This is a genomic window from Colwellia sp. (assembly GCF_013214175.1).
Classification (GTDB): domain Bacteria; phylum Pseudomonadota; class Gammaproteobacteria; order Enterobacterales; family Alteromonadaceae; genus Colwellia.
In genome coordinates, this window is record NZ_JABSPA010000003.1 from 461,370 (window position 1) to 519,040 (window position 57,671).

The following is a 57,671-nucleotide window of genomic DNA, read 5'->3' on the forward strand; positions in this document are numbered from 1 at the left end:
ATAACAATGAAACTTTAGCAGTCTTTTTGGCTGAAACTAAACCGACACAAGTACTTTGGGCACTACAAGACAAAACCAGTGAAGACTGGGTAGTGCTTGATTCGCCTAGTTTTGAAAACACTGATGTGATGCCACTTTGGTCAAGTAGCGCCTTAGCCCAACAACATTGTATTGATGAATGGCAAGACTATGTGCCTTGTGAAATTAGCTTGGCCGATTGGTTTGAATTTTGGTTAGAAGACTTAAATGAAGATGGCGTTATTGTTGGTATTAACTGGCAAGGTAACGATGAGTGTGTCGAGATGGAATTAAGTGACTTTACCCAAGCCCTTGCTGCAGTAGAGTCATTAAAATAACTAAGCTTGTCTAAATGAAATAACCAATATAAATAAGATAAGTAAAATAAAAAGCATCGACAGTAATAACCTTACTGTCGATGCTTTTTTGTTTTTATTGCCTAGTCTCAATGACCATGTAGTCGATTGACTATGGCATTACCCGTTTTAACGAGACTAGTATTTGGCGTGCCTTTAAAGCAGGCCATTACCCAGGGGTAGGTATTTGTTACATAATAGCCATATAGGCCATCAACAGTTTTACCATTACATTCATCTAAGTCACCTAAACCAGCAACGTATTCATAATCGCCCCTGAATTGGCCATCATAATTATCACTATTAATTAAGCCAACACCTGCTTTTGGGGTTTGATAACCGCTAATTGCAACCCTTGCGCCTGATTTTAATCGATAACTAGACAGTGCTTTATTAGCGATACCATTTTCTTCAAAACAACTGCCATAAATAGGGAAACCATCAGCGGCAAAGCCAATAACAGGTGACGCGAGGGTTAATATACCGCAGTCTTGTTCAAATAGTGCCATAGGATTCGCGTGGTAATGATAGGTACCATCGGGTTGGGTATGGGCGTTATGCTCATCGGTGCCAAAACCGTTATGGGGCGACATAGCATCATAACGCCACGGATGATCAATCTGCTCCATACCGCAACCTATGCGCTCTTGCCCTAAGGGTTCATTGCCTGTGTCATAACAAGCTGCTGGTAAAATATCTAACAAAACACCATTTAGCATTATACCGTTGGTGGTTTGTAGTGATAGCTCAGTATTATTGGAGGCAATAGTGGCAGAGCTAGTTACGCGGTAGCTGCCTTGTTGCTCAGCAACATTGGTGGCAAAAGCGGCACTAGTGTCATTAAAGTTGTGATTGGGGATTTCATTGACGGTAAAAATACATTCATTACCACTTTGTGTTATTACCACCGAGCCATTGAAATCCACAGCTCGTTGAATATCGACCACACTAGATTGATATTCACCAATGTAACTGACACAGGAGCCACTCCTACTCGTTAATAAAACATTGGTTATATCCGTAGCGCTGGTGTTTATCGTTGGGGTTGTAGGAGTCGTTAATGTCCCTGGAGTCTGCTGATTGGCATCCTCAATTAAGTTTACTTCTGACTCTGAGTCACCACAGGCAGTTAACGCAGACGTTAACAAGCTAATTAGAAGTAGCGGGGACGTTTTTTCTGAAAGCTTTGCCATTGATAAATCCTTTTTATTTAGGTCTTTACACCATAGGCTAATTTTCTTACTTGATAAATAACTTTACACATTTACCTGGCGTTACTAGCGAGCCTTTCATGCTGTAATTTGAAATCACTATTTATCGCTGCATTTAATAATAACAGCGTGAATGTTTAAGGCGGCCGGTATAAGTAAATAAAAATTGATTGCTGTTTTATTGCTTCAACAGTTATTGAAGGCAGTAATTAATCGTTGAAGTGGGGATTACTGCTGGTGTTTTAATCAATAAATGTATGCTGTTAGTCGATACTTAGTAAAGCTGTTTGATTCAGTTAGAGTTTAGCTAAGGTTAGTTAATGTTGGCTGGAATTTAGCGAAGCAGGAGCTAAAGTGCAGTTAAACTGGGTATTTTTAAAGTCTCTCTTCTAAGTAATTTTGCCGCAACATCAGCAGGAACTTGGTAAAATTCTTTAGTATATTCTTGTGCGTGCAAATAGGCTTTTATTTGCTTTTTTACTTTACACGGGTTGCTGCATTGTAATGAAAAAGCCACGCTATATTCACCAATGGTTTTTGCGGATAACGATTTAGCATACTCTCGGGGGTCTTCAGGCGTACAGCCGATTCTAACAACATCAGAAAAAAATGAATGGCTCATCACATAAACATTTCCTAAGGGAATATCTTTAATAAATGTTGTTGATGGTGCTTGGTCAGTGTTGTGCATAAATTTAATATATATCCAATTATATTGAGCTTAGTCCATGTTTACTTTGCTTAGTGTACCGTAATTTTACCAAAAGGTTAAACCTACACTTTAAGTTGTCTATTAATTCAAAACCTTGAGATAGCTCAATATTGTTAAATATAAATATTAAAATTTATTGAAAATACTAGGACTTAATTAGATTCACGGGACTATTTATCCACTTAGCTGCCTGCACTTTAGCTCAATAAGATCAACAGACAAGACTAGGGTTATGCTTTGTACTATATATCGTATACAATGCGCGAAAGTTGTAGGTTTTGGTGTAAGTATGCGTTCAAAAGGTTTCACGTTAATTGAATTAGTGACAGTGATTGTTATTCTTGGTGTTTTGTCAGTGACCGCTTTACCGCGTTTTATTAATCTAACTCAAGATGCCCATGATAGTGTGGCCCATGCCACCTTTGCTTCTTTTGAAAGTGCCGTAGATCTATACCATAGTTGTTGGCTAGCTCAATCATCGCCAGGTTATGTTAAAGATCTAAAGTGTTTTGGCGCAGGTGATATAGATTCTACTGTCACTGGCTTCCCCTTAGGTGAAAATACCGCAGACGGCACACTGCTGACAGCAAGTTTTTGCGCTGAGCTTTGGCAGGGGTTGCTCGAGCAAGACTTTCAAATCGCAGGACATTCGGATGATGCTTTCGGTGGCGAAATCGATATAGTTTACTGGTATTATGGTGGAGTAGTAACTGCGCCTGATACCTATTGTTATTTCAATTATATTGCTGATAATCCAGCTAAAGGCCAAGAAAATTGGCAAATGCTCTATTACCCTGGTACGGGAGAAGTTACTGTAACTAAAGCAACGCTAGGTTAGTTCTTACTTATGTTCTGTCTGTTTTGGTTCTCCATATTGTTCTCATTTTTAAACTCACCGCTATACTTATAAAACAGTTATTCGTTATAAGGCACCTACAAGTGCGTGTTTTGCTATTAATTTTACTCATCTTTACCTCTACTAAGTTATATTCATCAGCGGATGAACCGATAGTTTTGCCAGTAAATCACTGGGCTAGCCAGAAATTACTCATCAAGATTGTCGGTAATAAAATTGAGCAATTAGGCTATAAAGTAGATTATTTACCAATGAACTCCACGCTTGAACTGGGTGCTTTAAGAAAAGGATTCATTCATTTCCAAGTAGAGCTTTGGCAAAGCCATGATGATGGTCCATTTATGAAGGCTGTTAGTAAAGGTTATGTTGAAGATATGGGCTTACATCGCGCAATTGGTAGAGAAGATTGGTGGTATCCATCTTATGTGAAAGAATTATGTCCGGGATTGCCTAAATGGCAAGCATTAAAGAAGTGTTCAGCTATTTTTAGCCGACAGGGCAGTGGCTCAAAAGGAGTATATTTTACCGGGCCGTGGAATTATCGAGATGCGGAGCTTATCAGGGCACTAGAGTTGAACTTTACCATTGAGCGTTTAGACAATGCGCAACAACTTTGGCAAGAATTACGTGCAGCTGAGAAAAATATTAAACCAATAATTTTACTTAATTGGCAGCCTAACTGGGTTGATGTTCGCATCAAAGGAGACTTTGTTGAGTTTCCTGATTTTGAAAAATCCTGTGAGCAAGATCCTTCATGGGGGGTCAACAAAGAGATGACTTTTGATTGTGGTAACCCCAAGGTAACTCTTATCAAAAAAGCAGCTTGGCCGGGGCTTAAAAATCGTTGGCCTTGTGTTTATCAATTGCTAAAAAAAGTTAATTTAACCACTGAAATGATTGCCGAAGCTTCGGCGTTAAATAGCGTAGATAAAAATAATGAGCAGCAAGCGATAACAGCATGGCTGGCTAAGTTTAGCGATCAAAGCCAAGACTGGTTAAGTTTTACTTGTCCTAAAAATGTGCTCGGTAATCCCCCCTTATCTTAGCTCTATTTTCTCCACTGCCTGTGTTTAAGGCTATTTATGTCTATATTTACCTATATGTTTTTTAATTATTTAGACTAAGTTTTTGATACTTAGTTTATTTATCTCAGTTAACGTATTTATAGCTAGTAAATGAGGGCATCCCATGGCAAAAGCAATAATTGCTGATATTAAACCGATTAAAGTGAGTTTAGATAAAGACCAAGAGTACTACTTTTGTACCTGCGGTCGTTCACAGAGCCAGCCTTTTTGTGATGGCTCACATAAGGGCTCCGGACTTAAATCACAGCGCTTCGTTGCCGAAGAAAGTGGTGATGCTTATTTATGTCGATGTAAACAAACGGGCAATGCACCTTATTGTGATGGTAGCCATAAACAATTGACCAAAGAGCAAATAGGCAGTGAAAAAGAATCACAAGCCATTTCAATCACTAATTCAATCATTAATACGCCGATAGCAAGTGCCACAAAAGAAGAGCCAACGGTAGAGTTTATTCATCAACTGGCTAAAGAAGGTGTAGCAGGTATTGGTCAACATGGGCCAATGACCTCAATGGGCGTGCCTAGGTATCAATTACCGCACTGGGATGATTTGCAAATTATGGTAGCGCAGATGGCGCGTAAACCACTAATGGAAGATGTCAGTGTCAGCACCGAGCTGGTCATTGGGCCACAAGCTAAAAAACCGTTAAAGTTAAAAATCCCCTTGTTTGTCTCAGACATGAGTTTTGGCGCATTATCCGAAGAGGCTAAAGTTTCTTTAGCCAAAGGTGCTGAGCTTTCCGGTACGGGTATTTGCTCAGGAGAAGGCGGCATGTTGCCTGAGGAGCAAGCAGCTAATTCTCGTTATTTTTATGAACTCGCTAGTGCCAAGTTTGGTTATGATGAAAAGCTATTGAAAAATGTGCAAGCCTTTCATTTTAAAGGAGGTCAAGCTGCGAAAACAGGCACTGGCGGGCATTTACCAGCCAGTAAAAATGTTGGTAAAATTTCACAAGTTAGGGGGCTAATACCAGGTAAAGCGGCGGTGTCACCACCAACGTTTAAAGACTTAGTTAGTGTCAGTGATTTTAAAAACTTTGCCGATCATGTTAGAGCTATTACCGGCGGCATTCCCATCGGCTTTAAATTAAGTGCTAATCATATCGAGCAAGATATTCAATTTGCCTTAGATGCCAGTGCTGATTACCTTATTTTAGATGGTCGCGGTGGTGGTACCGGCTCAGCGCCAGAGATGTTTCGAGACCATATCAGTGTACCTACTATTCCAGCGCTTGCTAGAGCGAGACGGTATCTTGACAAAGTTGGCGCTAGTGGCCGAGTCACGCTCATTATTACTGGCGGACTACGTGTGCCTATGGACTTTGTGAAAGCGCTTGCTCTGGGGGCTGATGGTATAGCGATAGCCAACAGTGCTATGCAATCTATCGGCTGCGTGGCCGCAAGAATGTGTCATACCAATAATTGTCCTGCGGGCATTGCCACACAAAAAGCCGATTTACGTCAACGCTTAAACATTGAAAAATCATCCAAGCAATTGAGTAACTTCTTTGATGCATCAACGCAATTGATGCAGGTTATGGCACGCGCTTGTGGTCATCATGATTTAAATCAATTTGATCTAGATGATTTATCGACTTGGCATAGGGAAATAGCGCTACTCAGTGGTGTACACTTTTCCGGAGTACTTGCTCAAGGACAAACTTCACCGGCAGATATTTCCCCTAGGTAAATACAAAAGGCGCAGCTTACAACTAATGATCGCGTTAGCTACTAGGCTATGTGGATTGCTGTTATAATGCAGCCATTATTATGCTGTCAGCCTTTATTTATCAGTTAGCCCATTCGTTAACCCCATAAGTAGGCTGTTCAGAACAGTTTCTTTTGCTCTCGAGACACCTTATGTCCTTCTCAACACTTAAATTATCCGCGCCAATTTTAACTGCTTTAGCTGATTTAGGTTATGAAAAACCTACAGCGATTCAAAACAAAGCGATACCTCACGTTTTAGCGGGTAGAGATCTTATTGCCACCGCGCAAACCGGCACAGGTAAAACCGCTAGTTTTGTTTTACCTTTACTTGAACAGCTCAACAGCCGTTATAAAAAAGCCAATCAGAAACTTCGCGGCAAACGCATTCGTGCGCTTATCCTGGTACCTACGCGTGAACTTGCGGTACAAGTTGAAGCCAGTATTAGTCAGTATGCTAAGCACTTAGATATTAGCTCTATGGCAATGTACGGCGGTGTTGATGCGCAAGCCCAAAAGCAAAGCTTGATTTGGGGTGTAGATATTCTTGTTGCCACGCCAGGACGTTTACTCGACATGGCGCATCAAAGAGCTCTGTATTTTGATGAATTGGATATGTTGGTACTTGATGAAGCCGATAGAATGCTTGATATGGGCTTTATTGATGACATCAATAAAATTATTGAGCGCTTGCCTGAACAGCGTCAAAATCTATTGTTTTCTGCCACTATCTCAGAAGATGTTCGTGGTTTAGCAAAAAGGACTATCCATAAGCCCGTTGAAATTAGCGTTGCTGGCGATAAAGCCTCTAAACCTAAAATAAAGCAGTGGTTAGTGACCACCGATAAAACCAATAAGTCAGCATTACTGAGTCATTTAATCAGCACGCAAAACTGGCAACAAGCACTTATCTTTATCGAAACTAAACACGGCGCTGCCAAACTGGTAAGCCAATTAGAAAAACGTGGTATTGCCGCAGAAAGTATTCATAGTGGCCGAACACAAGATATTCGTGAACAAATACTTGCCGATTTTAAATCAGGAAAAATTAAGTTTCTAGTGGCAACCGGTATTGCTGCTCGAGGGCTTGATATTGGTGATCTTAGCCTAGTGGTAAATTATGATTTACCTGCGCAAGTAGATGATTATATTCACCGTATCGGTCGAACTGGTCGAGCTGGCGCGGAAGGTGAGGCGGTATCGCTCGTTTCTAAAGATAACTTTAGAGAGCTTTGTGCCATTGAAAGTCGTTTAGGCCATATTATTGAACGCAAAGAGTTTAGTGAGTTCCCCGTGAAAAAAATGGTGCCGGTATCGGTTTTAAATTTTGTGCCTAAAAATGCTAAAGCTAGAAGTAGTCAAGGAGAAGGCCGCCAATCGACAAGTAAAGGGCGCAGTGCTAAACCTCGTAGTTCGAGTTCTTTTAGCCTTAAGCCACGTAGTGCTAAATCGAGTAATGATCAGGCGAAAAAGAGCAATGTAAGAAGTCCATGGCCAGCTAAATAAAGCTATGACGTAAATTATTATAAAGCGTTAAATAAAAACCGCATTAATGTTAGTCATTAACGCGGTTTTTTATATTTATCTACTATTATTTAGGAGGAAACTCTCTCGAATAAGAAGGTAGTAATCGTTTTAGCTTTTGTTTTAGTTACGATTGAATCAAATGTACATCGCGCTGCGGGAACGGAATAGTAATACCATTTTTATCAAGGGCTTTCTTAATGCCTTCATTAACTTCAAAGTAAACATCCCAATAATGCTCAGGTAAACAGTGCGGTCGAACAACAAAATTCACCGAGCTGTCAGCCATCTCAGATAAACCGACAAAGGGAGCTGGCTCTTGCAGTACTTTGTCATTGCTAACCAGTACCGCCATTAATACAGCTTTGGTTTGATCTATATCTGCGTCATAAGAAACACCCGCGCTTAAGTCGACACGAATTTTACCTTCAACTGTGTAGTTAACCACTGAGCCATTAGAGGTTGAGCCATTAGGGATGATAATGCGTTTTGATTGTGGTGAAAGTAAAATAGTATTAAAAATTTGTACTTCTTTAACAACACCTAAGTGACCTTGAGATTCAATCAAGTCACCGACTTTGTAAGGCTTGAATATCATAATTAATACACCACCAGCAAAGTTGGCTAAGCTACCTTGTAGTGCTAAGCCAATAGCTAAACCCGCCGCACCGAGTACCGCAATAAATGAGGTTGTCGCTATACCGACCATAGAAGCAACAGAAATAAAGAGTAGTAGTTTAAGTATCCAAGAAACCAAGCTGCCCATAAAAGGGATCAAGGTTGGGTCGACTTTTGAGCGCTCCATGGAGGCTTTCACTAGTTTACTGATGCCGCTGATGATCCATAAGCCAATCAGTAAAGTAAGAATCGATAAAGCTAATTTTGGCGCATAAGCTAGGCCAAGTTCATAGGCTTTCATGGTGAGAGTTTCGAGTTGTGTGATAGAGGTATCTATTGTACTCATTGAATTTCCTTTATTAACAATGATTAAAGTCGCTGGTATTTTATACTGACTAGAAAAAAACACAATCTATGCTTTTGAAAAACAGGACGTTATTCATCATTATTTTTGTAAATTACTTTGTCGCGAGTAAAATTCATATTTGTAATCAAAGCACGCTTATCAGTGCAGAGTCAGTTATAATGTGTGCATCTTTTGAAAGTTATTTTAAATAGCTATTTATTTAACTATTCAAGCAACTCAAGAACACGACACCCTTTAGGTTTTTAAATGATTAATAATGACATCTTACGCCGCCTCAGTACTATCTTTGACTTAACGGATGAAAAAATCCGCACTATCTTTGCCTTAAGCCAATGTGAAATTAGTGAACAGCAGTTAGCAAACTATTTCAAAGAAAAAGATGATGCGGCCTACCAAGAGATACTTGATGTAGAACTTGCTAGTTTCTTAAATGGTTTGATTATTGAGAAACGAGGACCAAGTGATGGTCCGGCACGTGAAACTGAAGAGCAATTAACCAATAACATGATTTTTAATAAAATTAAAATTGCTATGTCTTTAAAAGCAGAAGAGGTGATTAGCATTCTAGAGCTAGCAGACCTTAGCTTAGGTAAATATGAGTTAAGTGCCTTTTTTAGAAACGTAAGTAATAAGCATTATAGAGATTGCTCGGATGATGTTTTATCGACTTTCTTAAAAGGCCTGAAAATTAAATCACAAGAAGCCAGTTAAGTTAATACCAATCCCACTAACTATGTGATCATTTCTACTTTCCAAAATGACCAACTACTTCGTTATTTATTTAATAATTAGAACAACTAGTTATTAAAGTAAATGCCTTGTATTTGGCAATTTTTTCTACGTATAAAGTAGATCACCTAATTAATGGAACTGGTATAACATCACGGCTGATAAATGGCCTGCAAATTAACAAACATTTGTGGGCGCCGTCACTAAAACGTCATCTTGTCTTCATATTAGTTTCATATAACTACTTTAAATTGCCACTTAAGTTAAATAAAGTTAAGTGATTGGAGAGTAATATGGACAATGGATATTGGCATGATGAGGACGTATTAGCAGAGGATGAATTAACCAGACCTGATAAAAAGGGTAGGGGTAAAACACAAAAACGTAAATGGCGTGAAATCGAAGTGATAAAAGAGCAGCGTCGTTTACGAAGAGATATTGCCGCCTTTGAGCAGTACTCGTATTAGCTGTTTTTACTGATACTCATCCTGAAGGTTTTACCTGTTTTTTTGCTTTCTAGCTGAGTACTTATCTAGATTAAACAAGGTGAGCAAGTAGACATTTAAGTGATGTATGTTAAGTCGTAGCTCATACCCATCAAGTGACCATAACCTGATTCCGTCCAGCTTCTTTTGCGGCATACATAGCCGTATCTGCAGCTTTCAATAAGTCAGGGATGGTTGTTGCGTGATTTGGGTAGGTGGCAATACCAATACTCACCGTTAGCTTTATGTTTTTATCAGACTTAGTGGTCATATTAAAATTAGCAATACTGTTGCGCAGTCGATCGGCGAGTTCTTCGGCTTTTTCAGTGATGGTTTCTGGCAGAATAATGATAAATTCCTCCCCTCCGAAACGTACAGCAAAGTCAGTTGTACGAATGGAGCGTTCAATTTCATTTGCAATGTGTTTGAGTACTTCATCCCCGACATCATGGCCATACGTATCATTAACGTCTTTGAAATGATCGATATCAAGCATGAAAATTGACATACTATGCTTATATCTGGACGCTCTTTGAATTTCTTCATTTAATTTTAAATCCATCTTATTACGGCTATAGAGCCCAGTTAAAGCGTCGTGACAGGCCAAGTATCTTAATTCATCTTCCATGCGTTTTTGTTTGCTAATGTCATGGAGTAACACTGAAACTAATAGCTCATCATTGATCGTTACTGGATTTAAGCTTATTTCAACGGGAATTTCATCACCACTTTTACCTTGCAGGCATAACTCTCTACCAGCCCCCATTGCGCGGGTATAAGGCTTACCAAGGTAATTTTCACGAAGCTTATCGTGGTTACTGAATCGTTCTGGTATTAACAATTCCACTTGATGGCCAATTAGTTCTGTTTTGGTATAGCCAGTCATGATGATCAGTCGTTCATTCACGCTCGCTATTTTCCCTTTGTTATCTACCATTATGATGCCGTCATAAGCAGACTCCATCAGGTTACGAAACATTTGTTCACTCGATATTATTGCGCTGTTAGCTCTTTCCCTTTCAGCTATGTATCGGGTGGCTTCACGCTTAATAAAGAATGCAATACAGCCAATAAATATAAGCGTCAGCAAGCCACCAGTGGAAGTGATAAAGTTGGCTATCTTGATCGCCTTACTGGCTTGTTGCTGTCGTTCTGATAATAAGTGTGTTTCTTCGAATGCCATATTATCGATAATGATGCGAATATCATCCATGATCCTCTTGCCTTGATGCGTTAAGATAAGTTTAATGGCGTCGTCTTTATAACCCCCTTTGGCAAGTTCTATGGTTTCTTTAAGTTCTTGAAGTTTTGCATTAACTAGCATGGTTAGTCGGGAAAGGTGTTGTTGCTGCCGATTATTGTCATTGGTCAAGGAACTTAGCTTATTCAGATTATGATTTATTTTGGCAACGCTAATTTTGTAGGGCTTTAGATAGGTAATCTCATCTGTAAGCAAGTAGCCTCGCTGACCTGTTTCAGCGTCTTTCAACTCTGAAATAACCGTTTCAAGCACAGATTTAACCTCATAAGTATGGACAACCCATGATCCTGTTACGATAAGCTGTTGGGTGCTGCGGTAGCTGAAAAGACTACTAATGATAATAATTAATAGGCATATTATAAAAGCCAGCGAGATCTTCCTGTTGACAGTCATTGCTTATAGCTTGCTCCCTTTGAAAGCGTTTAAAATAATAATTTAAGATTAGTCTAAAAATAGCTAAACAGCACTTTTTAGAGCTGATTCTAATTATTATAACTACCAGGCTAATTATTTAACAATGAGCCGCTAACACATAGCTAATCAGCTTACTTTTAAAGCACCCCAGTCTTAGTTACTTCTTTCACCATTCCTCTAGATGTAAGTCGATGTTATTATTACGTCAATATATGATACAAATTGATACATCGGCTTAATTTGTGTTACGTCTATTTGTTCAATGCTTAGTTAATATTACGGTTATCAAATACAGACGTTCACAGGGAATCTATGAAAAATTTAACAAAAACAACCGTAGCCAGCTTAGTTGCCACCAGTGTTCTTTTAACCTCATTTGCCGTTAGTGCTAATGAAGAGGCAAAAAAGAAAGAAGCAAGTTCAACAGCGCAAGTGAGTAGCCAAGTTTCAGTAAAAGCAGATAATCAAGCAGACGGTAAAGAAGCTACTAAAGAGCTATCGAAAGAACAAACCAAAGATCCTGAAAAAGGCAAAGCGTCAACGAAAAACACTAATGACGATGATGAATTCTCAATCTGCATTGGAGACTGTGATGATGAAAGCCATAAATCGCACAGCTGTGACGATGACGATGAAAATTGTGAAACTATTCATCGTTTTTTCCAAAACCGTCGTGATGGCTTTTACGTTGATGTCAGTGCCATAAGCAGTGTTGGTGATGATTATGCCTATGCTGCTAATGTAGATACCGAATCCGAGTTTGATGTCGCCATTAGTTACCGCGTACAGTTACTTGGTTTGTTTATGGAGTCGCCAGGTATTAGTACTCGTCGAATCCAAGGCATGTATTCAATGCCTGCTTGGGGAGTCAATTTTTACAATAGCGAAGATTACTCTTTTGACTTGTTTTACCAATACAGTACTCGCGGCATTGAAGGTTTAGAAGGTATTCAAACCCGTAACGAAGATGAACGTGCTGGGCTGAGAATGACCGGATTTTATGAAAATTCTCAGCTGCAAATGATTTATTCACCCGTTAGTCGTAATGGTGAAGGCAGTGATGGTATCGAAGCTTCTATTTCCTATAGCTATAACTTACAGTTTAGAAATACCAACTTCTACACCAACCTTGGTCTGCAATATCGTTCAAAAGAAGTAACACCTTATGGCGTGCAAACATGGGCTGAGGATAATTTATCGACCAGTGCAGGTATCAGTTATTCGGCTGAGATTGGGGTTGAGTACCCATTAACCACAGATTGGGTGATAGGCAGTTATGTTGGTTATAACGCGCTGTCTGAACGCAGCATTGCTGCTCGCCAAGATACCGTTGAAGATGGTTACCGTGCTGGCCTTTTACTAACATATGTTTTTTAGGGGGTCATGCAGATGCTCTCTATAAAAATGACCAAGCAGCTAAAACGACTGCTAATACAAATGAAAACCTCTGCTTTATTACTGATATTGTTAGCGATAAACTCGGTTGCTAACGCTACTGAGGTTCAAGCAAGTATGAAGGTAAGCCCAGAGCAATGTGTTGCTATGCGCCAAGGACAAGCCTGTTATGTTTCGGTGCAGTTAACTTGGCAAGTGGCTACTCCTGGTAATTATTGCTTATATACCTCGGGGGCTGATAAAGCACTTAACTGCTGGGTAAACACTACTCAGGGTGAATTGAAAAAATCATTTGATAGTAAGGTCAATTTAGAGTTTTCATTAAGGCGTCAAAATGACAGCTTATCTGTCGCCACCGCGGTAGTAAAAATGGCTTGGGTACATAAGAAAAAAGGTCAGCCAAGAAAATCATGGCGTATCTTTTAATCGTGGAATCACTCTCTGGAATGGCAGCTGCTATTTCAGTTGATATTTCAATTGAAATAATGACTAAGATAAGCATCAAGACAAGCATTAAAACAAAATTAGGATAAATAATAGATGGTAGCGCAAACGGGTTCGCATATTTTATTAGTGGAAGATGATATTGATCTCGCTGAGTGGATAGCGGACTATTTAACTGCCCGCGACTTTAAAGTCACCACTTGTCATCGAGGGGATGAGGCGGTTGAACTTATTGGCTCGCTCAATCCTGATATCGTGTTACTCGATGGTATGTTACCCGGTATGGATGGACTTGATGTCTGTAAAACCGTGCGAGCAACCTTTACTAACCCTATCATTATGATCACCGCGCGCGACGAAGAAATAGATGAGGTGCTCGGGCTAGAGATGGGCGCCGATGACTATATCACTAAGCCCGTTCGGGCGAGGGTATTACTTGCTCGGATCCGAGGTTTACTTCGTCGTGAGGACAAATCTCGCTCGGAAGATAAAGCTAAGCAACAGCTTGTTGATGAACTTGCCTCAAATGGTGTACTCAAATTTAATGGTTTGGTGATTAGTGAACCGGCGCGCAGCGTTATTCTTGATGGCGAATCGATAAAAGTATCCTCTAATGAGTTTGATGTCTTATGGTTTCTTGCCAACAAAGCTGGGCAAGTGGTCTCTCGTAAAGAGCTGGTCAGTCACTTTCGTGGTTTTGATTATGATGGTTTTGACCGTTCCATTGATTTACGCATCTCAAGGTTACGTAAAAAACTAAAAGATGATTCATCAGAGCCTTTTCGCATTAAAACCATTTGGGGTAAAGGCTACTTATTTGCCAATGATGTCTGGTAATTAGCGCTAGCTCACCACTTTTATAAAATCTTTAGGATTCACTTTTATGCGTAATTTAACGCTTTCTCTTCTAGCGGTAGTGCTTATAGCGACTATTGGTTTAGGTTGGATGTTTGACGGCATTTATAATCAATACCTAAATCAATATAATGAACAAGAGCAACAACAATTCAGAACAGAGCAGCAAGATGCTATCAGTGTTTTAGAGCAAGTGGGTACTCACTTGGCAGTAACGCTATCGGTACTCGATAATCGTCAAGAATTTATTGATAAATGGCCAAACGAAGGCCGCTTATTATTACGATTACAGCCTTTAGCAAACTTCCCTTTACCGCAAGCCTTACTCGACGATTTAACTGCTGGTCAACCGTTATTACTGGAAACCGATGACAGTATTTCTTTACATTTTTATCTCGCCACTACTGATGAGCTATTGGTATTAACCACACCGCCACAAAAAACCAACCAAAGTAATTCATTATTGCCCATTTTTCTTACCAGCTTGTTTTATTTGGCGGTATTGGCCTTAATGTTAGTTTGGCTTTATCCGCTGGCAAAAAGGTTAATGACTTTACGACAAACAGCCAAGTCCTTTGGCGAAGGTGATTTAAATCAACGGATAAATGTTGGCACTATTTCTTATATCCGAGATTTAGAATTAGAGTTTAACCGTATGGCACAACGTATTGATGACTTAGTAACCGATATAAAGTTACTGAGTAGTGCTGTTTCTCATGATTTACGTACACCCCTCGCTCGGATCCGCTTTGGTATTGATACCATTGCAGAAGAAGATGATCCGGTATTACGTAAAAAGTTTGAGCGAAGAATTAGTGATAATGTCGATGAAATGGTCGATTTGGTGGAAAGTTTATTGAGTTACGCCCGTTTAGATCAAACCTTAATCACGTTAAATAAAGCGCCAGTAGATTTTAAGAAACTGATCAATACTTGTATTAACAATAAAAGCCAAGATGATATCAAGTTGACTTTGCAGGTACCTCAACAGCAGGTAATGGTTGATGGCGATCTTTCCTATTTATTGGTGTTGATGAGTAATTTATTACAAAATGCTTATCAGTATTGCCACAGTCAAATTCACGTTTCTGTAGCTGAGCAGGGCAGTAATATTATTGTCACGGTTAGCGATGATGGCCAAGGTATTGCTATCGAGCAAAGAGAACAAATCCTAAAACCTTTTATTCGAGGTGAAAACAGCGAAAAAAAAGTGAAAGGTTACGGTATGGGTCTTGCCATTGTTAAACGTATTGTTGAGTGGCATCACGGTAATATTCGCATTGATAACTCAGTAAGTTTAAAAGGTGCCCAGTTTAGCGTGACCTTGCCTAAGGTCTAGAGCTATAAGCTTATAAACATAGGCAAAGCCAAGTAAAACCAAAGTCATTACTAACAAAAACCAAAAATAATCGTTAAACAATAGGCAAAAAAAAGCCACGTTAAAAACGTGGCCGAAAAAATCAATGTAAGGGATTACAAATGATTAGGAATTTGAGTAGCGTTTAACAAAATGAACTATTTGTTGGCCATTGCAAATGGTTTGGTTAATATCATCTGAGTTAACTGATTCAAGGCCATTTTTCACTGCTTGAGCACATATATTTGACTCAAAAGAATTATTTGCTGGAACAACTAATATTTCTTTTGATAAAATTTCTTTTACTTCAAAATATTTAGCAAATCTCTTAATGCTCTTACCATTACAAATCATTCGTTTTAAATCTTTTTCACCTGAAATCTTTGCATGGTCAACTGCTGCTTTGTACCCATCTTTAGCTGCGATAACACATAAGTTACTAGCGACGGTATTATCTATGGATACAAATTTCTTGTTGGCAGTTGATGCTTGCGCAGTGCTGGCAAATAATATGATTGCTAATGCTAGTAATATGTTTTTCATGTAAACCTCTATACAAATAAATGTAATTAATGTGTGTTTGGCTCCCTAAGGAATAGAGTTATTATACTAATTTAATCTCACCTGTAAAGTTTTTATGTAATTAAATTACATAATCGTTCTTTTGTTACTTGTTTTTGAGGTGCTTTGTTTCTTTTATACAATAAATAAGCTGTGTATTAGTGTTTTTAAATGATTTATTTAAACTAAATTACAATAAGAGTTATTCTTATTTGGTGGTGGTATGTAGTTATTATTATTTAGTTATTGTTATCTTGTAGTGGTGGGGTTTTGTGAATAGAGTGAAGTAATCGTTAAAGAGGGGAACTGGCAGGTATAAGGTAGTTAGTAATAAAAAGGCTAACTACCTTCATAATACTATCTGTTTGAAATGATTTTGTGCTCTATAAAAGCTTTTGTTCCCCATAATGGCACAGTAGAAAGGCTGTGTTTGTAACTACCATCTGTTTCTTTGGTTGTATAAGAAAGGTAAAGCAGGGTTTGATTTTCAGCATCATAAATACGTCGAACTTTCATGGTCTTGAAGAAGATACTTTTCGACTGTTTAAACACTACTTCACCAGATTTACTCTTATCGATTGTTGCTATCATTTCAGCGGTTATATCACCTGTTTGACGGCAAGATATAGAACTGTCACTGGGATCAGATAGACTTAAATTAGCTTCAATAGATGCTATGTGACAAGTTACACCTGAAATTTTATCATCATCTAAAGACGACACTTTTATGTCCTTTAGCGTAAAGAACCCTAGCGATACATCACCCACTTCATTCTTCGATAAGCTCTTAAATATGAGTAATGCGATAACTAATATAATGAAGATTGAGCCGTAGATTTTTATCTTTTTTAACATGTTAATTTCCATCTGAATTGTTATTTATCACTGTCACTGATGTTTAAAATGATAATGAAGTGAATAAACGATTTCTTGAACTTTCAAGGCAGGCTAGATACTAACTGGCATTGCTGCTATTTAAAATATAAACATCAAAATAAGACACTTTATAACTGCTTTTATAACACCTTAGTTCGATCATATTCACTTATATTAGCCGTAATAAATTTCTTATTACCTTTCCTTCGCTTGAAGGATTTTTTAAAGCTTGTCTGGGCTGATAACTACAAACTTGCGACTAATGTACCAAGATACAAGATAGAACTCGGTGATAACGCATGTGAACAGTCGCTTCTTTGTATACAATATTAGCCCTCTTAATCTAAACCCAAATGATGTGAGTACATGTCAAGCTCACTTTTTACCGTGGAGTAAACCAATGCGCTTTTTTTCTCGATTTTCTTATCGATTAGTCTTGGCTGTTAGTGTCGTAACTGCACCATTCCTTACTGTAGCGAACAGTGTTATGGCTAATAGTGCTGTAACTACCAGTATTTCGGCTAATAGCCTGTTTGAAGCTAAAGATATTTTCTCGCTGGAATATGCCAGTGAGCCACAAATATCGCCTGATGGCAGTAAGATCGTTTATATCAGAAACTCTAATGACATCATGACCGATAACAAGAATAAAAACTTGTGGTTGATTGATGTTAAATCTAAAAAACAAATACCTCTTTTTTCTGATGATAAACAGTACTCATCGCCGCGCTGGTCAGCAGACGGCGAAAAAATTGCATTTATTAGTAACTTAACGGGCAGTTACCAAGTACATGTGCATTATCTAAAGCAAAATCGCACAGCACTTGTTAGTCAGTTACAAGGTGGCATTGGTAGTTTGACTTGGTCACCTGATGGTAAATGGTTAGCGTTTAGCCAACTTGTTGCTGAGCCGGCGACAGTGATTGCCAAAATGCCGAAAAAACCTAAAGGGGCTAAATGGTCTAAGCCCGTTGTAGTGATTGATAAAGCTTATTATCAGTCGGATGGTCGTGGTTTAGTTAAACCGGGTTACAAACATATTTTTGTCTTACCGAGTGAAGGTGGTACACCACGTCAGCTTACTCAAGGTGACTTTCATCACAAAGGTACACTTACATGGACTAAGAACAGTGATGGCATAGTATTTTCAGCTAACCGTATCAAAGATTGGGAATATAAATCACTTGAAGGTAACTTGTATCAAGTGAACTTAGCAGGTGGCGAGCTGAAGCAATTAACAAGAAAACCAGGTAAAGAGTTTAATCCAGTATTTTCAGAAAACGGTAAAAAGCTAGCCTTTTTATCTACATCAAATGCGCTAAACCCCTACCGTAATGCCAAATTAAACATTATGGATTGGAAAACTAAAAAAGTGACTGCCGTTGCCCGTGACTTTGATCGTTCAATAAGAGATCCGCAGTGGTTATCTAGCTCATTATTAGCAATAAGTTATGATGATTTTGGTAAACGTAAATTGGCCACTATTAGCACTAAAGGAAAAATAAAAGATCTAACCAACACGCTTGCGGGCACCAGTATTGGTCGACCTTATATCAGTGGTAGCTTTACTGCTTCAAACGAAGGCTATATGGCCTTTACTCAAGGTAGTTCTTCACGCCCAGCGGATGTTGCTGTTATTAATACTCGTAAGAAGTTATCGAAGTTAACACAATTAAATGAAGATTTATTTGGTCATAAAACGCTAGGCAAAGTACACGAAGTGAATTACAAATCATCTTTTGATGGTGAGCCTATTCAAGGTTGGTATATCACCCCGCCAAACTTCGACCCTAAGAAACAATACCCCTTGATTCTAGAGATCCATGGCGGTCCACATTTGGCTTATGGCCCACATTTTTCTGCTGAGTTACAACGTTTTGCCGCACAAGGTTATGTGGTTTTCTATGATAACCATCGTGGTAGTAGCTCTTATGGCGAACGTTTTGCCATGTTATTAAAATACAAGTACAGCTCTAAAGAAGACTTTGCTGATCACAACTCAGGTGTAGATGCCATGGTAGATATGGGCTTTATCGATGAGCAGAACTTATTTATCGCTGGCGGCTCTGCGGGTGGTATAGCCACTGCTTACGCTATTGGTTTAACAGATCGTTTTGCTGCGGCTGTTGTTGTTAAGCCAGTGATTAACTGGTTAAGTAAAGTGCTGACGGCTGATAGTGGCTTAGGGCAAATACCGACACAGTTTCCGGGTATGCCATGGGAACATGTTGAGCATTACTGGAAACGTTCGCCAATGTCTTTGGTTGGTAATGTCACCACACCAACTATGCTGATCACAGGGGAAGAGGATTTACGTACGCCAATGGCGCAAACAGAACAATTTTATCAGGCACTTAAATTGAGAAAAATTGATACTGTGTTGATTAAAGTTCCTGGAGCACCGCACGGAATTGCTGGTAAGCCATCAAGAATGATCACTAAAATTGAACATAGCCTTGCTTGGTTTAAAAAATATTTAAGCAAAACAGAGAAATAACCTACCTTTATCCACTTATTTTCATTAATCATGATGAATGGTAATAAACTTAAAAACCAAGCTTTAACTGCTTGGTTTTTTTATATCTTTTTTATCGTTTTTCTACTTCAGGAATACGCATAATGGCCGATAACTCTATAGATAAGCTTAGTTTTTCATTATATGAAATTATTAACTAAGCTAGGGTAAGTTTTTTAAATAATAATGCTATGTGGTCTATAGTTAAATTGGCTAAGTGCTTTATTTAAATAAGCTGAAATTATCCAGTAGCTTAAGCTAGCGGATAGTTTTATTTTATAGTCAGTTTTTAGTTCTTATTTTAGCCCCATTTCAGTTCGTTTTTTACTTTCAAAGGAAGAGATTTATCTATGTTGAATTTAACTATTCGCCGTAAAGTTGTACTTACTACCTTGACTGCCGTGGTGCTATCTATTGTGATCGTTAGTGCTTTTGCACTTAGCTCAAGTAGAGCCATTATTTTGGAGGCTGCCATTGAAAGAGAATTACCCGCAGCATTGGGTGAGGTTGCCAATGATTTAGATGCACATTTGTTGCTACCTATTACGGTATCGCAAACCATGTCGAGTAACCTTTATTCTCAGCAATTTATTGCCAATGGTGAACCAAGAGGTGAACATCAACAATTTATTTCTTATTTGAAAAATATTCAGAGTGAATTTGATACTATTAGCGCTTTTCTAGTGTCAGCCAATAGCGGACACTATTTCACCCCAGGTGGACTTTTTAAAACTCTGTCACCACAAGATAATAATGATCAATGGTTTTATAATTTTATCAATAGCGGCAAGCAATATGAACTTGCTCTAGATATTGATGAAGAAACCAATATTCCCACCTTGTTTATTAATTACCTGATGAGAGTTTCAGGGGAGCCCAGCGCTGTAGTGGGAGTAGGTTTATCATTAGAGAATATGGCTAAAACCATTAGTCAGTACCGTATTGCAGAAACAGGGAAAGTGTTCTTAGTCGATCAACAAGGCATAGTTAAGCTCCATCCTGATACACAACTTATCGGTAAGAGATTGTCTGATCTCGGTGTCATTGATAATCAAAGTCTTTTATCGAAAGCACAATTTAGTTCTACAGAATTTATTCAAAACGGTACGACAACCCTTATAGCTAGCCGATACCTAGATAGTATTGGTTGGTATGTCATTGCTGAGGTACCAAAACATGAGGTACTAGGTGGGCTAACTAAATTGACTTGGGCACTTGTGATGATGGGCATTATTATTGCGGTAATTTCTGCCTTTGTTAGTACATGGCTTATTTCTCGTTTAATTGCACCTTTTGGTCAAGTGGCCGATATGTTAGCTGAAATTGGTAAAGGTGGTGGTGATTTAACCCGTCGTTTAGATGATTCTCGTGAAGACGAAGCCGGTACAATGGCAAAGGGATATAATCAATTTGTTAGCCATTTAAGTGAAATAATGCAACAGGTTTCTAATACTGGTAATGAGCTTGCGGAGGCGATTGAACAAATTGACTCTCAAGCTAAATCAATGGAAGCTGAAATTAATGAGCAAGTGAGTCGAGTTGAACAAATTGCCACGGCTATGCATGAAATGGGCATGACAGCAGAAGAAATTGCCGGTAGCGCTAATAATGCCGCACAGAGTGCGCAAGCTGCAGATGCCACCGTGCAGCAAGGTAACGACTCTGTTGTGCAAACCATATCGAGCGTTTCAGCTATGAGTGAGCAACTTATTTCAACCAGTACTATGATCACGCAATTGGCTGAAGATGCACGCTCTATTGACACCGTTGTGGAAGTAATACGTAGTGTTTCAGAGCAAACTAACTTGTTGGCGCTTAATGCCGCTATTGAAGCTGCCCGTGCGGGTGAACAAGGTCGAGGTTTTGCCGTGGTTGCGGATGAAGTAAGAACCTTAGCATCTCGCAGTCATGATTCGACGGAAGAAATTCGAAATATTATTGAAAAGCTGCAAGCTAAAACCGAAGAAGTGGTTTTAGCTATCTCGCAAAGCACCGAATTGAGCACTAACAGTCAAACTGAGGCGGGTCATTCAGGTAAACACTTAGAAAGTATCTCTGAAAGCATCGCTATTATGAATGATATGAATTTACAAATAGCCACGGCGACAGGAGAGCAATCTAATGTGGTCGGTGAAATTAACCCTCATGTTACTGCTGTTGCTGATATCTCTCGTGCTAATAGCGAGATAGTTCAGCAAACCTCTATTGCATGTAGTGAGCTAAGAGAAAAAGCAATGCACTTAAATGAATTAGTATCACGTTTTAAGTTTAACTAATATTAATGGCCTAAATATCCAATAACGTCGTTGCTTTCAATCACAATAGCCAGCTATTGCTCAATCAAGCGTCTTGTTTTTGAACATTTATTCTCATTGAATTTGATTGCTTTAACATAAAATTCATTTAATACAGTTTTCTCTGATAATAGAATTTAAAATATCATCCTACGAAATAAAAATGCCAGTCAATATTATTGACTGGCATTTTTGTTTGTCTGGCAAAAGTTAATAATTACCCATATTACCAAATACGAACACGTTCATCTTCTGGTAAATAAAGCGCATCACCTGGTTTTACGTCAAAGGCTTTATACCAAGCATCGTGGTTACGTGGAGCTTGAGCACGAAAACGTCCTGGTGCATGAGTACCACCACGTAGCTGGTTTAACATGCTCTTTTCAGTACGTTTTTCTTTCCATACTTGTGCCCATGCTAAGAAGAATCGTTGGTCACCAGTAACACCGTCAATCACCGGCGCTTCTTCGCCTTTTAAACTTAATCTATAAGCATGATAGGCCATTGCTAAACCACCAACATCACCAATATTTTCGCCTAAGCTGTTACGGCCGTTAACAAAGTTATCTGGAATAGGTTCATACTTATTGTATTGCGCTACTAACTGATCGGCTTTCGCATCAAAGGCGTCTCTGTCTGCATCTGTCCACCAATTGCGTTGAATACCATTAGCATCAGATTTTGAACCTTGGTCATCAAAGCCATGGCCCATTTCATGGCCAATTACGGCACCAATAGCGCCGTAGTTAACCGCGGCATCGGCCTTAGGGTCGAAAAATGGCGGTTGTAAAATCGCTGCCGGGAAGACAATTTCATTAAATGAACTGTTGTAGTAAGCATTTACGCGTTGTGGTGTCATGCCCCAACGAGTACGATCGGTTTTCATCAACTCTTTTGATACGCTATCGGCATTAAAGAATTGACGAAGATTTTTAATATTGCCAACTAAATCAGTTTTAGAAATTGTGACACCGTCAAACTCCTGCCATACATCAGGGTAACCAATTTTAGGGTTGAAAGCCTCAAGCTTAGCGTGGGCGTTAACTTTAGTTTCTTCACCCATCCAGTCAAGTCCGTCAATACGTTGGCCAAGTGCTGTACGTAAATTCTCAACCAGCTGCGCCATTTGTACTTTTGAGCTTTCAGGGAAATAGCGCGCTACATAAACTTTACCAATAGCAAAACCTAATGATTCGGTATCTGACATTTCACCAATAGCACGTTTCCAACGAGGACGAGGCACTTCTTGGCCATTTAATTCTTTACCATAAAAAGCAAAGTTAGCGGCATAAATTTCATCAGACAATAAGTCTGAGTTACCACTGATAGTATGGAATGTTAAATAATCTTGCCAAACAGCTAATGACTCTGAATTGATTAAAGCAATCATGGCCTTAACTGGCTCTGGCTGAGAGATATTAAGTTGTGGCACTTTATAGCCAGATTGAGCAAAGTAAGTATCCCAGTCAAAATCAGGATATTGCTTAGTTAAATCAGCACGTTTAACTTGATTTAAGCTTAAGTCACGGTTACGTTTTTTCTCACGTGGCCAGTGGCCTTGTGCTATTTTCGTTTCTAGTGCTAAAACCTGTTCAGCACGTGTTTGGCCATTTTCAATACCAGCAAAAGCTAGCATAGTCGCAATATGCGCTACATAGGCATTACGCGTTGTCTCAAAACGCTCACTTTCTTCTAAGTAGTAAGAACGATCAGGAAGACCTAAGCCGCCAGCACCAATAGACATTTCATACTGATTTGGATCTAAACGGTTAAACCACATATAGCCACCGATAGGAGACTCGGTGCCCGTTAACCATGCTTCGCCAAATACCTTGGTTAAGTCTTTAGTGTTTTTAACTGCACTAATTTGGTCTAAAGTACTCTGAATTGGGCTGATGCCTAATTTGTTGACCGTTTCAGTATCCATATAAGCCTGATAAAAGTCAGCAACTAATTGCTCATCGGCGTTAAGGTCGCTGCGGCTGGTAATATCATCAATAATCTCTTTTACTTGTTTTTCACTACGTTCAGCTAAACCAGTAAAAGCACCATAGCGGGTTTTATCGGCAGGCATAACAAAATTGTCATACCAAGTACCACTGGCATACATAAAGAAGTCATCACCGGGTTTTATCGCTTCATTACGTGCACTTAAATCAACGCCAAAGCTGCCTAACTCTGCTTTACTGGCGACAAGGCTGCTATTACTGTCGTTACTCGCTTCAAACATGCCACAACCACCAAGAAAGGTAGTTGCCAAGGCAAGAGCTATTAAAGATTTTTTCATGAAAAGTTCTCTTTTATATTAATAGGTTGCAGTTAATTTATTGTAGTTATTTAGTAATACAGGTAAATACCTAGATTAAATCAAGCCGCTATAGTTTTGTTTTTATAAGTTATGATTATAGTGTCTGCTTTATAACTTTATTGTTTCTGTCTGCTTATTTATTGTTAGCGATTTTTATCGACTAACTTTAGCATTGTTCACTTAGCCATTTTCTCGTATGTTAAAAAAATGTCAACTAGGATACGTTTAACGGTAGTGTTTAACCGACGAGGTTATTGTCACAGCAACTTTACAAGCTAATATGCCTTGATGTGATCACTGCATGGATGTAGCTTATTAGATAATGCAGGACCATAGCCTCCAGAGCTATCGTATGAGAAAGACTCAGGTTGTATAAATCTCCCAAAACAGCTGTAAAAAATATTAAAAGAACAACAGTCCTAGGAGTTTTAATCTATAAAAATAATAAAAACAAGGTGATAAAATAATGGATTTCAAAAACAAGACGGTAATCGTAACGGGTGCATCCGCAGGTGTTGGCGCCGCGGTTGCGCGAAATTTTGCAAAACTTGGTGCTAACATAGTGTTGGTAGCTCGCGGTGCTGAAGCACTCGATAAAATAACTAAAGATTTAGCCACGCTAACTGATGTATATAGCCACACGTTGGATGTTGGTAATAGTGAAGCATGTCGAGAGCTTGTCGATATAGTCGTAGAAAAATTTGGCTCTGTTGATGTCTTGGTTAATAATGCTGGCTATCATCAGCGGGGTGATGTTAGTTGCAATGATCCCCGAGATTTAGCGGCAATGGTTGATATAAACTTACGCGCACCGATTGTGTTGTCATCGCTAGTGTTACCACACATGCTAGAAAATAAATCTGGCGCCATTGTCAATGTTGGCTCACTTGCTGGTCGCACACCACTGCAAGGTGCGGCAACGTATAGCGCAACTAAAGCAGGATTACGTGCATTTTCGTATGCACTAGCCGACGAAGTTAAAGAATGCGGTATTAATGTCGGTTTGGTATCTCCAGGACCTATCGATACAGGGTTTATCATGGATAATATGGATACCGTAGAAGATATTGTATTCTCGCAACCTTTAAGTACAGCTGAACAAGTGGCTGACGCGGTTGTTAAAGTTGCTGAGGGCAAACGCACTGAAATCATTTTACCAGCGTCGAGTGGCTTTCTAACGACCATTTCTTATTTGTTTCCTACATTAAGACGTGTGATCCGCCCATCGCTTTATGAAAAGGGTCGCAAGGCTAAATTGCGTATCGCACAAAGAAAATAGCATTTAATCAGTTGTTTCGCAGTACTTCTAAGGATATAATCCTTTAATTACAATGTCTTAATGAGATATCTATTTTCCGATGTGAATAGTTTTTTACTAAATATTCTTTAAGTAATAGTGTACGTTGATTATCTTCTGTCAGTTAAATGAGCTTTGCAATTATTGCTTTGGCTAGGTATAAAGGCGACCATGATTTGTTTTTTATGGGGTAATTGAGTGAAGGCGTTTTTATTTATATGTTTATTGGTTGTTGCGGGTCCAGTACTAGCAAAGTCAAATCTAGAAAAATCAGGGGATATCATCCACTTACTTTTACCTGTCGCAGCTTTAGGGGCAACGCTTGTTATCGAGGATGATTATCAGGGCAGTTGGCAGTTAATTAAGTCAGGTGTGGTATCTCGCGTGGCGGTGGAAGGGTTAAAGTTTGCTGTCGATAAAGACCGACCTGATGGCTCGGGTGATGACTCTTTCCCTTCTGGCCATACGGCAGATAGCTTTGCTGCAGCAACATTTATTCAACAGCGTTACGGTTGGCGTTGGGCTATTCCTGCCTATATAGGTGCAACATTTGTTGGTTATAGCCGAGTTCAAAGTGATAAACATTATGCGGTAGATGTATTAGCTGGTGCTGCTATTGGTATTATTTCAGGGCTATATTTTACCGAGCCTTATTCAGGTATTACCATTTCTCCTACAGCTAGCAGTGGTCATTATGGCTTGAGCTTCAGTGGCACTTTTTAATAAACTAGGTGAGCCAGTGAAAAATTTAGCAATGGCTAATAAATTATCAAAAGAATCAGTTAAGAGTAGCAACAAGTAATGAATACTAAAGTATCAAAAGAAACTCAAGAGCAAGCCATGAAAGTGGCGAAAGGCATACAAAAGAAAGGTCAAAATAAAGATCAAACCAAACTCATTGCTCAAGGTATTGAAAAGGGCATTAGTGAGTATAAAAAGCAGCAAAGCAAAAAATCCCGTGACCGAGATAAAGACCGTAAACAGCTAGTAAAACAAAAGCAACGTGCTGCACAAGAGCTAGACGAATTGGGTGAAGCAAATGAAATTCACAGCACTGATAAGTTACCTTGGGCCTTACTAGTATTTAGCTGGCTTGGCTTTATTAGCTATTTGTTAGTTAACCTGAACTCGATTTAACAAATGTTTCTCTAGCAGGTGTTTTTACTTACTTTTGCGTTAAATTCACTTGCAATATGCCAGCTATTGACGCGTAAATTAGCCTTGAATTAAGAAAAACTATCAAGATAGATATAGTATTAAGTTATTTGGCTAATAGCTTCAATGAGTTAAATATATCTTAAACCGAGCTCAGGTTAATTAGCTAATAAAGTTACACTGGAATTTGTTAAGGCTAGTTAAAGCGGCTGATACAAAAAGCGCTTAAATCTATTTCAGTGGTTTGTTTGCTAACTAACTGACCAACCAATAAGTTTTCCCGTTATTACTCCTTGCGTTAGCCCCAAGTATTGATGACCAAGAGCAAAGAATACTTTATCGTGGTTTGGCGCTTGGTAAATTCGCTAAGAGCAATACTTATACCCGCTCCACTTGAATATGCTCGTTTCAGGAAGCTTGAGCGAATCATATTCAAGGCATGTTTTTTGTTAATGGTTATTCCCTTAAAAACAAATGTAACGACGAATATGGTTTGCTCAGGCTTCCCCAAAGGGCTGGTTTATAAACGATTTATGTTACGTTATTGATTTCGACAAGGGAATAACCATTCTCTTCAATCAATGCCTTACCTAAAGGCGTTTATAATTCCAGCTGAATCCTGCATCTTCAAGTGGAACGGGTATAACGCTACCTGGTCAAATGTTTAGAAGAACACAGTCAACCCGAGCCTGACATAGAATCATTGCTACCTTGGGATCTAAAAACTCGGTGCCAATCTGAAGACGGAAACAAAAAAGCTCCGTAAAAACGGAGCTTTCTCTTTTTGAATATTTGAAAGGATCAGTCTATTAAATCCAGAAGTTCAAGTCTTTCTTTTGCTAGACTATATCTTGTGCGGACATCATCAATTTGCAGTTGAGTTAATTTCTTACCAAAGGTACGAAGCCCTCCAGTAGCATCATTATGATGAATTCCCATAGCAAACTTAAGATATTCCATAAGCAGCGGTTGAGCATCAAGATATGATATGGAATTCATAGCCTGAGAAATTTTGTTTGCCTCAGCCCATTCACCTTTTAAAACATATTCCTGCATAGTAACACTAGCTTTTGGGAAGATAGTACCTACACCTGTAATCCCACCGCATGCTCCAGCAAGTCCTGCATGTACAGTTACAGTATCAACACCTGCCAATATTTTTAAATCTTTGTTCTCTAACATCAGCGTTTCAATAGTTGAAACATCTGTAGTCGATATTTTAAGAGCAGTTACTGCAGGTAGAGCAGCAAGTCTTCTAAGAATATCTGTTGAAAGTGCATGATAGCCGGCTGCATCAGGGTTGTTATAAGGCATAATTGTTACGCCTGCCTCTTTTGCAGCTATTGCAGCAAGCTCATAGTACGCATACATTTCTTCATCAGAAGGAACCGCCTTAGTTTTTGGCGGCATCACCATGACTGTATCCACTCCAACCGTTGCGAGTCCTTCAATGATTGTGGCAAGCTCTTCCTTAGTTTCTGCCGCAGCTCCACTGATCAACGGGACATTGTATTCTTTAGCAACCTCAGAAAGGCATTTAAGTAAAGAAAGACGCTGTTCGTTGCTCAGGTAGCTATTCTCACCCAGAGTACCAGAAGCGACAAGTCCGCCCATTCTGCTTCCGCCCTTTCCCTGAGCTTTTAAAACATCTGCGGCCTGTTTTTTTGTTACATCAAAGTCAATTTCAAGGGCACCAGATTCTGACTCTTTTAGCCATGTAAACACGGCCGGCATAACCGTATATCGCCAATCTGTACTATTTGTTTCCATCATATTTCCTGTTGTTCAAAAATTACACCAAATAATTGTATCACACATTACGTATGGTATACAATATACAATGTAGATCAAGTAAATTATATCAGTTAAATTACCTTCGGCAAAACCGAGGTTTATTGGGTTACGCCCTCAAAGGGCTTAAGTTAACGCTCAAAGCGTATTACAAGCCAAACTTCAGTTGATCCCTGAACTCATCATTTTTCTCTTGATTTCGGATATATACCCGTTACCATTCAAGATGCATGTTTCAGAGTGCTTGAGCAATTTCAATTCAAGGCGCTGTGATGAAATAATGGTTGTTCTGGAGAATAGCTCCTGCATTATCTAATAAGCTACCTCCATGTAGCGTCCTTCTAAGTCACTGCAACGATGAAGTGATGTTGCTCAAACGCTTATTCGATGGGTTTAAAATGACTTTATGCAGCGTTAAAGAACAAAAATATAGAGTGACTATGTTTACGTTCTTCTCCTTGCCTAAAGTCCTTTTAATTCCCACTGAAATCGAGCACTTTGAATGGTAGCGGGTATAAACCTATGCGAGTCACCCCAGCATAGCTGGGGGTTTATCAATGTTTAATTAAATTATGTCAATAAAATTATGCAAGCAAGCTTCAATTTTGGCTGTTGAATTTTCCTTATTCAGTAAGCGTTCTGTGAGATTTTCTACAAGTGATTTAGTTTGGTCAGGATTTTCAAAAATGAACTGTTCAATTTTTACTGTCGCAGTTGCCTGAGTTAATGCTAGTTAAAGCGACTAATACAAAAAGGACTAACGTCAATTTCTGTCTTTTTCTTCGTGACTAATTGACCAATTAGTTTGCCGGTAATAGCTCCTTGGGTTAGACCTAAGTGCTGATGGCCAAGAGCAAAAAATATTTTATCGTGATTTGGCGCTTGGCAAATAACAGGTAAAGAGTCAGGTAATGACGGGCGACAACCCATCCAAGCTTCTTGCTCAGATTTTTGTTCTGTTCCCTGTTCAGGAAGCGTCTTTAGAATAAAAGCGGCATTAGCTTTTAACATTTCTGCGCGCTTATAGTTGGGTCGTGCTTTAAGACCAGCATACTCCACTGTGCCCGCAAGTCTTAAGGTGTTAGCCATTGGGGTAATGATAAAGCGACGTTCAGCAGAAGCTACAGGGCGAGATAATAGGGCAGACTCTTGTTCATTTATAGGTAAACTCAAGCTATAACCGCGTTCGGCTTCAATAGGCAGGTGATAATCTAAGCCTTTTAGTAACTCTTTTGACCAAGCACCACAAGCAACAACACAATGATCAAAAGTTAAGTTTTCTTGCTCGGTTTTAACCGTAACACAGGTATCACTCTGAGCTAGTTGTGTGACTGCGCTTTGTTGGAAAGTCATGCCTTTATTTTTGGCAAATTCGCTAAGAGCAACACTCAATGCTAGCGGGTCAATAGTGTGGGCTACATCGGTAAAGAATAACGAGTAATTAATATTGTCGTGTAAGTTTGGCTCAAGCTTAATCGTTTCTGCTCTATCTAATAGTTTTACCGCCACACCTTCATTTTTATAATGCTGATACATGGTATCTACTTTATTGTAATTGGTTGTCTCAAAAACTAGCAATGAACCTTGCAATGTCATGAGGTGCTCCATATTTTCCTCTTTTAATAGCGCACTATAGTGACCGATGGCATCTTTATTTAATGCTTTTATCGCCACTGTGTTTTTGTCGCGCAAACTTGGTCGCATGTTATTAAAAAACTGCATGAACCAAGGAATGGCTTTAATAAAGTGTTTGGCAGATAAAGACACAGGACCAAGCGGGTCAAGTAAGAGCTTAGGCATTTGCCATAATAATGAAGACTCGGCGAGTGGAAACACTTGTTCTGTAGCAAAATGTCCGGCATTAGCCTTAGAGCATCCCAAACCTATACCTTCTTTATCAAGTAAAGTGACTTGATAGCCCAAACTTTGCAATTCAAGGGCACAGTTTATACCAATAATTCCGGCGCCAATTACCGCAACTGTTTGTTGTTTATTATCCTGTTGTTTGTTTGTTACTGTGTTCATTAATTTACACCTTGGGATGGATATAGATCTAAGTTATTGTTGTTAATATGTATTACTGGCAAGTAAAAAGTATAACTAAATTATACTTGCCATTACTTAAGGATTGTATACAATATACCTAATCTAAACTAGTAATAGTTTTAACAAAATCAATTGTGGTACTAAACGGAATTGACGTCGAATATAACATCAACAGATAAATCGGCATTACTGATAGCTTATTTTTGATAAACGGGGAAGCATAGGAGGAAAACCCTTATGCTTCCCTTAGTCGGTTAAAAAAAGGAATTATTATTGGGGATATTATGGTTAAGGGCACATTTTTTTGTATCGACGCACATACATGCGGTAATCCGGTTCGGTTAGTAACCAGCGGCCACCCTAACTTAGTGGGTAAAACCATGAGTGAAAAACGCTTAGATTTTCTCGAGCGTTTTGATTGGATCCGTCAAGGTTTGATGTTTGAACCGCGCGGTCACGATATGATGTCAGGTGCATTTTTGTATCCACCTTGTAGTGACAATGCCGATGCAGCCATTTTATTTATTGAAACCTCAGGCTGCCTTCCAATGTGTGGCCATGGCACTATTGGTACTATTACCGCAGGTTTAGAAAACGGTCTTATCACCCCGAAAACTCCAGGTAAACTCATTGTTGATGTTCCTGCCGGTCAAATTTTTATTGAGTATCAAGAAAAGAATGGCAAGGTTGCTAACGTTAAAATATTTAATGTTGCCTCTTACTTAGCACATCGCGATATCACCTTAGATATACCCGGTTTAGGGCAGTTAACGGTTGATATTTCTTATGGCGGCAACTTTTATGTCATCGTTGAACCGCAAGAAAACTTTCCTGGTATAGATAAGTGGACTGCTGCAGAGATATTGCTGTGGAGTCCAATTGTACGTGAAATAGCAAGCAAGTCGCTTGACTGCGTTCACCCAGAAGATGCTAGCGTTAATGGCGTCAGTCACGTTTTGTGGACAGGAATACCGCAAACCCAAGGCTCTGATGCGGCTAATGCGGTTTTTTATGGTGATAAAGCCATAGACAGATCGCCATGCGGTACCGGTACAAGCGCGAGAATGGCGCAGTTATTTGCCAAAGGTGAACTAGCTGTTGGCGATACCTTTGTACATGAGAGCTATATTGGTAGCCAATTTACCGGCAAGATTGAAGGCGTAGTTGAGATCAATGCTTCAGGTAAGACTATCACTGCTATTATGCCGAGCATTCAAGGTTGGGCAAAAGTATTTGGTAAAAACTGTATTACCATTGATGACGACGATCCTTATGCCTTTGGTTTTAGCGTTAAGTAGCGTAAATAAGACAGAAATAACAAAGCATAAGATAAATATACCTCTTATTTTATCCCTTGTTTAAATACATATTATATCCAGTGCCTTTATTCTATAAAGGCACTTAGCAATACATGCAACATAAGTGAGTAATAAGATGACGATAACAGGACAGAATTTAATTGCCGGCGAATGGTCAGGCGATACTAAAGGTGGTTTTAAAGCATTTAATGCCCAAACACACCTTGCTATTGATATTGAGTTTGCTGATGCAACTGAGCTTGAAGTAAATACTGCCATTGTACGTGCAAATGAAGCATTCACTTCTTATAGCCAATTAAGTGCGGCAAAGCGTGCTACATTCTTACGTGCAATTGGTGCTGAAATTCTTGCTTTAGGTGATGAACTTGTTGAAACCGCTTGTGGTGAAACAGGTCTACCGGCCATGCGTATTCAAGGCGAGCGCGGTAGAACGATTGGTCAACTTGGACTTTTTGCTGACTTATTAGAGTCAGGCGAATACCAAGGTGTTATTGAGCAAGCGAATGCTGACCGTCAACCACTTCCAAAACCAGATACTCGTTTAGGTTATTTACCTTTAGGTGTGGTTGGTGTTTTTGCTGCAAGTAATTTTCCATTAGCTTTCTCTACTGCTGGTGGCGACACTGCTTCAGCTTTAGCTGCAGGTTGTCCTGTAGTTATGAAAGCACACGCAGCTCATCCTGCCACTGCTGAATTAGTAGCACGTGCTATCTTAAAAGCGATTGAAAGCTGTAATTTAGACCGCGGTGTATTTTCGCTTATTCAAGGTAAAAACTACGCTATCGCTACACAAATAGTTACTCATCCATCAGTTAAAGCGGTTGGTTTTACTGGCTCTGAGCGTGTAGGTATGATTTTACAAGCGCAAATTCACCAACGAGCTGAACCGATTCCATTTTATGGTGAGCTTGGTAGTATTAACCCACAATTTATTATGCCTAATAAAGTTGACCAAGACGGCGCTGAAATAGCACAAGGCTTAGTTGCTTCATTAATGATGGGCCAAGGACAGTTTTGTACCAGCCCTGGCGTTTGGGTTGTGGTAGGCAGTGAAGATAGTGCCAACTATCAAACGTTTATTACTTCGGCAAGCGAAGCATTAGCACAGCAAGCTGCTGGTGTTATGTTAACTCCAGCAATGTGTGCTAGCTACAATAACGCGGTTGCAGAGCGAAAAGCACTTAGCGGTGTCAGCTTATTAGCAACGGGTAAAACAGGTAATGAACAAGAATGTTCAGCCTCTTTATTTGCTACCGACCTAGCAACATTTGCTAAAACGCCATTACTACAAGAAGAAGTATTTGGATTCAGTGCTTTAGTTGTTCGTTGTGATGATCAAGCACAAATGATGGAGTTTGTTAGCCTTCTTAAAGGTAATTTAACCGCCAGTATTCATGGTTTAGAGAGTGACTTAACTGCGTCAAAAGAGTTAAGCCTTAACCTTGCCCATAAAGTAGGTCGCTTGATTTATAATCAAATGCCTACTGGTGTTGAAGTATGTGCTTCAATGAACCACGGTGGTCCATTCCCAGCATCAACTAATATCAGAACAACGTCGGTGGGCAGTGCAGCCATAACCCGCTTTAGACGACCTATCTGTTATCAAAATATGCCGGCAGAGTTGTTACCGACCTTGTTAAAAGATTAGTTTAAAGCCAAGTGCATATTGTGTACTTGGCTTTTTTTTTACTTTTAACTTTATCTTTAAATATTACTTAACATTTACTTTCAACACTAATTCTGTTGATTTATGCAATGTTCAGCGTTGTACAAATAAACAAGACTAATGGTGTTAATGATCAACAACCCAGAATAAAAAAATCAATAATAAAAATGGTGGATAAGACAGTGAGCCTAACTAAACGAAGTCCTTTTCAGCAAGCCTTTTATGTAGCCAATACCATGGAGATCTTTGAACGACTTGCTTGGTATGGCATGTACACATTACTTGCTAGTTATATTATGACGCCTACCACGCAAGGCGGTTTAGGTTTAGGTAATACCGAACGTGGTTTAATTATGGGTGTGGTGCCTTTCTTCCTTTATCTTTTTCCTGTAGTTTCTGGTGCACTAGCCGATCGCTTTGGTTATCGGAAAATGTTTTTGCTGTCTTTTACCCTGATGGCGCCAAGTTATTACTTTTTAGGTTATGCCAAAGATTTAGCCAGCTTTATGAGCATATTTATGTTGATAGCACTGGGAGCTGGGATATTCAAGCCGGTAGTAACCGCAACCATTAGCCGTACCACAGATGATACTAACCGAGGCTTAGGCTTTGGTATTTTCTATATGATGGTTAATATTGGTGGTTTTTTAGGGCCAGTAATCGCGCCTATTATTCAAAAGAATTATGGTTGGCAATGGGTATTCATCTTTGCTTGTATTTGGATCTCGGTAAACTTTATTCCGGCGTTATTTTTCTATAAAGAACCTGAACGTCATGGTAAAAATAAAACACTCACGCAAGTATTCCAAGAAATGCAGCAAGTACTGGGTAATTTTCGTCTGGCCTTATTAGTTGTTCCCTTGTTAGTCTTGTTAGTGGCTTTTTATGCGGGTTTTATTGGTGCGCAGAGTACATTGGTAAGTCTGGCCGTTTTGGTGGTAAGCGCGGTTGTTTGGGATGTTTTGGTTACTAAGTTCTCAGATAAAGACAGCCTTGATAACGATTCGCTCACATCAGGCCAAGAACCACAAGCTCAGTTAGTACCAACAACCTTACCCTGGTATCTACAAAAAATGCGCATAGGTAATAAACCATTTATGATTTATTTGCTTATTTTGACAGGCTTTTGGACTGTCTATATGCAAATTTTTGTCACCCTACCTGTTTATATTCGCGACTTTGTTGATACCTCAGATTTGGTTTCACTACTACATAGCGTTAGCCCTTGGTTACACGATATTTTAACCACAGTTAACCTTGATACTTTATCGGGTGAAATTACCCGCTTAGCTATCAACTTTAAAGACGTCGATATTGGCCAAACGCCAGCGGCTTTACAAGAAGTAGTACGCACACTATCGTCACTGGATGTCCGCATACCTGAAGATGAAATCATTCATAGTTTTGCTCAATTTGATCAACTAAATCAGCTAACAGACTCAAGTGCACAGACTCTGAGTAAAGAGGTTGCTCAGCAGTGGTCGACGCAATATCGTCAAATGAACCCGGCAACTATTTTGAGTATTGATTTCTTAATGATCATTATTTTTCAAATTAGTATCAGTCGCTTTATTGATAAGTTTAAAGCCTTGCCTGCTTTGATTGTCGGCACCGCTATTTTATCGCTGTCTATGTTGATGCAAGGATTTGCTCACGGCATGATTTTGGGTGGTTTGTTAGTAAGTTGCGCTGTAGTGGTTTTTGCTGTTGGTGAGATGATTTCAGCGCCAAAAAGCCAAGAGTATGTGGCAAGTTTTGCCCCCAAAGATAAAGCCGCTATGTTTATGGGGTACTACTTTGTTTCAATGGCATTAGGTAACTTATTTGCCGGTTTACTATCTGGTTGGCTATATGGTTATTTTGCTACCCAGTTATCACGTCCTGAATTGATGTGGGCCATTATTGCCTGCTTAGGTTTTGTCACTTGTATTGGCTTTTATTTATTCAATAAGCACTTTATCAAAGATATTAAAAAGCAGCAGTTAGCACAAAAAGAGCAGTCAGCAGAACTCTCAACTGAATTATCAACTGAAAAATCAGCAAAGCCTTCAGCAACGGTAGCATAAGTAATTAACTATAAGAGGCTGTTTATTGCTACAGAGCAACAGCCTAAGCCTAAAGAAAAGTAGGATTAGTAATTAGTAATTAGTAAATGAAAGAGAAAGTAATGAGTAATATCTATGAGTCATACCTATGAGTAAGAATATAGCGCAAGCCGCTGAAAAATTTGAGCAGTGGCAACCTAATAACAGCCAAGAAATTTTTTTAACTATTAATACCCTTGAGTGTCATACCGGCGGTGAGCCATTACGCATCATCACTAGCGGTTTTCCTGCCCTTAAAGGCGAGACTATCCTAGCGAAAAGAGATTACTGTAGACAAAATTATGATGATCTTCGTCGAGCATTAATGTTTGAACCACGTGGTCATGCAGATATGTACGGCGCTATTATTACCGATGCTGAGCGAGACGATAGTCACTTTGGCGCAATCTTTATTCATAATGAAGGTTATAGCACCATGTGTGGTCATGCGGTAATTGCCTTAACAAAAACTGCGGTAGAGTCAGGTGTGGTTGCCAGAACCGGTGATGTGACTAAGGTTGTTATTGATGTCCCTTGTGGTCAAATACATGCCTTGGCCTACAGCCATAACGATGTGGTGAAACAAGTTAGCTTTCAATGTGTACCGTCCTTTGTTTATGCCAAAGAGCAAAAAATTCAAGTTGAGGGTATAGGCCTTGTCCAGTTTGACATTGCCTACGGCGGCGCTTTTTATGCTTATGTACAGGCATCACCTCTCGGCTTATCACTTATGCCTGAGCAACAAGAAAAGCTTATTGATTATGGCCGTAAAATTAAACAAGCCATTATAGAGTCGACAGCCCCAGAGCTGAGTATTACTCACCCAACAACCCCAGAATTAAGCTTTTTATATGGGGTGATTTTTATTGATGACTCGCCTAACCAAGGGGTGCACTCTCGCAATGTTTGTATCTTTGCTGATGGCGAATTGGACCGAAGCCCTACCGGTAGTGGTGTCAGTGGTCGCATTGCCTTACATCATGCAAAAGGGCAGGTTGCATTAAATGAAGCGATTACCATTGAAAGTATTTTAGCTAGCCCCTTTAGTGTGCAAGCCATTGAGGCACTCTCTTTTGCTGGCTTTGATGCCGTGATCCCCGAAGTGACTGGCGATGCCTATGTTTGTGGCAAAGGTCAGTGGCTTATTAACAGTGAAGACCCATTGAGATATGGCTTTTTATTGAGATAATCGAAAGTTAACAAGCGATTTTTTAACGTAGCATAAATAGTAAAATTCAAGTCGAATTTTTGAGGAGTATTATGAACTTAGCAACATTACGAGATAAAGTACTGAACAAGCCTTACAGTGCCATGCTGATCTTTAGTGATATTAATATCAGCTATCTTTCTACCTTTACCGGCCATGCGGCAACAGTATTATTAACCAGTAAGGGTAACTATTTACTGACCGATTACCGTTATTTTGAGCAAGCTAAAGAGCAAGCAAGCCACTTTAAAGTTATTTGCCGCGATAGAGCCAATCAAAGTTTAGCTTCACTCATTGAAGACCTGCTATTTCAAGATGACTGTCAGTGCCTCTCTTTTGAAAGTGAACATATTAGCGTAATGCAATGGCAACAAATTAATCAACAAGTCAGTCAATTAACTAAACTTGGGCAAATAATGCCAGTAACTGGCACCGTTGAAGCGCTACGCTTTATAAAGTCAGCCAGCGAAATCGCGTTAATGGAGCAAGCAGCAAAAATAGCTGATACCGCGCTAGCGACCATGCTTAACTCGGTTAAAGTTGGTGTAACAGAACGAGAATTAGCTATAGAGCTTGATTATCAAATGGCGCTATTAGGCTCTGATGAAGTGTCTTTTGCCACCATTTTATTATTTGGCGAGCGCAGTGCTTTGCCCCATGGTATTCCAGGAGATAGGCAACTAAAACTCGGCGATATTATCTTAATTGATTTTGGTGCTGTGGTTAATGGCTATCGCTCTGATATGACCCGTACCTTTGTTTTTGGTGAGGCAAGTGCAGAGCAAAAACATATCTATCAACTAGTACAGTCAGCCCAACAAGCGGCAATTGATGCGGTGAAGGAAGGGGTATTAGGCAGCCACCTTTATCAGCAATCGGCTAAAATATTATCTCATAGCGAATATAAAGAATACGCGGGCGAGGGCTTAGGCCATGGCGTAGGTTTAGTTTTACATGAGCAACCTTTTATTGGCCCTGATTGTCATACCCCAATTGAAAAAGGCTGCGTTTTTACTATAGAGCCAGGTATTTATATTCCTGGCTGGGGTGGTGTGCGTATTGAAGATGACGTGGTGTTAACTGACGATGGTTTAAAAATACTGACCAAGTCACCAAAAGGTCTTATTGAGCTATAGCTCAATAAATTATTAAACGTGCTTATGCATCTGGATCAGGTTCGTCATCCCAGTGGTATTTTTGACTACATGGCTGTAGGTACTTAGGTTTGGTCTGGAACCACAAACCTGAATCAGGGATCCAGTGTCTACGTGGCATTGGATCTTCGATCAGAAACCTCGAAGATGACGTTTACAGCTAACCCCTGAGTTAACAACATAACCATTTTATTAATAGCATTAACAGAGAATAGAAGATCACTATGAAAATTATTAGCGCCGATCAAGTTCACCAACACCTTAACTTTGACGAGTTAATTCCATTACTAAAAAATAGTTTTAGTCGCCCATTTAGTATGCCGCAACGTCAGGTTCACTCACTTGTTCCAGAGCAAAGTGATAATCATGATGCTTTTGCCTTATTACCTTCATGGAATGAAGACGTGATTGGCAATAAAATGTTCACTTATTTCCCGGACAATGCTGCTAAGCACGACCTGCCAGGATTATTTTCTAAAATCATGTTGTTTAAACGCCAAACCGGTGAGCCACTAGCGCTAGTTGATGGTACCAGTGTTACTTATTGGCGAACCGCGGCTATTTCAGCCTTAGCCAGTCAGTTACTTTCTAGAGAAAACAGCCAGCATTTAATGTTGTTTGGTACCGGTAACTTAGCTAAGTATTTAGTAAAAGCACATTTAACTGTACGAGAGATTAAAAACGTGACTCTATGGGGGCGTAACAGCGAAAAAGTGAATGACTTGATTAGCGAATTTACCGCCTTGTATCCAGCCGTTACTTTTACAGCCAGTGTTGATGTTAATGTTGAGGTGGCCAATGCCGATATCATTTGCTGTGCCACAGGCGCTAAAACACCATTATTCGACGGTAACCTTGTTAGTGCCGGTTGTCATATTGATTGTTTAGGTAATCACATGAAAGATGCCCGAGAGTGCGACACCACCACAGTCACGCGGGCTAGAGTATTTGTTGACAGCCTAACCAATACTTTAAACGAAGCCGGTGAATTACTGATGCCTATTGCCGAAGGTGCTTTTAACAAAGACGATATTGTTGGCGAGTTAGCTGATATGTGTAAAACACCATCATTACTACGCCAGTCAAATAATGAAATAACGTTATTTAAGTCGGTAGGCACAGCAATTAGTGACTTAGTTGCCGCATATCGCGTAGTAGAGAAATTGGCTGATTAAACTTACTTACTTACTTACTTACTTACTTACTTACTAAATAGCTAAATATTGATGTCGATAGAAAAAGCTAATACTCATAGCAATCATAAAAGGCGCTAATTTTATAATTAAAGTTAGCGCCTTTTTCATTTGTATTAATATGATAAATCTAATCTCCTGAATTGAACAAGGTTGGTCTACATAGTTGATTACTACTGTGAGGTATTGATTAAAGGTACCGCTATGGGTGCTACTTACAAGTCAAAATCATCCCCACTAGCGGCCACTTAAATACGAAAGCTGAGCTAAGGCCGAAGGTAATCCAATCTACATGTTTTGCTCTTTTATAGGGTGATACAAGGCTTACTGTCAATACATCCATTTTTTAATTATCTAACCCCTTAAATAACCACAGGTAAAAGAAAAATCAAGGCGAAAATAAAGGGTCAGAATACTTGATTACAGAACTGTTTTATTGTGAACTTTTTTTTATAAAGTGTTTTGTGGGGATTCGTCAGAAACAGTCACTTTGAATACATCTTAAAGATATCAAAGCATTCTGTTAGAATAATAGGTATTGATTAAAGAATACCGAGGCAGCATGTCAGAATTCAAAGAATTTTCACTTTTAGAGTCAATTATTGACCGCGTTAATCTTAAAGGCTATAAACAGCCGACACCGATCCAAAAAGAATGTATCCCAGCGCTTATTAATGGCAATGACCTTCTTGGTATAGCGCAAACAGGAACAGGAAAAACTGCGGCCTTTTCATTGCCTATTATCAATAATTTTGGGCGAAATAAAATAGATATCAAAGCTAAGAGCACACGTTCGCTCATACTAACGCCCACTCGAGAGCTTGCCTCGCAAATAATGCAAAACATTGATGACTACGCTGAGGGGTTAGGGCTTAAAACTAAGGTTGTTTATGGTGGTGTCGGAAGACAAGCTCAAGTTGACTCTATCGCACTTGGACTTGATATTTTAGTGGCCACCCCTGGCAGGTTATTGGATTTAATTGAAACGGGCGATATAAATTTTGCGGCGTTAGAAGTATTTGTATTAGATGAAGCCGACACCATGCTTGATATGGGGTTCTTTAACGATGTTCAAAACATCATATCTAAATTGCCAAAAAACCGACAAACACTATTGTTTTCAGCGACTATGCCTGCTGAAATAGAAATACTTGCAGAAGCCATATTAACGGATCCAACAAAAATTCAAATTACGGCTGAAACGGTTACTATCGATTTGGTTAATCAAAGTGTATACCATCTTGATAAATCGAATAAAATATTTTTGCTATTTAATATTCTGGAAAAACCTGAATATGAAAAAGTGCTCATCTTTTGTAAAACAAAGTATGGCGCTGACATCATTGTTAAAGCACTAGAAAAAGCATCAATAACAGCCGCTAGCCTCCACAGTGGTAAGACACAAGCAGTTAGGGAAGAAGCGTTACAAAACTTTAAAGATTCTAATTTAAGAGTATTAGTTGCAACTGATGTTGCTGCTCGTGGTATTGATGTTGATAATATTACGTTAGTTATTAACTATAACCTTCCTGAAGATCCAAGAAACTACATACATCGTATAGGGCGAACTGCTCGTGCTGGGAAAAGTGGCATGGCCATTTCATTTGCTGTAGAAAATGATATAAGGCAATTAACGAATATTGAAAATAGCATAGGGCAAGTCATTCCGGTTGTGATTGAACAGCCTTTCCATAAAGAGTTTTCAAAAGCACCTATACAAGTCAAGAAAAAGGTTAAAAAAACAAATAGAACAAGAACAAAAAAAAGATAAGGACAGGCATAAATTAGCCAATTAAAGGTTTTCAGCAAGACTACAAATATCACCTCATCTCATGATGCGTTAGACGTGTCTTTCTTTATGGTGAAGAATTGTTCACCTGAGTTACTTGTTATTGCGCAAAAGGTGGCTAATATGAAAAATAAACAAGGTAAACAAGGTAAACATCGTTAATCAGCAATACAATTTGCAGCTTAAGGTGGCATAATTACATTCAAAATCTGATTTTGTAATGGTGATAGCAAATCAGAATTATATTTTCACCAAAAATAAAGAGAATGTTATGAGTAAAGGTATAGTTAAGTGGTTTAATGCAGATAAAGGTTTCGGATTTATTACTCCAGAAGACGGAAGTAAAGATTTGTTTGTTCATCATTCAGAAATTCAGTCTGGCGGTGATTATGCAACATTGGCTGATGGCCAAGCAGTTGAATATGAAGTCGGTCAAGGACAGAAAGGCCCATGTGCAAATAAAGTTGTTGCTGTTTAAGCCGTAGCACATAACAAGCAAGTAAGTGGATGCGTTACACGCACTCACTTACTTGCTTATACGTTATCGATAGAAAAACCAACTCAAATCCGCTTCACCACCTAAATCCCTAATGTCGTCTTTTGGTAGAAGTGAGCCTTAGCTTTTAACCATTGAATAGTGAAAAATAGTTCACTGCTAATTACTTATTGGTGCACATTGAACTTGTGTCAGTACTTGCTCAATACTGGCAAGTGATAAATTATCTGAAATTCATTTGGTCGCTGTGATTAGCGCCTGACTTGCCATAACCCCATCAGCAATGAAGTAAGCAGCCAAAGCAAAGGTATAGCTCAAAGCAGTTATTAATGGTTTTGTCTTGTTCTTATTATCACTCATTGAAAGCTTTATTTGCTTATTATAATTACTATTTTGGCATTGTCTGCATCGCTCTCTTGAGAGCTAATTTCAAAAGAGCTAACTTCAAAAGAGCGATTCAGCTTAGCTATTCCTCATAGCCAAAAGGATTGTCAATAGTGTGAGCAGGCTCACTAAACCATTTTGGTCCAGACTCTGTCATGTAGAAATGATCTTCTAAACGCACACCAAATTCGCCATATAGGCACAACATAGGTTCGTTAGAAAAACACATGCCAGCAGCTAATGGCGTTTTATCGCCTCTCACTAAATAAGGCCACTCATGAATGTCTAAACCTACGCCATGACCAGTACGGTGTGGTAACCCTGGTACTTGATAATCTGGACCATAACCTTGAGTTTCAAGGTAGCCGCGCGCCGCAATATCTACCGACTCACAAGGTAAAGAAATCTTGGCCGCTGCAAAACCTTGCTCTTGCGCAGTTTTTTCATGTAACCATACTGCGCGTTGTTTTTCACTGGCTTCACCAAAGACATAGCTACGGGTTATATCTGAGTTATATCCTTGCACTAAACAACCCGTATCGATTAACACCATATCGTTTGTATCTAGGGTCTTTGGCACTTTTACCCCATGTGGGTAGGCGGTATCTTGACCAAATAATACGATACAAAAAGAGGAGCCTTTTGCTGCTCCCAATTTGATATGGGCTTGATTGATAAAAGCAGTTACCTCAGCAGTGCTGATACCCACTGTTAATATTTTGGCTACGGCGCGATGTACAACCATAGTCATGTCTTTAGCACGCTGTAATAAAGCGATTTCACTGGCTGATTTGATCATTCTACAACCGGCGGTAATACCCTTGCTACTGGTGAAGTCTAACGACAGGTTTTGTGCTTTGGCAGCATTAATCATACCGTCAACGGCGAAAAAGGCGGTAGATTCATCAATGGCAAAGGTGCCTTGAGTAATACTCATCTTTTTCAAGGTATTAATAACTAAGTCATAAGGTGATTCATGTTCGTGCCAGCTAGCAACCTCAGCTTCAATCTGCATAAAACCAGACAGTGTGCTTACTTCGAACCAGGGAGCTATATAAACTAACTCACCTTCCGCCGGTAATATTGCGCCAACTAAGCGTTCAGAGGCATACCAAGCTGTACCGGTAAAATAGGTTAAATTAGTGCCCGCATTGATATATAAAGCGCTAATGTTTTGTGCACGCATTAGCTGTTGTGCTTTTGTAATACGCTGTTGATATTCACCTAATAAAATAGGCGTGATATCAGTTGTCATATCGGTTAATTTACTTAATTCTAATTCGGCTGTAGAGCCACCAATACCAATGGACATATTATATTTCCTTTAAACTATTTACTTTATGTAATGCCATTTCATTAAATTATTGCTCACTTGTGCGGGTTAAAATACTCCATGTCAGCGTTGCTCTCAATCCCAATAGCCAGCTATTGCTTAATCGAGCGCCTTGCCCTGATTTGTTTTTCCTATGCACAACAAGATCAAAACCTTAATGAAACGGGTATGAGTTATATTTTACTGATTACTTAGGCTTACTAAAAGTGATCTGCTATATACCTGTAGGTATATTGTATACAATTAAATCAGTGAGACAAGTGTTAATATTAGGGGGGATATTTGTCGTACAGGCAAGGTTGAAATCCTTCAGTTAAGTCTTTAGTTAAACTTGCAGCTAATGCTTAACGAAAGGCATATATTGAGGCTTAAATTAGGGCATGAATTAGAACTTAAATGAAGCTTGTTATCCTATATAAGCTAACAAGAAAATTTTCTCGTCAGGTTATAGCTTCATCGAAGTGATTGCTAAAACCAGCGATCTTTAACTTTACCATATTGAAAGTAACCCCATTGACCAACACGTCTTAACGGCGCGAAAGGGAATGTTGTTAATGGCGTTTGGTAAATGGGTAGGTTAGGCACTGCAATACCGGCAACCTTGTCAGCTAAACGCTTACCTGCTTGTACCGAAAAAGACACACCACTGCCACAATAACCCATGGCATAAAATATGTTTTGTTGCTCATTTTGATAAATATGCGGCATGTCATCTAACGACATACATAACCAGCCAGACCAAGCATAATCGTATTTTACTGATGCTAGGGCAGGAAAATTAGTTTTCAATACTGTGAGTAAACGGTTTGCATAGTAAGGGTCAGCGGCATTCTTGCCAGTTATTGCCCCGCGGCCGCCAAATAAAATACGATTATCGGGAAGTTTTCGATAATAATACTTCAAAGCGCGTGTATCCATAATGACATTACTGGTTAAAAAATTACAAGCCGTTAATTGCTCTGCTGTTAATGGCTCAGTGACAATTATTTGTGAGAGTACAGGCAGACTTTTATTCTGGATTAATGGGTGAAAGTTTTTGGCTGAATAACCATTGGTGGCAATAACTACTTTTTTAGCTTTCACTATGCCGTTTGGCGTATGTAATACTTGCCTGTTTTGACTTTGTTGGCCAGCATGGTGTGATGATTCTTGTCGCCACAGCCCTACTGGTGAGTCACAATGTATGCTGACCCCCGCTTTTCTGGCAAGGTTTTGATAACCCCAAGCAAGTTTTAATGGATTAATACCAAAACCATCTTGATAACGTATTGCGCCATAGGCATTGTTATCGGCCATATAATCTTGATGTAACTGCTCACGCGTTAATATTTGCACGTCATAGCCAAACATCTTTTTTTGCAAGGCGGCAGTTGCTATCAAGCCTTTTAGCATACTTGGCTTGTGAGCGACTCGAATATAGCCACTGTCTTGCGGGTCACAATTAATGCCTTCGCTAATCAAGCTTTTTACGGTATCAACACCTGCGCACATCTCTTTATAAATACCGCGCATGACTTCTTCTCCCCATTGGGATTGCATGCTGGCGTAAGACTTTCGTCCGGATGATTTTAATATAAATCCGGCATTACGGCCACTTGCTCCCCAAGCCGTTCTATTGGCTTCTAATACAGTCGCTTTGATACCGTACTCACGGGCTAAGTGCAGCGCCGTTGACAAGCCGGTATAACCGGCCCCTATAATGGCAACATCGACATTGATATCTTTATTTAGCTGGCCATCATCCTCAGGTGCAGTCCCTGCGACATCTGCCCAATAACTACTAGGGTAGGGCGCATTAGCGCCAATTGATTCATCAAGAAGAGGATCGTACATATTTTATCCTAGTAGTTTTGTGCAGTTAACTTTTATAAGTTAGTAAGGCTATAGCTTAAACAACCCTTAAAGTTAAATCAGTATAAAATAATTGTTTCGCATTAATATTTATGAGTATTTTGTAAATATAACCATACGGGAATTGGTATTAATTAACTGAATTTTGATATTAAGGAATGATAAAATCTCATGGGACAACAATTTTCTGAATTGAGCACTAAGCATATAGAATTTATTGCACAGCAAAATATCTATTTTGTTAGCACTGCAGCAGAAACTGGCAAGGTAAATCTGGCATTGAAAAGTATTGGATTAATAAAAATAAACAAAGTATTGATGGTTTTGATACTGAGATTGTCAAACGCTCAGCCCTGCAAGAGGAATAGATTACAAGGTACAGCTTAGGGTTAGAGAGCCGTAGCTATGCCACGGCTTAATATCACTGCGGTAAGCGCGAGTATAGCTATTAAGACTCCAACTAAGAGAAAAATCCTCCAGTGCCCAGCTGAAACCTATACTCGCTTTCGCTTGTTTATGTTGGAGCTCAACCAATGAATCATAGGGTAAGCTACCTTCGATTGATAAATCATTAAAGCGATAACCAAGGCCAAGCCTTACATAGGTGGTTAAGTGACTGCCGTGAAGCGCTTCTGTTAAGTTTCCTATATGGCCAAAGTGGCTACTGAGACGACCGAAAGAGTTAGGCAGCATTGTTCCCCAGCGAAATAACAAACCGACAGACGCTTGAGTAGTTAGATTACCCAAAGCAACATGACTAAAGCCACTGACTTCCCATTGGCTGTTGGTAAAATATTCACCTCGATGCTTTTGGTTTCTGTAGAATAGGGAGTCTACTTCATAAGCAAACTGGGCTGTTACTTGTTCCTCTACTTGATACTGCCAACCTTGCGGTATGGTTGAACCTGTCACTTGATGTACTTTTGTTTGTACTCTTTCCGCCCTTGCTTTAGGGCCAATAACCCCTAGGGCTAGCCAGTTTTTTTGTGAAAAAGAGCGACCATAATCTGCGGTATGGCTTTCTAACTCGACTAAACCCACATAAGGCCTGTCATTGTTTTGTGAGCCGGTTATGCCAATATCATTTGGTGTCCACATACGCTGGGATACTTTGACTCCCCAGGCACTGTGATTTTTATTTACCGGGAAACGCATGCTGTGCTGCCATTGAAATAATAATGGCATACTTGATTTGTATTGTGGTTGATAATTTAGCAATGGTTGACTTTCCCAAGCTAAAGCAAAGCCATTGGTATAATTACCATCACTGGTAAATAAGCCATCATTTTCGAACTGAATACTCAATTGTCCAGCCTGTACTGGCAGGTATGTTAGTAATGAAATGGACAATAAAAAATAGATTGAGCAATAAGTGTTTTTGTTGCTAGCGAGCGCTTTATTCATAGCAAACTCCTATTCTTTCAACACTATTGAGTATAGTGCGGCTAAATATATTTGCAGGATACGATTAGGTTGGCGTTATAATTGAGTTTGAAATGAAAGATGACAGTTTTTTATAAAACCGCTAAGGACCAATAAAACAGAACCTACTTCGCGATAAACTTGCAATTATGATGAATGATTTTCTACTGTTTTTATTGAGGGTTGCTACTAAAATGTACAATTTATTTTACTAAAGATAATGGTACTACTTTATTAATCTTTTTCATTTAAACTTACTTATGAATGGTCTTGTGTAATAATACATGTGTGGTAACAATTTTTTGGAGGCTATTATGGCCCATGAGGAAATACGTAATATGTCTAAAAATACTGATGCTAGTGTAGATAACGGTAATAATGAACAAAAATCAACGTTGGAACAATTAGCCGACGCAAACCATGAAATTGAAGATTTAAAGTTACAAATCGCTTGGCTTGAGCGTTCTTACGAGTAGACTTTCTAGCATTTTTTCACTTGATTAGTGCTGTTTGTTAGCAATGAAGTGAATGAGTAAGAGTCACAAAACTCAATAGCTTGAAAAGGCAAATATAGTTAATATATTTGCCTTTTTTGTGTTTGAATGAACTCGGCTGTGAAAGTTTTCATGAGTTTTATATTTTATTGCGTTATTAAAGAAAAAAATCATCATTCACTCGATAAGTTATTTGCATATCTATGTGTTCATGCTATTTTCCCTGCATTGTGTTTAATACCATTCCGCATAAAGAAGTGACCACTTAGAATGATATGAGCGACATTAGAACAAATAAAATGTGTTTAGATATAGTTATTCTATATCAAACAATTTTTTTGTCGTTATCATGGTGCTCATACGTTCCCAAAGGGCGATTTTTAAAGGCTTATAAGCGGCGTTATAGATTTTGACAAGGGAATAACCATTCTCTTCAATCAATGCCTTGCCTCTAAGCCTTTAAATTATCGCTAAGCGAGCACTATCTTATACGGATTGGTATCAGACAAGATTATTTACAATTAATTCAGAGGAATTCGTCTTATGCCAAAGGCAAGTGATATAAAGAAAAATGCTGCGATAGAGCACAACGGTAAAGTGTTAATTGTTAGAGATATTACCCGTTCAGTACCGCAAGGTAGAGCAGGCGGAAGTTTGTATAGAATGCGCTTATACGATGTGGTTACTGGCGCTAAGGTAGACGAAACCTTTAAAGCAGATGATATGTTAAATTTTGCCGATTTAAGCCGTCGCCCATCAATGTTCTCTTATATTGATGGTGACCAATATGTCTTTATGGATAATGAAGATTACACCCCGTATAACTTGGATAAAGAATCCATTGCCGATGAGATTCTTTTTATTAATGAAGAAACTCAAGGCATATCTGTCATCATAGTTGATGATTCACCAGTGGCCATTGATCTTCCTGCTAGTGTTGAGTTAGTGATCACAGAAACTGATCCTTCAATCAAAGGTGCTTCAGCGAGTGCGCGTACCAAACCCGCTACCCTTTCTACCGGATTAACGGTACAAGTACCGGAACATATTTCTACCGGTGACAAAATTAAAATTAATACCGAAGAGCGCAAGTTTATGGGTCGTGCTGACTCTAAGTAAACTGTCTGCTGTGTAACTACAAACTTAGTTGCTAGTTTTTAAATGAAAATGCCCGAATATTCGGGCATTTTTATGCGGGTTAATAAGTTTTAAAGTAGCAGTGATTAATTATAAACAAGAAGGTTAAATTATGAGTGATTCAGTTTATTCCATTGGTCAGCAAGGCCAACCATGGGCGGATAATGAAAAAGGTTTATGGCTTGCTAAGCAAAACATTAAACGCTCTTATCAAGATGAAGTGTTAGCAAAGCTTGAATTGTTAACTGCTTCATTTGATATGATTCAATACGGCAGCTTAACTGTTGATGAAAGCCGCTACCCTTTATATGTCATGCAAAGTAAAAATTGGCAAACCAATAATAAAACAGTGCTAGTTACGGGTGGCGTACATGGCTATGAAACCAGTGGTGTGCAAGGAGCTATTCGTTTTTTAGAAACCAAAGCCAAAGACTTTAGTGAACAGTTTAATATCATAGTAGCGCCTTGTGTTAGTCCTTGGGGCTATGAAACCATTAATCGCTGGAATAATAATGCGATTGATCCAAACCGCTCATTTTACCCAAATAGTCCGGCGCAAGAATCGGCAGCGCTGATGTCATATATCCTAGAACTTGATGTCGATATTGCTATGCATATTGATTTACATGAAACCACTGACACGGATAATAGCGAGTTTAGACCAGCACTTTCTGCCCGTGATGCTATTGAGCAAAAAAGTTGGAATATACCGGATGGTTTTTACTTGGTTGCCGACTCAACAAAGCCTGAAGCTGATTTTCAACGTGCTATTAACCAAGCTGTAGCAGAGGTGACTCACATTGCCCCAGCAGATAGTGATGGTAAATTGATAGGTGTTGAGCTTGAGCAGCTTGGTGTTATAAATTATGCCGCGAGAGATTTAGGTTTATGTATGGGCTTAACGGATGCGCCATATGTTACCACCACAGAGGTTTATCCTGATAGCCCTCTGGTTGATGATGAAAACTGTATTAAAGCACAAGTTGCTGCAATATCTGCTGCCGTAGCATTTATTTAAAACTTAGCTGATAGTTAGCTCATAATTATCTAATACAAAAACGCCTACTAAGTTAGTAGGCGTTTTTATGTCATAAGTCGTGCTTACTTCCTATAAAGCTGAACAAGCAAAGCTATGTCTATCTTAGCCGTTATTCTTGAACAATTAATATTTATAAGTTAGTAATTATTAGTTAGCTACTCTAAGTGGTTAGTTTTCATAGCGCACCGCTAAATCATCTACTTGAATGTTACCAAATAGGCGACCATCTGGTGTTGCTGCTGTTGCCGTTTGCCTAGTGAGTTTAGTGACCATAACTTTATAAGGGCTTAAGTTAAACCCCGCGTATGACTTTCCTGAGTTATTGGTAAAATGAGTAAGGTGTAACAAGCTAAATTCATCACCTATTTTTAAACCGTGATCTCTGCCTAAGTTAATGGTGACTTGGTTACCTTCGACTTGAATGATTTTACCTCGGCTTGGTTCACACATAATATTCTCATCAATATCTTTAACAACCTTCTCGATAATATTATTAACCATCAGGCCATATTCACTTTGCCAAAAGGCATTGCCATAGACATCAACTTTATGGCGCTTGGAAAATGTCCATGGCGCGGTATTTTGATAAGAATCTTGCCAAACTAATTCACCATTTAGGCCGTTATATAGATAGAAATTCATGGCAAAGTTTCTGGGGTAAATACCTTGTTGCCAAAACAACCAGCTATTAGTGGCTTGTTGGTCAAAAGAGGTATTGGTGATTTCACTAAACATAACATATTGACTATCGGTGCTTTCACTTAACGATTGTGTTAATTGAGCGATTTTATCACTGGCTAAGCTGTTATTTAAACGAGAAAATTCAGTTTTGTTATTGAGTATGCTACTGGTTTTAGTAAAGGCACTGTGCTGATTTAGTTGTTGACCCAGTTGCTGCATAACCGCTTTATCAATGAGGTAAATCTTACCTACATTAGCTTGCTCTCTATGTAATAAATGGCTACGAGTAAGCAGTAGTGACTTTTTAAAATTGACAGCAAAACACTTTTTATCTTGAGGGAATATATCCGCACGAATTGTCACAGTAATAAGGTTGTCGCTGTGTATTTCATCAACTAATTCAATAGAATTGACACTGCCACTTGCCCGGATGCTAATGTGATCTTGGGTTAGTAAACCGTTCACTACTTGTTGAACGCTTGAAACACTGGCACCAGAAACGAGCAAAGCTTTTTTAAGGGCATTTTCCATCGCTTTAGTGCGAGCAAGCTCTAAACTTATATCATTGGTTCGTGCATGGCCTTGCGTCTCATACCACTGACTGCTGGCAGAAAAACTGCATAGCAAACTGATGAGTGTTAATTGTTTGATGAGCTTGTACATAGTTGTTGTCATCTTCCTTATTTAGCTTGAACCCTTTTTACTAGAGTGTCGGCAATAGCCTTTTTTATGAACTTATTTGGATTATGCATATTTCATGCCTTTTGGATGCTGGTTAATTTAGCTAGTCAATAATTATTGGCTTAGAATGTGCATTATTCTGATTATGAAAATTAATAAAATATGACTAGTTGCTATAATTGTAGTACTTAGTTTTGAAGGGGAATACCATGAAAAAATGGCTAATACCATTTCTTTTACCAGTCTTACTCTCATGTGAGACAACAAACAATGATGGCTTTTATCAATTAACCCATAAAGAAAAAGGGCAGATTGATAGCTTTGAACTACCTCGTCATGCCATTAATGATGTGGTTAAAGGTTTAGCGTATCAAATGCTAAGCAGTAGTAGTTTTGTTAACGCAAAAACGCCCATTGCGGTAGCCTCTTTTGTTGATTTAAAAGACCTTGAATCAACTAATTGGCTAGGTAATCAGCTAGCTGAAAGTTTTATTCATGAGCTTCAACGTCATGGTTTAGTTGTCATCGATTTTAAAACCACAGGTCATATCCGAGTAACAAAAGAGGGTGACTATGTCTTTAGTCGAGATTGGCAAGAATTGCCAGAGCGTCAAATTATTGACTATGTTGTTTCGGGCACTATGGTTGAACAAGAAAATGGCATTTTAGTTAATGCCCGTATGATTGGTATTCAATCTAAAGTTGTTGTCGCTACCGCACAATCATTTATTCCTGCTTGGGTCTTAGGTGATGAGATGAGTCACAGTGAGAACGTGAAAATGAGAGATGGCATGATTATTCGAGACAATGCTATGTTGCGTAACGACGAACGTGCTGTGATTATACAAAATTAGAAGTTAATTCAAAATGTTAAGTAAGTATATTAAGTAAGTATGTTAATAAATAAGACAGTTTTATTAGCGGCTAACTCCAAAGGTGTATATATGAGTAAATCATTAACTCGTGTCATTCTTATTAGCAGTGCACTCTTTTTAACGAGTGCCTGCTCCCTTGTTTACGACAAACATGTGCAGTGGCAAACCGTAAAACCTGAGACTTTCCCTGTGCTATATGCGACAGGTTTTGCTCCTATTAGTCTGCAAAAATCAACACATGAAACGCAGCGGATGCTAATGGCCATCAAGGCGTCAAAAATTGCCGCCTACGCCGAGTTGGCAGAGCAAGTTTATGGTCAGCAAGTTTCTGGTAAGGTCATTATGGCTGACTTATTAATAGAGGATCAGCAGTTAATGGCTTCAGTTCAAGGCATTATACGCGGTGCTAAAGTAGTGAAGAGCTATCCTGTTGGCGATGTTTATACCACTGAATTACTTCTCGATTTTGAAGATGTCTATAATATTTATCAAGCAAACCAAAATAGAAAAGAAATCACAGATATAACTCACTTCTAATTGCTACAAACGACCTAACCTACTAGCAATAATAAAACAAAAAAGGCGTTAATCTTAATGATTAACGCCTTTTTTTGCTGTTTCAATTTTCGATGTTTCAATATAGCTAAGCTTTGAGTCCTAAACTTGACAGACCAGCACTTTTTTTGCCTTTATTGTCATAAGTAATAGCATTCTTATTGTGGCTCTCTAATAGACTGGTTTTCATGCGCTCTACGGCGAGTTGAGAGTGTTGGATGATTTGGCCATTGACTAAATTCTGCTGTTGGCAATGTTTTAACAACTCGGTGATTTCTGCTAGTTGGGCTACTAATTTACCTGCGGCCTTATCTTGCGCGAAGCCCTGATGTAGAGATATGTTTTGGTCTAGTTGCTGAATGGCTAATAACAGGGTGTTCTTTTCTTGGCTGACGGTGAGTAGCGCTTGGGGATCGTGCTGCTGTAAAATGTTCTTTTCATTCGCAATTACTTGAGCCAGTGCCGTTAATTGCTGGTGTTGTAGCGTCAACAATTCATTGGAGGTTAATTCTTGGTGATTCGACCCTTGTAACATAGGCTTACCTTTGTTTTTGCTATAAATAATATGCCTAACAGTCTATCGTTAAATTAGCTTAAATTCAAAGCTAGCAATACTAGCCGCTAATTTTTCAGGATCTATTTTATAATCACCAGCGCTGATAGCCTTTTTTAATTCATCAATTTTCTTTTGATTAATCACTGGCGCATCTGCGGCTTTCTTCTGTAATTCATTCAGCTGTTTTGCTTGCGGAGTAATCGACACTGAGTCTTGTCCTGCACTTTTTACTTGTGCATTACTTGATGACGTTTGCGCTGATTGCTGCTTTACTTGCTGTTGCTGAGTCTGTTGAACTTGATTGTTTGCATTCAAGTTATTGATATTTATAGCCATAATTTCATCCTATAGCAATGAAATGATATTTTAAATGAGTTCTATTACCTTTTTATCGGCCATCAGCAGAATAACTTTAGCTAAAAACACATTAAAATATAAATAACATCACACATAAGTTAACCGTATAATTATTTGTTAACCTAGGTTGTGTATCTTTTGATTATAGATTAATTACTACTTGGTTAATAGCTTTGACACGCGGGGTAATAATTTTATTTGAACGAGTGTTTTTTACTCTAATTTGCTCATTAATATTACCAGAGCTTAATGCTATGCCTTGAGTTTTAATAGTGAAGACTTTTGATGAGACCGTAATCGTAACCACATCGCCTTTACAAATTAAGCAGATACTTCTTTTACTAATGGTTTTACCCTTAGTAATACGCCTTTTCGCCTTAGCGCCAAAAACAATGGCAGTATCGGTTATTTTTTCACCGCGGATTCTGTTGATGGCTATATAAGCTAGCTCGACATTGCTTTCGTCAAGCCGGTCTCCTTGGTTAATCGTACTTTTTGCAATTAAAACAGCTTTAGTTATTTCAACTTTGGCCGATAAATATATTTTCCATGGTATTGATTCATCACAACTAATTTTAATATTTACATTTCTAGTACTTTTTTTATCAGATATATTTGCTGTTAAGGGAATTTTGCATGACTTTATTACTATTCTGGGATCTAAGTGAGCAACAGAGATAAGAACCTTTTCTTCGTTTGTTGAAGGGAATTCTTCTATTAAATAGGTATGTGCAAAACGTTCAATAAATGCACTGTCTAGTTCGGTTGCAGCAACAATTGGCTGCTTAATAAGCAATAAGAATAAAAAAAATAAAAAATGTTTGGTAAGTCGCATATATTTTGTTATCTATCTTTAAGTAAATGCAAATAATCGTCTATGCTTAACCTAAGTTAGCAGTATGAAATGAGGTTAAATCAAGCGTCAACTATCAGGCGCTTAGTGTGATTATCAACTCTATATTTTAAATACAATTCAAGAATTGTGCCTTAAGTGTTTATTTGTTTAAACATTATAAATGGGTACGGTGTTACATGAGGTTTATATGGCAGGCATACTCGATTCGGTAAATCAGCGCACACAACTTGTAGGCGAGAACAGATTAGAATTGCTACTCTTCAAACTTGTCGGTAGGCAACTCTTTGGCATTAATGTATTTAAAGTGCGTGAAGTGATGCCATGCCCGAGATTAACTATATTACCTGGACAAGACTCTTATATTAAAGGCGTTGCTCATATTCGTGGCCAGACTATTTCTGTCATTGATTTAAGTAAATCAACCGGGGGCAGGGCAATCGAACAAACAGCAGATAGCTTTATTATCATTGCTGAATATAATCGAAGCGTGCAGGGCTTTCTTGTTGCCGGTGTAGAGCGAATAGTGACCTTAAGTTGGACAGATGTCATGCCTCCTCCAGAGGGGGCCGGTAAATCGAGTTACCTAACCGCTGTCACTGAAATAGATGACCAAATGGTGTCAATTTTAGATGTTGAGAAAATTTTAAATGAAATTAGTCCTGTTTCAACAGAGGTAAGTGAAGATATAATTGATGCTAGCGTTGGTGAAAGTCTAGGCGATAAGCTGGTGATGATTGCTGATGACTCAACGGTTGCACGAAACCAAGTTAGAAGAGCACTTGAGCCATTAGGTATTAATATGGTTTTAGCTAAAAATGGTCGTGATGCTCTAGAACAGTTATTAGCGATTGAGGCGACGTGTGAACATAGTATTACTGAAAAAGTTGCCTTGATGATTTCTGACATTGAAATGCCAGAAATGGATGGTTATACCTTAACGGCAGAAGTTAAAGGTAATGATCGCATGGCCAAGATGCCCATTATTTTACATACCTCGTTAAGTGGGGTATTTAATAATGCCATGGTTGAAAAAGTGGGGGCAGATGATTTTATTGCCAAGTTTCACCCAGATGAATTAGCTACTGCTGTAAAAAAATGGTTAAAAATAGAAGACTAACGCTTCAATACTACTTCAACGCCATTAGACGTGAGTTTATGGCTCCCCCCAATTTTGGTGGATTTAGATGAATACTTCGAAATAAACAGGAAGCTATTGTGTCAGCAAGAGAACTTGATGAAAAAAGTTACAACCAATTCAGAACCTTTTTAGAGCAGCAATGTGGCATTGTGCTCGGTGGAAATAAGCAATATTTAGTTAAGAGCCGCTTAGCCCCGTTAATGGCAAAGTTTGATGTTAGTTCCCTAGGTGAATTAGTTACTCGGACACTTTCTCCGATAGAGCGGCAATTACGTGCCGCAGTCATTGATGCCATGACTACCAATGAAACCTTATGGTTTCGAGATGATTACCCGTATAAGTTACTGCAAAGTAAATTATTGCCAGATTTTGCTAATAGGAAAACCCCAGTTAAAATTTGGTCGGCCGCAAGTTCTTCTGGTCAAGAACCATACTCTATTGCTATGTCTGTATTGGAGTACCAACAAAAAAATCCAGGATCATTCCCTCGTGGTGTACAGGTTATTGGTACCGATATTTCAACAACAATGTTAGAGCACTGTAAATACGGTCACTATGATAGCTTAGCTATTGCTCGTGGCCTATCGGAAGAACGTAAGAGGCGCTTCTTTGAAGCCGGTGATAACGGCATGTTGAAGATTAAAGATCAAGTTAAGAAAATGGTCAGTTTTAGGCCGCTTAATCTGCTGAATAGTTATAGCTTGATGGGGCGTTTTGATATTGTCTTTTGTCGTAATGTGTTGATTTATTTCTCACCGGAAATTAAGTCACAAATAATCAGTCAAATTCATGGCGCATTAAATCCCGAGGGCTATTTATTTTTAGGGGCCTCGGAGTCTTTATCCGGAATAAACCAAGATTTTACTATGTTACGTTGTAACCCTGGCATCGTTTATCAGAAAAAATAATCCAACCTCATTTTGCTAACAGCTATTTAAAATAGCTGTTAGCAACCATTCTTAATAGTCACTCTCTTTCTTTTACAACTACCTAGTTTAATCCTTTGGCATAAATATTGAATATCATTTAGCTATAACGTAAATAATCGTGAGGCTATTATGGCTATAGGATTTGATCAAAGCTTTCAATTACACTCGCAGGGCATGCTTATTCGCTCTCAACGTGCCGAAGTTATTGCCAGTAATATTGCCAATGCCGATACGCCTGGATACAAAGCTAAAGGGTTAGATTTCAAACAAGCAATGGCACAAGCCGCAAATAAGCAACAAATGGGCATGTCGCGTACCAATGAAAAACACTTTGATGTACGTACTGAACTAAATAATTCTGTTAATTATCGTATACCCGATCAACCTGATACCGGTGATGGTAATACTGTAGATGTACAAGTGGAACGAAACTTGTATCTAAAAAACTCATTAGAGTATCAGGCAAGTGTTCAATTTCTTAATGGCAAGATAAAAGCCATGAAGAAAGTAATTAGCGGAGGTCAATAATTATGAGTCTTTTCAACGTATTTGATATTACGGCAAGCGGTATGAGCGCACAATCAGTCCGCTTGAATACAACCGCGAGTAATATAGCTAATGCTGATAGCGTTAGTAGTAGTGCCGATAAAACTTACCGCGCTAGACATCCTGTTTTTGCCGCAGCCATGCAAGAAGCTGCCGCAGGGCAAGGGAGACATGATGGCAGTGGCGTCGGGGTTAGTGTTTTAGGAATTGTTGAAAGTGATAAGCCGCTAAATGTTGAATATGCACCTCATCACCCAATGGCAGATAAAGATGGCTATATCTATAAACCAAACGTTAATGTTATTGAAGAGATGACTAATATGATCTCTGCATCCCGTTCATATCAAACTAATGTACAGTTAGCAGAGTCAGCCAAAAATATGCTCAATAAAACATTACAGTTAGGGCAAAGATAATGATGGCTTATAAAACAGTAATTACCCTCGTTGGTGAAGAAATGAATGATGCTACGAATACAGTGATATCAGCATCCCGTTCATATCAAACTAACGTCCAGCTAGCTGAGTCAGCCAAAAACATGCTCAATAAAACATTACAGTTAGGGCAAAGATAATGAGCCATTTTAATATTATATTTAGTCTATTGCAAAACGTAGGAGTAGATAATGACATCCGTTACTAATACCAATCCTTTAGATGGAATTCGTTGGCAAAAAGAAGAATATAAAGAAGCAGAGCAAGATAAAGGCATGCTTACCCAGGCTGACTTTTTTGCACTGTTAACTCAAGAATTAGCGAATCAAGATCCAACTAAGCCGGTTGATAACAATGAAATGATCTCGCAGATGACTGCCTTTTCCACCACTGATGGTGTGTCAAGACTGAATGATTCTTTTGACAGTTTTGCCGGCTCCATGACTTCTAGCCAAGCACTGCAAGCTTCATCGCTTGTTGGACGAAGTGTTTTGGTCGAAGACAATGTCTTTGGCATGGAAGAAGGTGAAATGGTAAAAGGCAAGCTGGTTACAGACACTGCAGCCAGTAACGTTAATATTTATGTTGAAAATATTGCCGGTGAAATTATTCAAACTGTGCCAGTAGGGAGTGTTGCCGCCGGTGGTATTACCTTTACTTGGGATGGTCAAACAGATAAGGGCGAACCAGCTCCGGAAGGCGCTTATCGTTTCCGTATTGTTGGTTTGGTCGAAGGGCAAGCCGCTGAAATAGAGGCGATGACATTCCGTAAAGTAGATAGCGTCACTTTAGCCGGTGCTGGCGGCAGTATCATACTTAACCTTAACGGCGGAAGTTCTATGGCATTAGCCGATGTGGTAGAAATAGCCGATGGTGACAGTTAAATTTAAATGAATTTTAGCGTTTTAATTAAGTAGAAAATATAGGCTATACCTGGCCGAGCATGAACAAGAATTTAGCTAGGCAGGTATTAAGCAAAGTAGCGAATTTTTAAGAAAGTTAGATTATGTCATTTAACTTTATTGGTGCATTAAGCGGTTTGTAACCGTGAAGCATTTAAGTGGATTTACAACATTAGCATTATATTAGTTTTGTTGTCGCCGAACGAATTTTTAAGAGAGTTAGATTATGTCATTTAACTTTATGGGTGCATTAAGCGGTTTGTAACCGTGAAGCATTTAAGTGGGTTTACAACATTATAATTAGATTACTTTGTTGTTGCCGAACGAATTTTTAAGAGGATTAAACTATGTCATTT

At 38.9% G+C, this 57,671-nt stretch carries 51 protein-coding genes and 1 pseudogene (2 of these 52 cut by a window edge); 36 read left to right on the forward strand and 16 right to left on the reverse strand.

The annotated features are described in order from the left end of the window. Positions 1-356: the 3' portion of a DUF2750 domain-containing protein gene (locus HRT55_RS10420; protein ID WP_291621019.1), read on the forward strand. The gene continues 7 nt to the left of window position 1, outside the view; only the last 356 of its 363 coding nucleotides appear in the window; the start codon falls outside the window, past its left edge; its stop codon occupies positions 354-356. 107 nt (positions 357-463) lie between these two features. Here HRT55_RS10420 and HRT55_RS10425 read toward each other — a convergent pair whose 3' ends face one another. Together HRT55_RS10425 and HRT55_RS10430 are read right to left on the reverse strand one after the other, a co-directional pair. Beyond that, positions 464-1,567 (reverse strand): YHYH protein, encoded by a 1,104-nt coding sequence (locus tag HRT55_RS10425; RefSeq protein WP_291621021.1) that lies wholly within the window; start codon positions 1,565-1,567, stop codon positions 464-466. Between the two features lie 367 nt (positions 1,568-1,934). Next, on the reverse strand, positions 1,935-2,276 hold the full coding sequence (locus tag HRT55_RS10430) for a GIY-YIG nuclease family protein (RefSeq protein WP_291621023.1): 342 nt from the start codon (positions 2,274-2,276) through the stop codon (positions 1,935-1,937). A 310-nt stretch (positions 2,277-2,586) separates the two neighbouring features. Here HRT55_RS10430 and HRT55_RS10435 point away from each other — a divergent pair, with 310 nt between their 5' ends. The 4 genes from HRT55_RS10435 (at position 2,587) to HRT55_RS10450 (ending at position 7,451) form a co-directional block, all read left to right on the forward strand. After that, positions 2,587-3,135, forward strand: a complete 549-nt coding sequence (locus HRT55_RS10435) for a type II secretion system protein (RefSeq protein ID WP_291621024.1) — start codon at positions 2,587-2,589, stop codon at positions 3,133-3,135. Positions 3,136-3,236: 101 nt separating this feature from the next. Next, entirely contained in the window at positions 3,237-4,199 is a 963-nt protein-coding gene (locus HRT55_RS10440) for an ABC transporter substrate-binding protein (protein WP_291621026.1), read from the forward strand. Positions 4,200-4,341: 142 nt separating this feature from the next. Then, a complete protein-coding gene (locus HRT55_RS10445; RefSeq protein ID WP_291621028.1) occupies positions 4,342-5,928 on the forward strand; it encodes a glutamate synthase-related protein in 1,587 nt (528 codons plus the stop codon). A gap of 170 nt (positions 5,929-6,098) precedes the next feature. Continuing rightward, complete coding sequence (locus HRT55_RS10450) at positions 6,099-7,451, forward strand: DEAD/DEAH box helicase (protein WP_291621030.1); 1,353 nt, start codon at positions 6,099-6,101, stop codon at positions 7,449-7,451. A gap of 145 nt (positions 7,452-7,596) precedes the next feature. Here the strand turns inward: HRT55_RS10450 and HRT55_RS10455 are convergent, their stop codons facing one another. Next, positions 7,597-8,433 carry a mechanosensitive ion channel domain-containing protein gene (locus tag HRT55_RS10455; RefSeq protein WP_291621033.1) on the reverse strand — a complete coding sequence of 279 codons (837 nt, stop codon included), beginning with the start codon at positions 8,431-8,433 and terminating at the stop codon, positions 7,597-7,599. A gap of 267 nt (positions 8,434-8,700) precedes the next feature. On the opposite strand from HRT55_RS10455, the gene HRT55_RS10460 reads away from it, so the two are divergent. Next, positions 8,701-9,165 (forward strand): DUF1456 family protein, encoded by a 465-nt coding sequence (locus HRT55_RS10460; RefSeq protein ID WP_291613913.1) that lies wholly within the window; start codon positions 8,701-8,703, stop codon positions 9,163-9,165. A gap of 311 nt (positions 9,166-9,476) precedes the next feature. Further along, positions 9,477-9,650: a DUF3545 family protein gene (locus tag HRT55_RS10465; RefSeq protein ID WP_291621035.1), complete on the forward strand. Its 174-nt coding sequence runs from the start codon at positions 9,477-9,479 to the stop codon at positions 9,648-9,650. A gap of 130 nt (positions 9,651-9,780) precedes the next feature. On the opposite strand, the gene HRT55_RS10470 is transcribed toward HRT55_RS10465, so the two are convergent. Beyond that, on the reverse strand, positions 9,781-11,322 hold the full coding sequence (locus tag HRT55_RS10470) for a diguanylate cyclase (RefSeq protein ID WP_291621037.1): 1,542 nt from the start codon (positions 11,320-11,322) through the stop codon (positions 9,781-9,783). 333 nt (positions 11,323-11,655) lie between these two features. Here HRT55_RS10470 and HRT55_RS10475 point away from each other — a divergent pair, with 333 nt between their 5' ends. From HRT55_RS10475 to HRT55_RS10490, 4 genes are all read left to right on the forward strand, one after another. Beyond that, complete coding sequence (locus HRT55_RS10475) at positions 11,656-12,720, forward strand: MipA/OmpV family protein (protein WP_291621039.1); 1,065 nt, start codon at positions 11,656-11,658, stop codon at positions 12,718-12,720. 12 nt (positions 12,721-12,732) lie between these two features. Then, positions 12,733-13,164, forward strand: a complete 432-nt coding sequence (locus HRT55_RS10480) for a DUF3019 domain-containing protein (protein WP_291621041.1) — start codon at positions 12,733-12,735, stop codon at positions 13,162-13,164. Between the two features lie 114 nt (positions 13,165-13,278). After that, the gene (locus tag HRT55_RS10485) at positions 13,279-14,019 is read left to right on the forward strand and encodes a response regulator (RefSeq protein ID WP_291613925.1); all 741 of its coding nucleotides are present in this window, start codon (positions 13,279-13,281) and stop codon (positions 14,017-14,019) included. Positions 14,020-14,065: 46 nt separating this feature from the next. After that, complete coding sequence (locus HRT55_RS10490) at positions 14,066-15,376, forward strand: ATP-binding protein (protein WP_291621043.1); 1,311 nt, start codon at positions 14,066-14,068, stop codon at positions 15,374-15,376. Between the two features lie 144 nt (positions 15,377-15,520). Here the strand turns inward: HRT55_RS10490 and HRT55_RS10495 are convergent, their stop codons facing one another. Next, on the reverse strand, positions 15,521-15,937 hold the full coding sequence (locus HRT55_RS10495) for a hypothetical protein (protein ID WP_291621046.1): 417 nt from the start codon (positions 15,935-15,937) through the stop codon (positions 15,521-15,523). 375 nt (positions 15,938-16,312) lie between these two features. Beyond that, entirely contained in the window at positions 16,313-16,810 is a 498-nt protein-coding gene (locus tag HRT55_RS10500) for a CreA family protein (RefSeq protein WP_291621048.1), read from the reverse strand. 508 nt (positions 16,811-17,318) lie between these two features. Between HRT55_RS10500 and HRT55_RS10505 the strand changes: the two genes are divergently transcribed. Both HRT55_RS10505 and HRT55_RS10510 read left to right on the forward strand, forming a co-directional pair. Next, positions 17,319-19,328, forward strand: a complete 2,010-nt coding sequence (locus HRT55_RS10505) for a S9 family peptidase (RefSeq protein WP_291621323.1) — start codon at positions 17,319-17,321, stop codon at positions 19,326-19,328. A 368-nt stretch (positions 19,329-19,696) separates the two neighbouring features. After that, positions 19,697-21,622, forward strand: a complete 1,926-nt coding sequence (locus HRT55_RS10510) for a methyl-accepting chemotaxis protein (RefSeq protein WP_291621050.1) — start codon at positions 19,697-19,699, stop codon at positions 21,620-21,622. Positions 21,623-21,866: 244 nt separating this feature from the next. Here HRT55_RS10510 and HRT55_RS10515 read toward each other — a convergent pair whose 3' ends face one another. Further along, positions 21,867-23,927, reverse strand: a complete 2,061-nt coding sequence (locus HRT55_RS10515) for a M13 family metallopeptidase (RefSeq protein WP_291621052.1) — start codon at positions 23,925-23,927, stop codon at positions 21,867-21,869. A 487-nt stretch (positions 23,928-24,414) separates the two neighbouring features. On the opposite strand from HRT55_RS10515, the gene HRT55_RS10520 reads away from it, so the two are divergent. The 3 genes from HRT55_RS10520 (at position 24,415) to HRT55_RS10530 (ending at position 26,382) form a co-directional block, all read left to right on the forward strand. Next, the gene (locus HRT55_RS10520) at positions 24,415-25,227 is read left to right on the forward strand and encodes an SDR family oxidoreductase (protein WP_291621053.1); all 813 of its coding nucleotides are present in this window, start codon (positions 24,415-24,417) and stop codon (positions 25,225-25,227) included. A gap of 216 nt (positions 25,228-25,443) precedes the next feature. Beyond that, positions 25,444-25,968, forward strand: coding sequence for a phosphatase PAP2 family protein (locus HRT55_RS10525; RefSeq protein WP_291621056.1), 525 nt, complete (start codon positions 25,444-25,446; stop codon positions 25,966-25,968). A 78-nt stretch (positions 25,969-26,046) separates the two neighbouring features. After that, a complete protein-coding gene (locus HRT55_RS10530; RefSeq protein WP_291621058.1) occupies positions 26,047-26,382 on the forward strand; it encodes a DUF2956 domain-containing protein in 336 nt (111 codons plus the stop codon). Positions 26,383-27,201: 819 nt separating this feature from the next. On the opposite strand, the gene HRT55_RS10535 is transcribed toward HRT55_RS10530, so the two are convergent. Together HRT55_RS10535 and HRT55_RS10540 are read right to left on the reverse strand one after the other, a co-directional pair. Continuing rightward, on the reverse strand, positions 27,202-28,170 hold the full coding sequence (locus HRT55_RS10535) for a dihydrodipicolinate synthase family protein (RefSeq protein ID WP_291621325.1): 969 nt from the start codon (positions 28,168-28,170) through the stop codon (positions 27,202-27,204). Positions 28,171-28,920: 750 nt separating this feature from the next. Then, a complete protein-coding gene (locus HRT55_RS10540) occupies positions 28,921-30,216 on the reverse strand; it encodes an FAD-binding oxidoreductase (protein WP_291621059.1) in 1,296 nt (431 codons plus the stop codon). 305 nt (positions 30,217-30,521) lie between these two features. Between HRT55_RS10540 and HRT55_RS10545 the strand changes: the two genes are divergently transcribed. The 8 genes from HRT55_RS10545 (at position 30,522) to HRT55_RS10580 (ending at position 41,127) form a co-directional block, all read left to right on the forward strand. Next, positions 30,522-31,535 (forward strand): 4-hydroxyproline epimerase, encoded by a 1,014-nt coding sequence (locus HRT55_RS10545; protein WP_291621061.1) that lies wholly within the window; start codon positions 30,522-30,524, stop codon positions 31,533-31,535. Positions 31,536-31,671: 136 nt separating this feature from the next. Continuing rightward, positions 31,672-33,204 (forward strand): aldehyde dehydrogenase (NADP(+)), encoded by a 1,533-nt coding sequence (locus tag HRT55_RS10550; protein ID WP_291621063.1) that lies wholly within the window; start codon positions 31,672-31,674, stop codon positions 33,202-33,204. Positions 33,205-33,311: 107 nt separating this feature from the next. After that, positions 33,312-35,288, forward strand: a complete 1,977-nt coding sequence (locus tag HRT55_RS10555) for an MFS transporter (protein ID WP_291621065.1) — start codon at positions 33,312-33,314, stop codon at positions 35,286-35,288. Positions 35,289-35,415: 127 nt separating this feature from the next. Continuing rightward, the gene (locus HRT55_RS10560; protein WP_291621067.1) at positions 35,416-36,495 is read left to right on the forward strand and encodes a proline racemase family protein; all 1,080 of its coding nucleotides are present in this window, start codon (positions 35,416-35,418) and stop codon (positions 36,493-36,495) included. A 71-nt stretch (positions 36,496-36,566) separates the two neighbouring features. Beyond that, positions 36,567-37,649, forward strand: a complete 1,083-nt coding sequence (locus HRT55_RS10565; protein ID WP_291621068.1) for a Xaa-Pro peptidase family protein — start codon at positions 36,567-36,569, stop codon at positions 37,647-37,649. Positions 37,650-37,891: 242 nt separating this feature from the next. Beyond that, positions 37,892-38,842, forward strand: coding sequence for an ornithine cyclodeaminase family protein (locus tag HRT55_RS10570; RefSeq protein ID WP_291621069.1), 951 nt, complete (start codon positions 37,892-37,894; stop codon positions 38,840-38,842). Positions 38,843-39,422: 580 nt separating this feature from the next. Continuing rightward, positions 39,423-40,631 (forward strand): DEAD/DEAH box helicase, encoded by a 1,209-nt coding sequence (locus HRT55_RS10575; RefSeq protein ID WP_291621070.1) that lies wholly within the window; start codon positions 39,423-39,425, stop codon positions 40,629-40,631. 289 nt (positions 40,632-40,920) lie between these two features. After that, positions 40,921-41,127, forward strand: a complete 207-nt coding sequence (locus tag HRT55_RS10580) for a cold-shock protein (RefSeq protein ID WP_291616555.1) — start codon at positions 40,921-40,923, stop codon at positions 41,125-41,127. Between the two features lie 484 nt (positions 41,128-41,611). Here HRT55_RS10580 and HRT55_RS10585 read toward each other — a convergent pair whose 3' ends face one another. From HRT55_RS10585 to HRT55_RS10595, 3 genes are all read right to left on the reverse strand, one after another. Continuing rightward, entirely contained in the window at positions 41,612-42,841 is a 1,230-nt protein-coding gene (locus HRT55_RS10585) for a Xaa-Pro peptidase family protein (RefSeq protein WP_291621073.1), read from the reverse strand. Between the two features lie 489 nt (positions 42,842-43,330). After that, on the reverse strand, positions 43,331-44,695 hold the full coding sequence (locus tag HRT55_RS10590) for an FAD-binding oxidoreductase (RefSeq protein ID WP_291621075.1): 1,365 nt from the start codon (positions 44,693-44,695) through the stop codon (positions 43,331-43,333). 387 nt (positions 44,696-45,082) lie between these two features. Then, complete coding sequence (locus HRT55_RS10595) at positions 45,083-46,117, reverse strand: lipid A deacylase LpxR family protein (RefSeq protein ID WP_291621077.1); 1,035 nt, start codon at positions 46,115-46,117, stop codon at positions 45,083-45,085. Positions 46,118-46,473: 356 nt separating this feature from the next. On the opposite strand from HRT55_RS10595, the gene HRT55_RS10600 reads away from it, so the two are divergent. The 3 genes from HRT55_RS10600 to HRT55_RS10610 all read left to right on the forward strand — a co-directional run bounded on the left by HRT55_RS10600 (position 46,474) and on the right by HRT55_RS10610 (position 48,784). Beyond that, the gene (locus HRT55_RS10600) at positions 46,474-46,611 is read left to right on the forward strand and encodes a hypothetical protein (RefSeq protein ID WP_291614978.1); all 138 of its coding nucleotides are present in this window, start codon (positions 46,474-46,476) and stop codon (positions 46,609-46,611) included. 561 nt (positions 46,612-47,172) lie between these two features. Beyond that, entirely contained in the window at positions 47,173-47,748 is a 576-nt protein-coding gene (yeiP, locus tag HRT55_RS10605; RefSeq protein WP_291621079.1) for an elongation factor P-like protein YeiP, read from the forward strand. A 130-nt stretch (positions 47,749-47,878) separates the two neighbouring features. Next, on the forward strand, positions 47,879-48,784 hold the full coding sequence (locus HRT55_RS10610; protein WP_291621081.1) for a M14 family metallocarboxypeptidase: 906 nt from the start codon (positions 47,879-47,881) through the stop codon (positions 48,782-48,784). A gap of 189 nt (positions 48,785-48,973) precedes the next feature. Here the strand turns inward: HRT55_RS10610 and HRT55_RS10615 are convergent, their stop codons facing one another. Continuing rightward, positions 48,974-50,149, reverse strand: coding sequence for a flagellar assembly protein T N-terminal domain-containing protein (locus tag HRT55_RS10615; protein WP_291621083.1), 1,176 nt, complete (start codon positions 50,147-50,149; stop codon positions 48,974-48,976). A 227-nt stretch (positions 50,150-50,376) separates the two neighbouring features. Between HRT55_RS10615 and HRT55_RS10620 the strand changes: the two genes are divergently transcribed. Continuing rightward, complete coding sequence (locus HRT55_RS10620) at positions 50,377-51,021, forward strand: FlgO family outer membrane protein (RefSeq protein WP_291621085.1); 645 nt, start codon at positions 50,377-50,379, stop codon at positions 51,019-51,021. Positions 51,022-51,111: 90 nt separating this feature from the next. Next, positions 51,112-51,579 (forward strand): flagellar biosynthesis protein FlgP, encoded by a 468-nt coding sequence (locus HRT55_RS10625; protein ID WP_291621086.1) that lies wholly within the window; start codon positions 51,112-51,114, stop codon positions 51,577-51,579. 106 nt (positions 51,580-51,685) lie between these two features. On the opposite strand, the gene flgN is transcribed toward HRT55_RS10625, so the two are convergent. From flgN to flgA, 3 genes are all read right to left on the reverse strand, one after another. Further along, a complete protein-coding gene (gene flgN / locus HRT55_RS10630; RefSeq protein WP_291621089.1) occupies positions 51,686-52,132 on the reverse strand; it encodes a flagellar export chaperone FlgN in 447 nt (148 codons plus the stop codon). Between the two features lie 48 nt (positions 52,133-52,180). Then, positions 52,181-52,489: a flagellar biosynthesis anti-sigma factor FlgM gene (gene flgM / locus HRT55_RS10635; RefSeq protein WP_291614967.1), complete on the reverse strand. Its 309-nt coding sequence runs from the start codon at positions 52,487-52,489 to the stop codon at positions 52,181-52,183. Between the two features lie 163 nt (positions 52,490-52,652). Continuing rightward, entirely contained in the window at positions 52,653-53,345 is a 693-nt protein-coding gene (flgA, locus tag HRT55_RS10640) for a flagellar basal body P-ring formation chaperone FlgA (RefSeq protein WP_291621091.1), read from the reverse strand. 208 nt (positions 53,346-53,553) lie between these two features. Here flgA and HRT55_RS10645 point away from each other — a divergent pair, with 208 nt between their 5' ends. The 7 genes and pseudogenes from HRT55_RS10645 to flgE all read left to right on the forward strand — a co-directional run. Continuing rightward, positions 53,554-54,483, forward strand: coding sequence for a chemotaxis protein (locus tag HRT55_RS10645; RefSeq protein ID WP_291621327.1), 930 nt, complete (start codon positions 53,554-53,556; stop codon positions 54,481-54,483). A gap of 98 nt (positions 54,484-54,581) precedes the next feature. Beyond that, positions 54,582-55,412 carry a protein-glutamate O-methyltransferase CheR gene (locus HRT55_RS10650; protein WP_291621093.1) on the forward strand — a complete coding sequence of 277 codons (831 nt, stop codon included), beginning with the start codon at positions 54,582-54,584 and terminating at the stop codon, positions 55,410-55,412. Positions 55,413-55,562: 150 nt separating this feature from the next. Continuing rightward, positions 55,563-55,961, forward strand: a complete 399-nt coding sequence (gene flgB, locus HRT55_RS10655; RefSeq protein ID WP_291621095.1) for a flagellar basal body rod protein FlgB — start codon at positions 55,563-55,565, stop codon at positions 55,959-55,961. 2 nt (positions 55,962-55,963) lie between these two features. Further along, positions 55,964-56,395 carry a flagellar basal body rod protein FlgC gene (flgC, locus tag HRT55_RS10660; protein ID WP_291621097.1) on the forward strand — a complete coding sequence of 144 codons (432 nt, stop codon included), beginning with the start codon at positions 55,964-55,966 and terminating at the stop codon, positions 56,393-56,395. A 62-nt stretch (positions 56,396-56,457) separates the two neighbouring features. Then, positions 56,458-56,553 (forward strand): annotated as a pseudogene (locus tag HRT55_RS10665) (flagellar basal body rod protein FlgC); the annotation flags it as partial. 51 nt (positions 56,554-56,604) lie between these two features. Continuing rightward, on the forward strand, positions 56,605-57,297 hold the full coding sequence (locus tag HRT55_RS10670) for a flagellar hook assembly protein FlgD (protein WP_291614957.1): 693 nt from the start codon (positions 56,605-56,607) through the stop codon (positions 57,295-57,297). Positions 57,298-57,662: 365 nt separating this feature from the next. Further along, positions 57,663-57,671 carry the 5' end (the start) of a flagellar hook protein FlgE gene (flgE, locus tag HRT55_RS10675; RefSeq protein WP_291621099.1) on the forward strand. The gene runs 1,296 nt beyond the window's last position, so only the first 9 of its 1,305 coding nucleotides appear in the window; it begins with the start codon at positions 57,663-57,665; the stop codon falls past the right edge of the window.

Excerpts from the sequence above, each read along its gene's own strand:
- HRT55_RS10425 (WP_291621021.1), bottom strand. The coding sequence starts at position 1,567 with ATGGCAAAGCTTTCAGAAAAAACGTCCCCGCTACTTCTAATTAGCTTG.
- HRT55_RS10430 (WP_291621023.1), bottom strand. The coding sequence starts at position 2,276 with ATGCACAACACTGACCAAGCACCATCAACAACATTTATTAAAGATATT.
- HRT55_RS10435 (WP_291621024.1), top strand. The coding sequence starts at position 2,587 with ATGCGTTCAAAAGGTTTCACGTTAATTGAATTAGTGACAGTGATTGTT.
- HRT55_RS10445 (WP_291621028.1), top strand. The coding sequence starts at position 4,342 with ATGGCAAAAGCAATAATTGCTGATATTAAACCGATTAAAGTGAGTTTA.
- HRT55_RS10450 (WP_291621030.1), top strand. The coding sequence starts at position 6,099 with ATGTCCTTCTCAACACTTAAATTATCCGCGCCAATTTTAACTGCTTTA.
- HRT55_RS10455 (WP_291621033.1), bottom strand. The coding sequence starts at position 8,433 with ATGAGTACAATAGATACCTCTATCACACAACTCGAAACTCTCACCATG.
- HRT55_RS10460 (WP_291613913.1), top strand. The coding sequence starts at position 8,701 with ATGATTAATAATGACATCTTACGCCGCCTCAGTACTATCTTTGACTTA.
- HRT55_RS10465 (WP_291621035.1), top strand. The coding sequence starts at position 9,477 with ATGGACAATGGATATTGGCATGATGAGGACGTATTAGCAGAGGATGAA.
- HRT55_RS10470 (WP_291621037.1), bottom strand. The coding sequence starts at position 11,322 with ATGACTGTCAACAGGAAGATCTCGCTGGCTTTTATAATATGCCTATTA.
- HRT55_RS10475 (WP_291621039.1), top strand. The coding sequence starts at position 11,656 with ATGAAAAATTTAACAAAAACAACCGTAGCCAGCTTAGTTGCCACCAGT.
- HRT55_RS10480 (WP_291621041.1), top strand. The coding sequence starts at position 12,733 with ATGCTCTCTATAAAAATGACCAAGCAGCTAAAACGACTGCTAATACAA.
- HRT55_RS10485 (WP_291613925.1), top strand. The coding sequence starts at position 13,279 with ATGGTAGCGCAAACGGGTTCGCATATTTTATTAGTGGAAGATGATATT.
- HRT55_RS10490 (WP_291621043.1), top strand. The coding sequence starts at position 14,066 with ATGCGTAATTTAACGCTTTCTCTTCTAGCGGTAGTGCTTATAGCGACT.
- HRT55_RS10495 (WP_291621046.1), bottom strand. The coding sequence starts at position 15,937 with ATGAAAAACATATTACTAGCATTAGCAATCATATTATTTGCCAGCACT.
- HRT55_RS10500 (WP_291621048.1), bottom strand. The coding sequence starts at position 16,810 with ATGTTAAAAAAGATAAAAATCTACGGCTCAATCTTCATTATATTAGTT.
- HRT55_RS10505 (WP_291621323.1), top strand. The coding sequence starts at position 17,319 with ATGGCTAATAGTGCTGTAACTACCAGTATTTCGGCTAATAGCCTGTTT.
- HRT55_RS10510 (WP_291621050.1), top strand. The coding sequence starts at position 19,697 with ATGTTGAATTTAACTATTCGCCGTAAAGTTGTACTTACTACCTTGACT.
- HRT55_RS10515 (WP_291621052.1), bottom strand. The coding sequence starts at position 23,927 with ATGAAAAAATCTTTAATAGCTCTTGCCTTGGCAACTACCTTTCTTGGT.
- HRT55_RS10520 (WP_291621053.1), top strand. The coding sequence starts at position 24,415 with ATGGATTTCAAAAACAAGACGGTAATCGTAACGGGTGCATCCGCAGGT.
- HRT55_RS10530 (WP_291621058.1), top strand. The coding sequence starts at position 26,047 with ATGAATACTAAAGTATCAAAAGAAACTCAAGAGCAAGCCATGAAAGTG.
- HRT55_RS10535 (WP_291621325.1), bottom strand. The coding sequence starts at position 28,170 with ATGGAAACAAATAGTACAGATTGGCGATATACGGTTATGCCGGCCGTG.
- HRT55_RS10540 (WP_291621059.1), bottom strand. The coding sequence starts at position 30,216 with ATGAACACAGTAACAAACAAACAACAGGATAATAAACAACAAACAGTT.
- HRT55_RS10545 (WP_291621061.1), top strand. The coding sequence starts at position 30,522 with ATGGTTAAGGGCACATTTTTTTGTATCGACGCACATACATGCGGTAAT.
- HRT55_RS10550 (WP_291621063.1), top strand. The coding sequence starts at position 31,672 with ATGACGATAACAGGACAGAATTTAATTGCCGGCGAATGGTCAGGCGAT.
- HRT55_RS10555 (WP_291621065.1), top strand. The coding sequence starts at position 33,312 with ATGTTCAGCGTTGTACAAATAAACAAGACTAATGGTGTTAATGATCAA.
- HRT55_RS10560 (WP_291621067.1), top strand. The coding sequence starts at position 35,416 with ATGAGTAAGAATATAGCGCAAGCCGCTGAAAAATTTGAGCAGTGGCAA.
- HRT55_RS10565 (WP_291621068.1), top strand. The coding sequence starts at position 36,567 with ATGAACTTAGCAACATTACGAGATAAAGTACTGAACAAGCCTTACAGT.
- HRT55_RS10570 (WP_291621069.1), top strand. The coding sequence starts at position 37,892 with ATGAAAATTATTAGCGCCGATCAAGTTCACCAACACCTTAACTTTGAC.
- HRT55_RS10575 (WP_291621070.1), top strand. The coding sequence starts at position 39,423 with ATGTCAGAATTCAAAGAATTTTCACTTTTAGAGTCAATTATTGACCGC.
- HRT55_RS10580 (WP_291616555.1), top strand. The coding sequence starts at position 40,921 with ATGAGTAAAGGTATAGTTAAGTGGTTTAATGCAGATAAAGGTTTCGGA.
- HRT55_RS10585 (WP_291621073.1), bottom strand. The coding sequence starts at position 42,841 with ATGTCCATTGGTATTGGTGGCTCTACAGCCGAATTAGAATTAAGTAAA.
- HRT55_RS10590 (WP_291621075.1), bottom strand. The coding sequence starts at position 44,695 with ATGTACGATCCTCTTCTTGATGAATCAATTGGCGCTAATGCGCCCTAC.
- HRT55_RS10595 (WP_291621077.1), bottom strand. The coding sequence starts at position 46,117 with ATGAATAAAGCGCTCGCTAGCAACAAAAACACTTATTGCTCAATCTAT.
- HRT55_RS10600 (WP_291614978.1), top strand. The coding sequence starts at position 46,474 with ATGTCTAAAAATACTGATGCTAGTGTAGATAACGGTAATAATGAACAA.
- yeiP (WP_291621079.1), top strand. The coding sequence starts at position 47,173 with ATGCCAAAGGCAAGTGATATAAAGAAAAATGCTGCGATAGAGCACAAC.
- HRT55_RS10610 (WP_291621081.1), top strand. The coding sequence starts at position 47,879 with ATGAGTGATTCAGTTTATTCCATTGGTCAGCAAGGCCAACCATGGGCG.
- HRT55_RS10615 (WP_291621083.1), bottom strand. The coding sequence starts at position 50,149 with ATGTACAAGCTCATCAAACAATTAACACTCATCAGTTTGCTATGCAGT.
- HRT55_RS10620 (WP_291621085.1), top strand. The coding sequence starts at position 50,377 with ATGAAAAAATGGCTAATACCATTTCTTTTACCAGTCTTACTCTCATGT.
- HRT55_RS10625 (WP_291621086.1), top strand. The coding sequence starts at position 51,112 with ATGAGTAAATCATTAACTCGTGTCATTCTTATTAGCAGTGCACTCTTT.
- flgN (WP_291621089.1), bottom strand. The coding sequence starts at position 52,132 with ATGTTACAAGGGTCGAATCACCAAGAATTAACCTCCAATGAATTGTTG.
- flgM (WP_291614967.1), bottom strand. The coding sequence starts at position 52,489 with ATGGCTATAAATATCAATAACTTGAATGCAAACAATCAAGTTCAACAG.
- flgA (WP_291621091.1), bottom strand. The coding sequence starts at position 53,345 with ATGCGACTTACCAAACATTTTTTATTTTTTTTATTCTTATTGCTTATT.
- HRT55_RS10645 (WP_291621327.1), top strand. The coding sequence starts at position 53,554 with ATGGCAGGCATACTCGATTCGGTAAATCAGCGCACACAACTTGTAGGC.
- flgB (WP_291621095.1), top strand. The coding sequence starts at position 55,563 with ATGGCTATAGGATTTGATCAAAGCTTTCAATTACACTCGCAGGGCATG.
- flgC (WP_291621097.1), top strand. The coding sequence starts at position 55,964 with ATGAGTCTTTTCAACGTATTTGATATTACGGCAAGCGGTATGAGCGCA.
- HRT55_RS10670 (WP_291614957.1), top strand. The coding sequence starts at position 56,605 with ATGACATCCGTTACTAATACCAATCCTTTAGATGGAATTCGTTGGCAA.